We start from the raw sequence: 57,671 nt of genomic DNA, 5'->3' as shown, positions 1-57,671 counted from the left end.
GGGCCATTGCCAGCCATGGGGACGCGGCGGGCATGCGTGTGCTGGACAAGAGTTCGGTCAACACCGGCGAGCTTGAAGCGCTCGACTTCGATTATCTTCTCAGTATTGCCAATCTCGACATGTTGCCCGAGGCGCTGCTGAAGCGGGCCCGCAAGATGGCGATCAATTTTCATGATGGCCCCCTGCCGCGCTATGCAGGTCTGAACGCCACTTCCTGGGCCATTCTGGGCGGCGAGACCGGCCATGGCGTAACCTGGCATGAGATGACCGCCGAGGCGGATATGGGCGGCATCGTTGAGGCCGCGCCCGTCGCGATGGACCCGAACGACACCGCCTTCAGCCTGAATGCCAAATGTTTCGAGGCGGGCCTTGCCGCCTTCAAGGCGATGATCCCCGCGCTTCTGGCGGGCAGTGTTTCGCTGCGGGCGCAGGAAGGCGGGCGGACCTATTTCGGCCGCTACAAACGCCCCGAGGCGGCAGCGACGCTGCGCTTTGACGTTCCGGTGGACCGGACGCTGGCCCTTTCGCGTGCGATGTCGTTCGGTCCGTACACCAACACGCTGTCTTTCCTGAAGCTGTGGACGGGGCAGCGCGTGCTGCTGGTGGGCGATGTGGAGGCGGCCGGGGACGCGGCGTCTGCTGCGCCCAACGGCACCGTGATTGCGCAGGAGGATGATGGCATCGTCGTGGCCGCAGAGGGCGGCAAGCTGCTGCGTGTCAAAGGGCTGACCTGCACGCGGGGCGTGATGGTCATTCCGGCGCAGGCGGACGATCTGCGCATCGGCGCGCGCCTGCCGGACCTGTCGGCAGACGAGATTGCCGAACTGGGGCGCCACACGGTGGCAGCGGCGAAGGCGGAGACATTCTGGATGGCGCACAGCGCCCGCGCTGTGGCCAGCGAGGCGGCGCCCTATCCCCGCGCCATGAAGCCTGCCGGGGGCGAGCATAAATTCGTTCTGGACGCGCGCGGTGATGTGGCGCTTGGCGTGGCGGCGCTGGCCGCATGGTCTGCACATGTGGGCGGCGGCGCTTCGGCGGCGATTGCATTCCATAACAGCGCGCAATGGGCCGGCCTGGGCCGGTTTGCCGCGTGGTTTACGCCTTGGCGGCCGCTGGTGCTGGATGTCGCCGGGGCGACCAAGGGCGGAGATCTGGTGGCGCACGCGCGCGCGCTGGCAGATGCCGCGAAGGACAAGGCGCCGCTGGCATGTGACGCCTATATGCGCCGGGCGCGGTCTGAGCGCGCGCAAGGCCGCGCCGATGATTTCACGCTGGCTGTTGCCCTGGGCAATGAGGCGCCAAAACATCCGAGTGCGGACATTGTTCTGCGCGCCGGCGATGATGGGCTGACGCTGCATGTGTCTGCGGCTGCATATGATGCCGATGTGGCAGAGACGCTGGCCGGGCATATCGGGACGGCGCTGGCCACCCTGCGAGATCTGCCTGAGCAGACCCTGACGCAGATGGACGTGCGCCCGGCGGCGGAACGCGAAGTTCTGGCCGGATTTGAGGGGGGCAGTCGGTGGCTGTGCCCTTCGTTTCGATGCATCAGGGGGTGACCAATCAGACCGCCCGCACGCCGGACCGGATTGCGCTGCGTACCCGCGGTGCGTCGATGACGTATACGGAGCTTGATGCGGCTTCAAACCTTGTTGCAGAACAACTGATGTCGCACGGTGTGCGCCCAGGCGAGACCGTGGGCGTGTGCATGAACCGGTCGATCGACATGGTTGTTGCGCTTCTGGCCGTGCTGAAGACGGGCTGCGCTTATGTGCCACTGGATCCGGCCTATCCGGCAGACCGGCTGGACTTCATGCTGGAAGACAGCCAGTCGCGCTTCGTGATCATTGACGCGCCTGGCGCGCAGGAGGGCGTGCGCGCCCAGCAGCTGACATTTGGCGATCTGCGCGGCGGCGGGACCAGCGGCTGGCGCCCTGTGGATGTCGGCCCGCAGGACCTAGCTTATCTCATCTATACTTCCGGCTCCACCGGCCGCCCGAAAGGCGTAAAGGTTCAGCATGGCGCGCTGGCGAATTTCTTCGCGGCGATGGATGTGCGCCTTCCGTACAAGGATGGCGATACATGGCTGGCCGTGACCAGCCCCAACTTCGACATCTCCGTGCTGGAGCTGTTCTGGACGTTGTCTCGCGGTCTGACTGTGGCGCTGCATGGCGCCGAAGCGCGCAAGGCGAAGCCGTTCAGCCTGTTCTATTTTGCCGCGTCTTCCTCGGCCAATGATGATCAGTACAAGCTGTTGTTTGCAGGTGCGCGGTTTGCTGACGAAAATGGGTTTGAGGCCATCTGGACGCCGGAGCGCCACTTCCATGATTTTGGCGGCTCCTATCCCAACCCGGCGGTGACGAGCGCAGCGCTGGCCTCGATTACCAAGCGGGTGCATATCCGCGCGGGCAGCTGCGTGTTGCCGCTGCATCATCCGGTCCGCGTAGCTGAAGACTGGTCGGTTGTGGACAATATTTCGGGCGGGCGTGTTGGGCTGGCCATTGCCACTGGCTGGCAGCCGAACGATTTCGTTCTGGCTCCGGATAATTTCGCCAAGCGCAAGGAAACCCTGAACGAGCGGATTGATATCCTGAAACGTTTGTGGCGCGGGGAGGCGGTTCCTTTCGTCAATCCCAATGGCGTTGAAGTGCCCACCCGCACGCAGCCGCGACCGGTTCAGAAAGAGCTGCCGATCTGGCTGACAATTGCCAAGGCGCCGGAAGCGTTCGAGAGCGCCGGCCGCCAGGGATATAATGTGCTGACGCATCTTCTGGGCATGTCGGTCGCTGAGCTTGGCGGCAACGTCGCCAAGTATCGTGAGGCGTGGAAGAAGGCCGGGCATGCGGGCGAAGGCCGGGTGACGCTGATGCTACACTCTTTCGTGGGCGACACGGACGAGGGCGTTCGCGAGGTCGTCCGTGAGCCGATGAAGAATTATCTGCGCACAGCCGTTGATCTTGTGCGCGATGCCGCCTGGACATTTCCCACCCTGGTGCAGCGCGGGCAGGCGACGGGCCGTACCGCGCAGGAAGTGATGGATGCCGAGCCGCTCACCCCGGAGGAAATGGACGCGCTGCTTGACCATGCGTTCGAGCGTTATTTCCAGACGAGCGGTCTTTTCGGCTCAGTGGAAACCTGCGCCGAGATGGCGCGCCGCGTCCACGGCATTGGCGTGGACGAGATCGGCTGTCTGGTTGACTTCGGTGTGGATCAGGATCTGGCCATCGAGCATCTGCCCTACCTGCGCCGCGTGATGGACCGGGCCGGCGCGTTGCCGTCGCATGAGGGGCGCCATACAGTGGCCGAAGACCTGGAATTCTTTGGCGCGTCTCATCTTCAGTGTACCCCTTCCATGGCGATGATGCTGGGCGGGGAGCGTGACCGGCTGGCCGGCCTGCAGGTGATCTGCGTGGGCGGTGAAGCGCTGCCGATGGAGCTGGCCAAGTCCCTTCGGGCAAATGCTCCGCAAGCGAAACTGTTCAATATGTATGGCCCGACCGAGACGACGATCTGGTCGACCATGTGTGATATCGGCGAGGTGGGGGATTTCATTCCGCTGGGCGAAGCGCTGCTCAACACCACGCTGCGCATTGACTCCGCCTCCGGGCATCCTCAACCGGCGCTGGCCGCAGGCGAGCTGCTGATCGGCGGGGATGGCGTAACGTTGGGTTATTGGAACCGCCCGGAACTGACGGCGGAGCGGTTTGTGACACTGGCAGACCGGCCCGGCGAGCTGATGTACCGCACGGGCGATCTTGTGCGCCGCCATGTCGATGGCAAGCTGGAATTCCTTGGGCGGATCGACCATCAGGTGAAGCTGCGGGGCCACCGGATCGAGCTTGGCGAGATCGAGGCGGCACTGATGGCCCAGGAGGACATCAACCAGGCTGTGGTGGTTGCGCTGGGCGATACCAGCGAGAGCAAGCGCCTGGTGGCCTACTGCGTGGTGAAGCCCGGCGTCGAGCTGGACACGAAAGCGCTGCGTGCGGAACTTTCACACAGCCTGCCGGAAATCATGGTGCCGGCGCAGATTGTTGTTCTCAGCGGTCTGCCGCTGACACCGAATGGCAAGATCGACCGGAAGGCGCTACCGGCGCCAGAAGCCGTGGTGCAAGGTGCCGTCGAGACGCCGACTGACGAAGTGGAGCAGAAGCTGGCGGCCCTGTGGGGCGAGCTGCTGGGCCTTTCGGCCGTGGATGTGAACGCCAACTTCTTTGATCTGGGCGGGCATTCCCTGCTGGCATTCCAGATGCTGCGCCGTGTGCAGAGCGAATTTTCCGGCGCTGTGACGATCACGGATGTCTTCCGTTTCCCGACGGTTCGCACGCTTGCTGCCCGCATTCGGGGCGGCGGCAGCGATGACAAGGATAAGCCGAACACGGGCATCGGCCGGGCGCAGGCACGCCTTGCCGCGCGCCGCCGCGATCCTGCCGGGGCTTGATGGCATGGCGGATGAGAACAGCATCGCCATCGTTGGCATGGCCGGGCATTTTCCCGGCGCCCGGTCAGTTCGTGAATACTGGTCCATGCTGGAAGCGGGCCGGGACGCGACCCGCTGGCTGACGCCGGAGGAGCTGCTGGCGGCGGGGGAGTCCTTCGCTGCCATCCAGGATCCGCGTTACATCCGGGCGACGATGGCCCTGCCGGACATGGAAATGTTCGATGCAGGTTTCTTCGGCTTCAGTCCTCGGGAAGCAGCGATCCTGGATCCGCAGCACAGGCATTTCCTGGAATGCTGCTGGGAGGCGCTGGAAGACGCAGGCCATATGCCTGCGGATGAATTTGACGGCGCTGTCGGCGTGTTTGGTGGATGCGGGATGCAGGCCTATCTTGCGTTCAATCTGCTCTCCAATCCTGAACTGGTTGAGAGCGAGGGCATGTTCCTCCTGCGCCACACCGGCAATGACAAGGACTTCCTGACAACGCGGGTGTCCTATCTGCTGAACCTGCACGGCCCGAGCGTCGGCATCCAGACGGCGTGTTCCACATCTCTGGTGGCGATCCACATGGCGGTGCAGAGCCTTCTGGCGCGCGAATGCGATATGGCGCTGGCGGGCGGGGCGAGCATCGATCTGCCGCATGGCCGCGGTTATCGGTATGCGGAAGGTGAAATCCTGTCCTCAACGGGGCGTTGCCGCGCCTTTGACGACGAAGCGGATGGCACGCTGTTTGGTAGCGGCGCGGCCGTGGTGGCGCTGCGCCGTCTCGATGATGCGCTGCGCGATGGCGACAATATCCATGCGGTGATCCTTGGCTCTGCCATCAACAATGATGGCGCGCGCAAGGCCGGCTATCTGGCGCCGAGCATTGACGGGCAGGCGATGGCCGCGGCCGAAGCGCTGGCGATTGCCGGTGTGGAGCCGGGGAGCGTGGACTATATCGAAGCGCACGGCACGGGCACGCTGGTGGGCGACCCCATCGAGCTGTCGGCGCTTCAGCAGGCTTATGGCGATGCTGCGCCTGGCTCCATCGGGATCGGCTCTGTAAAGACGAATATCGGCCACCTGGATACAGCGGCGGGCATTGCCTCTCTGATCAAGGTTGTGCTGGCGATGCGCGGCGAAAAGCTGCCTGCAACGCTCAATTTCTCCAAGCCCAACAGCCGGTTTGATTTTGTGCGCAGCCCGTTCCAGGTGGTTGGTGAGCAGAAGGAATGGCGCCGCAACGCCAAGCCGCGCCGGGCGAGCATCAACTCTCTTGGGGTTGGCGGAACGAACGCGCATGTCGTGATAGAGGAGCCGCCCGTGCGCGCGCCCCTGATGGCGTCAGGGCCGCAGATCATCACGCTGTCTGCAAAAACACGGGTTTCGCTTGAGGGACTCGTCGCCAAATGGCGCGATTTTGCCGAAACGCCGGGACCGGATTTCTGTATCGCCAATTCCGCGTTCACCACCCAGACAGGCCGGAAGCATTTTGCGCACCGGGCCACCGTGGTCGCCGCCAATGCGCACGAACTGGCCGAGCAGCTTTCGCCGAATGGCCCCTGGCGGCGCACGGCGTCCGTTGCGAAGGATGCCAAGCCGCGCATCGTTTTCATGTTTCCCGGTGGCGGCGCGCAATATCCCAACGCGGCCCGATCGCTCTATGAGAACAATACGGTTTTCCGCGGCGCCGTTGAGGACTGTTTCAAGATCCTTGAGGCAGGCCTTGCCAAAGAGATCCGCAGGCTGATGTTTGACTCCTCTGAGTTCAAGCAAGACTCTGTGGCGCTGGAGAGGCCGACCTATTCTTTGCTGGCGGTGTTTATTGTCGAGTATGCACTCTCCAAACTCTGGCAAAGCTGGGGGGTGAAGCCAGACGCCGTGATCGGTCATAGCGCAGGCGAGTATGCTGCCGCTGTGCTGGCCGGTATCATGTCGCTCGAAGATGCGATTGGCATCGTTCTCGTGCGCGGCGAAGTTTTCGAGACGGCGCCTGCGGGCGGTATGATCAGTGTTCAGGATGATGAAGCGCGTGTGCGCGCCCTCATCGGCGAGGATCTGGATATCGCGGTGCTGAACTCGCCGCAGGTGACGGTCGTGTCCGGCGCGGACGCGCCGCTGGCGGCGTTTTCAAAACGTCTTGAGGCGGAGGGAATCAAGCATGCGCCCGTGCGTATCAAGGTGGCGGCGCATTCGCGGATGCTGGACAGCGGGCTGGCGCGCTTCCGCGCGCGGCTTGACAAGGCGAAGCTGTCACCGCCGAAGATCGAGTTCATCAACAATCTTGTCGGCGCGCCGGCCAACCCGCAGGAACTGGCGGCATCCGACTATTGGGTAAACCATCTGCGCGGCTGTGTGCGGTTTGCTGACGGGCTTTCAGCGGCGCTGTCTAAGCCTGAGACAATTCTGGTGGAGATCGGGCCGGGACAGGCGCTGTGCGCCTTGGCCGGTCTGGCGCAGGCCGAGCATTCCCCGCGCGGCGTGGTGGCGAGCCTGCCAACGGCTGTCGAGCAGCTTGATGCGGAATCCTTTGCGCTGTCGGCGTTCGGCCATCTCTGGTCGTTGGGCGTGCCTGTTGATTTTGCGCGTGTACGGAAGGGGGAAGGCCAGCGGAAGGTTTCGGTGCCAACTTATGCTTTCGAGCGTCAGCGGCACTGGATTGAGCCTGGAAAAGGCAAGGCGGCTGCCGAGACGGATGAGCCCCAGATATTCCGGGCTTCGGATGTAAAAGACTGGTTCGAGGCGCGGGTGTTCGATGCCGCGCCGGTGGAAGCCGCCGCGCATGGCGCCCGCACGCATATCGTGTTCAGTGACGGCAGCGATTTTGCCGCTGAGGCTATCAGCCGGCTGCGCGCGCGCGGTGATACATGTGTTCTCGTGCGCCATGATCCTGATGCGGCGGTGCCCCGGCAGACGGGGGGCGACTTTGTATTCAATGCGGGCGCGCAGGATTATTCGGGGCTGATTGAAGAGCTTTCCAAAGCTGTCGAGACGCCGGATTCTGTCATATTCCTCTGGCCGCTGATCTTTTCGGGGAGGGAGGGATCCCTCGGCGCGTTTGAGGCGAGCTTCGCCCTGGCAAAGGCGTTGCAGCTTTCCGGCTGGGCAGAAAAGGCGCTTTTCCTTGCCGCGACACAGAATGCTCTAGCGGCTGAAGAAGGCAATGCGTGTGACGCGATGCAGGCAGGCGTTTTCGGGCCATGGCGGATGTTGAGCGCCGAGCAGTCGGGTGTGCGGGCGCGTGTGGTGGATTTCGATGCTGCTGACGAGCCTGCGCTGAGCGCCAGTGCAATCATCAGTGAGCTGGATTCTACGGGGGATGCCGCCGTAACCGCCTGGCGCCATGGCCAGCGCCTTGCACCCACCCTGAAGCGGGGGGCTGCGGCGCAGCTGCGCCCGGCGCTGCGCGAAAAGGGCGTTTATCTGATCACGGGCGGTCTGGGCGGCATTGGTCTCGAACTGGCGCGGTATCTCGCCGGGGCGGTGAAAGCGCGGCTGGTGTTGACCGGGCGGACCCCGGCGCCGGCGCGTGAAAGCTGGAGCCGTCTGGCGGCGGGGTGGGGCGCGCCAGCCGATGTGGCGCGGGCGCGCGATCTGCTGGCGCTGGAAGACCTCGGCGGCGAAGTGCTGGTGGTGGCGGCGGACGTGGCCAGCCAGACGTCGATGGACGCCGTGCTGGCACAGGCGCGCGAGCGGTTCGGCGCGGTAAACGGCGTTTTCCACGCAGCCGGCATGATTGATGACGCGCCTATGGCGATGAAATCTCTGGATGAGGCGCGCCGGGTGCTTTCGGCCAAGGCAGAAGGCGCGCGTGTTCTGGACCGTCTGTTGCCGGACGGTACGCTGGATGTTTTCGCGGTATTCTCCTCCACCAGCGTGCTGATCACGCCGCCGGGACAGAGCGATTATGTGGCGGGTAATGCGATTGCCGAAGCTGTGGCGGCTTCGCGCAAGGACGGCATGGTCATCACCTGGGGTGTCTGGGCCGATATCGGCATGGCCAAACGCGCCGCCGATGCCGGCGCTGTTGGCAATGCCGGCTCCGTGCATCCGCTGCTGGGCGCCCGGCAGGAAACGAAGGACGGCACGCTGCAGTTTGCAGAGACCTATTCGGAGGCGACCCTCTGGACACTGAGCGAGCACAGGATTGGCGACATTGCTGTGCTGCCCGGCGCGGCTTACGTAGAGATTGCGAGTGCGGCGGCGTTGAGCGCGGGCCTTGGGGATGCCATCGAGATCAGCCAGATAAGCTATGTTGCACCGCTGGCGATCCGGCCTCGCCAATCCCGCCAGGTGCGCACAACGCTTACGCCGCTGGAGGAGGATGGCTTCCGCATTGAGGTGGAGAGCCGGGCGCATGCTGGGGAGACCTGGCTGCTGCATTTCGATGCGCAGGTGGCAAAGCGGACATCCGCGCAAAGCCCGGTAGCCACAGCTTCCTGCAACACGGGGCTCGATGCCGGACGCCTGACGCTGGCCGAGCGCGGCGTCGGCTTTGGACCGCGCTGGAGAAATGTGGCGCGCGCGGCCACAGGCGACGGCGCCGTCAGCGCCGCATTTGCTCTGCCCAAAGAATTTTCAGGCGATCTGAAAACGTACCGCATCCATCCGGCGCTGTTCGACACCAGCTTTGCAGCGGGGCTCTTCCTGTTGGAGAATGATGTAAAGCGCGGGGTGTTTGCGCCGGTATCGATTGAATCGGTCCGGGTTTTCCGGGCGCTGACCAGCGAATTCTCGGCGGAGAGCCGGCTGACATCGCAGAGCGAGGACGCCGCCACCTTTGATGTGGACCTTGTAGACACGAACGGTGCGGTGCTGCTTGAAATCCGGGGGGCGTCGTTCAAGCGCGTGACTTTTGGCGGGGAAATCCCCGCAGTTCCGGACATGTCTGCACCCGTACGGGATCGTCTGCTGGCGGAAGGGATCCGCGCGGCCGAGGCGCAGGCGATGTTTGCGCAGCTCTTTGCGCAGGGTGGGCGCTCATTCGTTGTATCGCCAGTTTCCGTGGCGCAGATACTGCGGGCCACCAACGGGCCCGCCATGGCAGCAAAGTCTGCGTCTTCCGAAAGCCGGGTGATGACGGGCGGCGATCCGGTGGAGCAACGCCTTGCGCAGATGTGTTCGGAAATTCTGGGCGTTGAAACGCTGGGTCTTGATGAGGAGTTCCTGTCTTATGGTGGGGGATCTCTGACGGGCGTGCGGCTGTTTGCGCGTATCCGGCGCGAGATGGGTGTGGAACTGGCGCTCAGCGCGCTGCTGCAGGCGCCGACGATCCGTACACTGGCCGTCCTGGTTCGGGAGAAAATGCCTGACCAGCCCGAACAAGCGGCCGCAAAGGAAGAGCCTGCGGCGGCGCCCGCCGCACATGTGCCGCAGCCAAAGAAGACATCTGAAGCGCCAAAATCACCAGCGGGCAAACCGCCGGCAAAGAGCCGCTGGACGCCTCTGGTGCGGATGGCGCCCGGAGCGCCGGGCGTAAAGCCGGTCTTCCTCATTCACGGGGCAGGCGGCAACATACTCTGGTTCAAACCGCTCGCGGATCGTCTGCGCGGCGACACGCCCATCTACGGGATTGAAGCGCAGGGCATCGACGGGACGTTACCCTTCCTTGAGACGGTTGAAGAGATGGCGGAACTTTATATCCGTCATATGCTGACGGTTGATCCGCAGGGGCCTTACCGGCTGGTCGGCTATTCCGGCGGCGGCGTGATTGCTGTGGAGATGGCGCACCAGCTGCGGCGCAGCGGCCGGGAGGTTGAGCTTCTCGCCATGCTGGACACGCTTGCGCCCCAGGAAGCCTCCATACCGCTCAGTCTGGCCGATAAGATTGGTATGCTGACGAAGCTGGACGGCGCGTATCTCGCGCGCCGGATGAGTCATCATGGCGGGCGTCTCAAGGAAAAGATTCAGGCCAGGCTGGCCGGTAATGGCGAACATCAGGGTAAATCCCAGATCGAGTTGCTGTCGGAACAATGCGAAACTGTGTATCTTGAGGCGCAGGGGCGCTATTTCCCTGAGCCCTATGATGGCAATGTTCTTCTGTTCAGAGCGGAGCGCACCAGCGCGATGTTTGCAAGGTCGGGCGAGAGGCTCGGCTGGCAGGGATTGATTACCGGGAAGCTGGATATCGTCACACTGGATGCCTACCATGACACCTTGTTGGCCGATGGCAGTATCGGGGTGATCGTCGAGGAGCTTCAGCGGCGTCTGGCGGTGCTGAATGCCCGGAAGATTGAACAATTTGAGGACGCTTGAAGTATGAATGGTTGGTCGTTGGGCGGTATTGGCGCCGCAGTATTGGTGGCAATTGTCGTCCTGCTTCTGGCCAGCTTCGTTGCGGTCTGGCTTGAGTCCAGGTCGCTGACCAGCCCGCGCGGCTATCATCAGCCCGATGCCAAAACATTCACCTTCGCGCAGACCCCCAAGACCGAAGCTGGGCTTGATTTTGAAGACATCAGCTTTCCTGTGCGCAATGGCCAGACGGTCCGCGGCTGGCTGATTTCATCTGATCAGCCTACGGATATGGCCATTGTGGCGCTGCACGGCGCAGGCGGAAATCGCCAAAGCTATTTCGACCGGCTGCAGATGCTGCATGGGCTGGGGGCGGATGTTCTGGTCTTTGATGCACGCGAAAACGGGTTGAGCGACGGCAGCGGCCGGGGCATTGGCCTGGCGGTGCGCGAAGCGGAGGATGCCGTGGCTGCCGTTGAGGAAATGCGCCGGCGCGGCCACAAGACGGTGGTTGCCTACGGGTGTTCCTTGGGTGGGTCTGCCGCCATTATTGCGGCGGCGCGGGACGGCTCCATCGACGGGCTCATTGTGGAGGCGTCGCTCTCAAGCTTTGAAGATTTCGTCGCTGACAAGGCAAACCGGCGGCTCGGCAAGCTTGGCCTGAAAGCCAACTGGGCAACCAGCCTCTGGGGGCACGCGGTTGTGGCTATGTCGCGCTGGCGGATGGGGCTGGAGGACTATGTGAGGCCGGAGGATGTTATCGATCAGATCGCGCCCCGCCCCCTCCTGCTGGTTCATGGCGGCCAGGATCCCTGGGTGATTGAAGGCCATGCTGACCGGCTGGTTGAGCGCAGCAATCAGACAGCGGATTACTGGCTGATCGAAGAAGCGGGTCATTGCGACGGGTACAACATTCGCGAAGCAGAGTATCGCGCGCGGATGGATGGATTTATTGAGGCGCTGAGAGCGGCGGACTGAGCCCGGGTTTTCTTCGCTACCGTCACTCGTTTCTGGAAAGCAGACCGGAGGAGGCTTCCGTGACCTTTGTGATGCCGGTCAGGGCCATAGAGACGGTCAGTTCGCCCTTCATTGCGGCCAGCAGATGGGCGAGCCCTTTTTCGCCGCCCCCCGCGAGGGCGTAGACCCAGGGCCGGCCCATCATGGTGAGGTCTGCGCCGCTGGCGAGGGCCTTGAGCATGTCCTGGCCGGAGCGGATGCCGCCATCCATCAGGATCAGCGTCTTGCCCGAAACCGCTTCGGCAATCGGGGGCAGGGCGCGTATGGAGGAGGCCACCCCGTCCAGCTGGCGGCCCCCATGGTTTGACACGACAATCCCTTCAGCGCCGCAATTGACGGCTTCCAGAGCGTCTTCCCTGTCCAGAATGCCCTTGATGATCAGCGGCCCGCCCCATTGGGACTTGATCCACTCGATATCCTTCCAGCTGACCGAGGGATCGAGCGAGGAATTGGCCCAGGCGGAGAAGTCTGCCGGGGTGGATGCGTTTTTGACGTAGGGGGCGACGTTGGCGAGGATGTGCGGGCCGCCCCGGAGACCGACATCCAGCGACCAGCCGGGATGCATCATGTAGGACAGGAGGCCCCGGCGCACGCGCGCCCATGCGCCGCCACCGCCGCTCATCGTGTTGCGCACGTCGCGGTAGCGCGTGCCGACGACTGGCAGATCGACCGTGAGGACCAGGGCCGAAGCCCCTGCGGACCTGGCGCGGGCGATCAGGTCGGCCACCGAGCCGCGATCGCGGATCATGTAAAGCTGGAACCAGAGCGGGCCTTTGGTGGCTGCGGCGACTTCCTCGACCGAGCAGATGGACAGGGTGGAGAGGCAATAGGGGATGCCGAACTCCCCGGCGACCTTCGCGGCGCAGGCTTCCCCCCGGCGGGCCATCATGCCCGACAGGCCGACGGGGGAGAGCGCCAGCGGCATTGTTAATGTGGCGCCGAGGAAACGCTTTTCCGTGGTCAATGCAGAGACATCCCTCAGGATACGCTGGCGCAGCTCCAGAGCTTCGAAGTCAGCCACATTGCGCCGGAGGGTCAGTTCCGCATAGGCGCCCCCGTCGAGATAGTCGAAGAGGAAGCGCGGGAGGCGCTTTTCTGCTCGGAGTCTGTAGTCGGCAGAACAGGCGGGGGCGAGGGACAATGTCGGCATTAGCCGCTTGTAGAGGACACCGGCAGCGCTTGGCAAAGCCATTTTGATCGGAAATTGCTCGCTTTTTGGAGCCCCGCCACAACCGAACATTTCAATTTTGATAAAATTTCAAAGCAGCCGTTTAGACCTTGTTAAGGTTAACGGGGTGCGCCATCAGGGCGAAATCAGCGGCGGAAAGATGCCCTGACAGGTGAAATCTACGGGATCGTGATATTCATTTGTAATCCATTTCCGCGTACACAAGGGCTAGCAAATCCGTTGATATCCAGTCGTTCAGGACCGCCGGGCGGGGTGGCGTTGAACTTGCAGGGGACCGCCAGAAGACCGGGCCTAACCGGCCTCTCAGTCAAAGTGAGAATGGTAAATAGCATGACAGATCTGAAACGCCTGAGCCTGTCCAGCGTCGCCGTATGTGCAGTCGCTGCTTCAGTGGCCAACGCGCAGGGCGCAGACTATTACAGCCGCGACAAGTACACTGCGGTGCTTGATCGTGCGCAGCCCGAGTTCGATCCGGAACCGGTCCGTCTTGGCACATTCTCGGTTCGCTCTGCCGCAGAACTGGGGGTTACGTATTCCGACAACATCTATGTGGTGGCGCAAAACACGGATTCGGGCGCTATCGGCCGCGCTGGCCTGACGGCGTCCGGTGACACGACCTGGAGTGTTCACAATGTCGGTTTCGATGTTTCGGCTCGCAGAAACGAATATTTCGATCAGGGCGACGAGTCGCATAATGATCTTCGCGCCCGCCTGCGTGGCCGCCTTGATGTGACCCGCAGCTTCTCGCTCGGCGGGGCAGTGTTTGTGGAAGACCGGGTTGAACCGCGCACGGATATCACCAACGTCTTCAGCCCGGACAAGCCGATCGGCGTTTCCGTCCAGGGCGCCAATATTGAGGCCAACTATCTGAACGACCGGGTGCGCTGGACCAACAGCCTGGGCATTCGCAATGAAGACTATGAAAACGGCCGCCAGATCGGCACAGGTCTTCCGATTGATCAGAGCTACCGCGACCGCTCAGTTTTCGATGGGCGCACACGTCTGTCCTATGCTGTTTCGCCCAACCTTGCCGTTTTCGGGCAGGCAACCTACGAGCAGCGCGACTATGATGTTCTGCAGGTTTTCGGCGGCCTGCCGCGTTCGCGCGACTCCAAAGGCTATACCGTGGCCGGCGGTGTCGACTTCGAACTCAACGCCCTGGTCCGCGGCGACGTGGCCGTAGGCTACCTTAAGGAGACCAAGGATGACAGCTTCTTTGAAGAAGTCAGTGGTCTGTCCTTTGATGGCCGTCTCCAGTGGTTCCCCACTCAGCTGACGACGCTGACCTTCAATGGTAACCGCCGCGTCACCGATACCGGCCTGTTTGATGCGCCGACGGCCGTTGAGAGCCGGGCCGGGGTCCGTGTCGACCACGAACTGCGCCGCAACATCGTTGTGTCCGCTTCTGCCAGCTATCTGCAGTACGAATTCGAAGAGATCGACCGTAAGGACGAGGGCGCCGATTTCGAACTTGCCGCGACCTACAAGATGAACCGCCGCGTGCATTTCGACACCTTTGTCAATCGCGCTGACCGCGATGTGTCGGGCGTCGATGTGTTTGGTGATCCGTCCTATGGCGTGACGACGATTGGTGTCGGCGTCCGCCTGTTCCCGTAATACCTTCTACTCTTGGAGGCCTGCATCCTGCGGGCCTCCCACAAAGTTCCAGAGCGTTGCCTTGACCAAGTCGTATACGATCGAAATCCCCACAGGCTCCGGGCCTTCCGGAAATGCTGGTGGCGTAGACACGAGCTCCTTCGACCTGAAGTCGTTGATGAGCATCATTTATCGGCGCTTCTGGCTGATCTTTGCCGGCTTCATCACCGTGTTGAGTTTTGTTGTCTTCGTGACCTTTACTCAAACGCCGACCTACAGGGCGCAATCTGTCCTTCAACTCGACACCAACCAGATCAACGTCATTGACCTAGGCGCGCTCTTCTCCGGCGCTGGCGGCGCCACAACATCCGTGATCGACACGGAAGTGCGCGTCATCGGGTCGAAGACGCTTCTGGCGCGCGTGGCCGAGAAGCAGAGGCTCATCGAAGATCCGGAGTTCAACTGGACCCTGCGTCCCAAGAAAGAGAGTTTCGTCTCGTCAGCACAAAAGGCTGTCGTCGGACTTCTTGGCGGGGATACTTCCGAAAAAGATCCTTTCGCTGGCATGTCCGCCGAGCAGAAAGAGGCTGAAATCTTCGAAAGCGTCGTCGGCACACTGATGACCAAAGTGCGTGTTGGCCGTGTTGGGGCGACCTATCTCCTGACCGTTGATGTTACCAGCACGTCTCCGGAAACGGCGGCCCGCCTGGCTAACGAAGTCGCGGAGCAATACCGTGTCCAGCAGCTTGAGAAGAAATATGATGCGACCCGCAAGGCCACCGAATGGCTGCAGGAGCGCGTCTCGGGCCTGCGCGACGAGGTTGAGGAGAAAGAGCAGCGTGTCGAGAGTTTCCGGGCCGAAACAGGTCTTCTGGAAGCTCAGGGTACGACGCTGACCGAACAGCAGATCGGCTATCTGACTTCGCAGCGCGGCCAGGCGCAGATCGAGGTGGATCGTGCCCGCGCCCGCTATGAAAGCATGCGCCGCCAGATCGATAGTGGCGGGGGTGTGGAGGGTGTGTCGGAAGTCATCAACTCACCGCTGATCAACGATCTCAAGACACAGCGCTCGACGATCCTGCGCCGGGTGGCCGAACTTGAAACCCGCGTGGGCGACCGCCACCCTGACCTTATCAGTGCGCGCAATGAAGTTGCTGACATCGACCGTCAGATGAATGCCGAGATGAACCGCATCGCGGCCAACCTCGAGAGCGAACTGCGCGTGGCCCAGGCCCAGCTCTCGTCCATCCAGGGCGAGATCGGCCGTTCGACCTCGCAGCTGCGTGGCAACAACGTGAACCTTGTGCGTCTGCGCGAGCTTGAGCGCGATGCCCAGACCAGCCGCGTCATGCTCGAGGAATTTCTCGCCCGCTCGAAACAGACACGCGAGCAGGATGCGCTCATCACGGCGGACTCCAGTGTTCTGTCTACCGCGTCGGTGCCGTATTCTCCGGCCTCTCCGCGCAAGGCCTTCAACCTGATCATTGGCGCGCTTCTTGGCCTGATCGTCGGCGGCTTCCTGGCAATCATCGCGGAGCTGTTCGACTCCAATATCAGTTCTTCGGAAGATGTGGAGAACAAGCTCGGCTCCAACCCGATCGGGTCTGTGCCGCTCATCCGCACAGCGGGTCTTCTCGGCCTCGGGCAGACCAGCCCGGCAGACTTCCTCGTGGAAAATCCGCTCTCGGCCTATGCGGAAAGCATCCGCTATCTGCGCGCCGCCATCGCCTTCTCCGATCTCGACAGCGAGACCAAGACGGTGGCGATCACTTCCTCGCTGCCCGATGAAGGCAAGACCAGCCTTGCGCTCAGCCTCGGCCGCATGTCGGCCATGTCCGGCTCGCGCACCCTTGTGATCGATGGCGACTTCCGCCGCCGTCAGCTCACCGAGATGGCAGGCCTGAAACCGGAAATCGGCCTTGTGGAGCATCTCTTCGGGGCCGGTCAGCTTTCCGATGCCATCGTCAAGGATCACAAGACGATGCTCGACATCCTGCCGCTGTCGCTGAACGGGCATACCCCGCATGATGTGTTCGGGACGCGCGCCTTTGATGAGCTGCTGTCGCGTCTGCGCGCCATGTATGATCTCATCCTGATCGATACCGGCCCGCTGCTGCTCATGGCTGAGGCTCGCGTGGTCGCCAGCAAGGTAGACAAGGCGATCCTCGTAGTCCGCTGGCGTCAGACGACCCGTTCGGCCGCCCGCCAGTCGCTCGCGCTGCTGCGCAATTTCAAGGCCGATGTCCTGGGTGTCACGCTCAACATGGTGGACCTCAACCGCCGCCGCCATCACCGCGATCCGGGCGCGACCTACAAGGCCTATCGCAAATACTATCAGATGGAGTCGAAGCCGGGCCTGTTTGGCTGGTCGAAGCCGAAGAAACCGAAAGCCAGCAAGCAGGGGCCGAAGTCGGCCATCGCCATCCAGGTGCCCCCGTCCAAGGCAAGCGGCCGCAAGCAGGATCCTGTCGACCGTATCTCGGCCGAATAGATCGCCGCAGGTTCAGGCACAGGTGACAAGGAGCAGGGGACGCACATGCTCTACCAACCTGCACTCCAGGGAATGGACATGACGCGCATTGCCTTCTTCGGCCATGATGTGGCGGACGCGGCCGTGCGCCGGCGCGCGCGCGGCTTTCAGGACGACGGATTCCAGGTCACGGGTTTCATGATGCGCCGGCGCGAGCCTCTGGCGCAGGAATGGGATAATGTAGACCTCGGCCAGACGCGGGATGGCGCCTTTCTTCAGCGTATCCGCCAGGTGTTTCGCGGCGCGCGGATAGCGGCTGCGTCGGGTGACAAGCTGCGCTCTGCCGATGTGATCTACGCCCGTAATCTCGACATGCTGGCCTGCGCCTTTCTGGCAAAACGCCATGCGAGGCTCGCTACACCTGTCATCTATGAATGCCTTGATGTTCATCGGCTGCTCTGCCGGCGGGATGTGATCGGGAAGGGGCTGCGCGCCCTTGAGGGCTGGCTGCTCAAGCGCTCGGCCGCGCTGGTCGTGTCCTCCCCCGCCTATCTCACCCAGCATTTCGAGCGTTATTATCCGGGCAAGTTCGAGGCTTATCTGATCGAGAACCGGCTTTCGGGCCACGCCAATTATGGCGCGCGGGTTTCTGCAACCAAAGCAAAGCCCCCCGGCCAGCTTCGCCTCGGCTGGGTCGGGAATCTGCGGTGCCGCCGCTCGCTCGATCTCTTGTGTCAGATCGCCGACCGTTTCGGCGATCAGGTGGAGGTGAAGCTTCACGGCGTACCTGCGCTGATCGAGATACCGGATTTTGAAACGAAGATTGCCGCAAGGCCGAACATGTCCTTTTACGGACGGTACAGGTCGCCAGAAGACCTGCCCGGCATCTATTCCGGGCTGGATGTGGTCTGGTCCGGCGATTTCATGGAGGCGGGCCTCAACTCCACCTGGCTGCTACCCAACCGGATCTATGAAGGCGGGTATTACTGTGTGCCGCCCATCGCGCCGGGGGAGACTGAAACGGGCCGCTGGGTTGCCCGGCATGCTTGCGGTTTTGTGCTGGATGAACAGCTTGAAGCGACGCTGCCAGAGCTGATCGGAGATCTTCTTCGCGACGCTTCCCGGATCACGGCCTGCAGTAATGCCCTTGCCGGTCTGCCCGAGGAGACGTTTGTTCAGCCACTCGGTTTCCTGCGGCAGATCATCGAAACGGCCGTGAAACCGAAGGTGGCTTCATGATCTGTCCAGCTTTGCCATGTATGGAGACTGCAGGCGGGCGCTCGAGGGACGCTCTCGCGGAGGTGCCCTGTGTCTGATTACGCTACCCCCCGGACCAGCGCGACGGTGCAGCCTGCCTATGTAAATGTCTACTCGGTGGACAAAGGGGCAGGGCGCTGGGAACAGGCCTTCGTCTGCCTCTGGATGTTCATCATCTATCTGCCGATCGAGGCGTTTTCGCCCTTGCGGTACCTTTGCATCCTCGGTTTCCTGGTCATCACGGTCTATGACTACAAGCGGATGGTGCCGCTGCTCGTCAGGTGCTGGCCGTTGTTCACCCTGGCCATACTCGGCCTGGCCTCTGTTGGCTGGGCGCCTTACCCGGCAGAAGCGTTTCGCCAGGGTGTGCTTTTTTTCCTGTCTGCTTTTGTTGCCGTCGTTATCGCGGTCCATCTGACACCGCAGCAGATATTGCGGATCATCATGTTTGCCGGCATGGCGACGACCATCGCCTCCATTCCCTACTGGGGCACGTTCGCCGGTGGGGGCCCTTATGCGAGCAAGAACTACTTTGCTGTCCACATGCTGTTCTGCATGTTGCTCAGTCTCATCACGGTACTGAACGAGAAAGAACCGCTGTTCCTGCGCCTTCTCGCGCTGCCATTCGTGCCGACATGCCTGCTCTTCATTTTCATGGCAGATTCGGCAACCTCACTGGTTTTTGCGGTGCTCGGGGGCGCGGGTCTGGTCGCCATCAAATTCTTCTGGGCACCGGCCACCAAGGTGCGTGGCCTCTCGATGCTCGTGATCCTCTTTGCGATTGTGGTGGTGCTGATTGGGGCGCTGGCGGTTTTCAACATGCCGCAGAACACGTTTGTGGAGCGGTTTCTGGACATCGTCGGCAAGGACGCCACGCTTACCGGCCGCACCGCCCTGTGGGAAGGCGCACGCCTGGCAGCAGAGGAAAAGCCCTGGTTTGGGCTCGGCCTGGAAGGGTTCTGGTATTACGATTCCGGCGCCGCCCAGACGCTCAACGAGAATGATTACAAGGCTTTTGGGACCAAGCTGACCTTCCACAATGCCTATTGGGAAGTGCGGGTTCACCTTGGCTATGTAGGGCTGGCGCTGTTCCTCTATTTCCTCGGCTGGACGTCGCTGAGATTGCTGTATCTCTGGTTCCAGGATGGCTCGCTGGTCAACTCGGCGCTGGTGCTGCTGGTGGCCGTGAACCTGACCATGACGTTCACGGAATCGCTGCTGTGGGGCATGTTCACCACCCCGGTCCTCCTGCAGGCGCTTGCGGGCATCGTGCCGTTCAAGCTTCACGCGCCGAAGCTGGAAGGCCGCGCGCGGATTGTTCCGGCTTCGTAACATTACAATGCAGACAGCCTTGTCACTTCTGGCAGCCTGATGGGGGTATCAGGGCCAGGCGCCCGAATGATGCCAGAATTTAACGCTAATTTCTCATAATGCAGCGATAAGGTTTGACTACTTTAAACCACTGTTAAGTCTTCGCTGTTCTAAGTGAAGTTATGTCGCGTTCGAGCCAAGTGATGCCGATGAAATCAGGCGCCTTTTCAGACCCCGTTACGGGAGCACTCGAGAGTGATCGTTCTCTCATGAACGAATTTAGTGGTGAAAAGCTGCCAGTATGGCTGCGACTGCTGACCATTATTGGTCTGAGCGCTGGTCTCTGGGGCGCGATTATCTGGGCCTTCGTCCTTCTGTTTGGCTGATCCGCGCGGGCGTTTGCCGCCCTGACACGCGGTTGGGTTCTTGCATATCTCTGGCATCTGGGGGTTCCGCTGTCATGCAGCGGGACAGTCTATGGAATTGAAAGGCCAGCAATGCCGGGAAAAATGCTTGTTTTGGGCGGGGCGAGCAGGGCCGTGGCAAGTGCTGCACTGTTCGTGGGCTGAGGGGGCATCATGGAAAAGGTCACGGTCATCATTCCGTGTTATAATGGCGAGGCCTTCATCGAGAAGGCCGTGCGCAGCGCGCTGGACCAAACGATCCCCACGCGGGTGATTGTGGTGGATGACTGTTCGAAGGATAACAGCTTTGCCTTGCTGCAGATGCTCGCGGCGAAGGAGCCGCGCCTGACAGCTATACGCCAGCCTCAGAATGGTGGGCCCTCGGCGGCGCGAAACGCCGCCCTGCGTCTCGTCGAGACGCCCTGGGTCGCCAATCTTGATGCCGATGACTACCTGTTGCCCGACCGGCTGCGCCGCCTGGTGGCGCATGGCGAGGAGAATGGACTCGATTTCGTTGCCGATGATGTGATCCGTGTGGAGCCCGATCAGATGCCTGCTGATGGCGTGCGCGTCTGGAAGGACGAGCTGTTTGGATCTGTCCCCATGGGGCTTGCCCGTTTTGTTCGGGAGAATATGGCAAAATATGCCGGCCCGCGCCGCGAGATCGGCTATCTGAAGCCGCTGATGCGGATGGCGTTCCTGCGCCAGAAAGACCTGTTCTTCCGCGAAGATATGCGTCTGGCGGAAGACTATGAATTCTATGCCCGCTCACTGACACTCGGCGCACGCTGGGAGGTGATTGATCCGTGTGGATACATTGCGGTCAGCATGCCGGACTCGCTTTCGAAGGCCTACCCCACTTCCGCCATCGAAAAGATGGTCCAGGCTGACCAGGCCTTTCTGAAAACACCTGGCCTCTCAGCAGAGGAGCGCGCCGCGATTGGCGAGCATCTTCACCAGACGGCCACCGACTATGCCTGGCGCACGATGATCGATGGGGTGAAAGCCAAGAGCCCCGCGCTGATGCTGCGCGCCCTAATGCAGCCGCCGGCAGTGTCCGGAAAGGTGCTGCTGCGCATGGTGAAACACTTCCTGCGGCTGCCCATCCTGCCGGAGATTCCGGAACTGCCCCGCAAACCGGCCCGTGAGTCAGCAGGGCTTGGCCTCACCTGACGTCGAATTTGTCAGCCTTTCTTTCGCCAAGCAGCATGCGCTGCTCCAGCCGCCGCCGCAGCGCGCCATAATAGGCTTCAAGGAAAGCCAGATCGGTTTCGCCGGCCTGTTTTGTCCAGCCGATCTTGGCGCGGATGCGCTCGGCCACCTGCTGTTTGATCTCCGGTGTGGACTGGCGCAGCACATCTTCCAGGACATGCAGCTCATGAATGCCATAGGCATCGGCTTGCGCCGCCGTGAAATTGAAGCGGGAACTGGCGTCGGCGGCCTTGGCGGCGGATGTGATGTCATGCATCAGCTTGGTCTTCGGTGAACGGATCACCCAGGTTCCAGCGATCAGATCGCCTACGCGCATCTTGTCCTTGTTGAAGATAGGAAACAGCAGGAACACGCCGGACCAGACCAGGCCCAGCAGCGCCATCCACCCACTCGCTCCATCACCGCCCATCATCGCAAACTGGAAGGGCAGGCCGACTTCGATTTCCCGGATGAAATTCCGCGCCAGAACGGAGTTTGCCGTCAGCCGGCCCCCGTCGCGTGCCGCCACCCGGAGGCCCAGGGCGCGCTTGCCGGGCGTGGCGGCACGCTGGCCGATCTCGAAGAAAATATAATAGAAGTTCCGGACAAAGAAAAAGAATACCAGCCAGAAGGCAAAGGCGATGTTTGCGCTGCCGGGTGTCAGCGCGCCGATCAGGAATGTCAGCCCGAAAAGCGTGGCGATCACGATCACCCACTGGATCGCCACATCAATCAGGAAAGCGCCCGCCCGCTCGCCTGCGGTGGCAAGCTTTAGCCGGATGGCCGCGCCCTCCGGCGTTATCAGGCGGCGGATCAGTTTTGACTGGCGCATCTCTTCGGCCATGCGCGCGCGCCGCTGTGTGGCGGCCTCGATGCTGATGCCTGGGCGCTGGGTTCTGGGGGCGGTTTGTGTCATCCGCGCCGCTCCCGGCGGGGCATATAGAAATACAGCATCCAGAGGACGCCGGTTCCTGCCGCAATCATGTAGCGAACAATGTCGGAATTGATCAGCTGCCGCCCGAAGCCTTCCAGAAGGGCCGCAATGATCAGCATCACCACGCAGCCCATGGCGATGGTGGCTGCCTTCTGCCCGGCCGCGCGGGCTGAGGCGAGCCGTGTCTGACCGCCAGGAAACGCGACCGCGCCGCCAATGACAAATCCGGCTGCGCCCGCCAGCACGATGGCAAAAAGTTCCGTCACCCCGTGGATCATCAGCCAGCCGGTAAACTCATAGCCGAGCCCCTTGTCCCAGAACACGGCATACATCGAGCCGATCATCACGCCGTTATAAACCAGCAGCCAGGCTGTCGGGATGCCGAAGGCAAAGCCAAGGGCAAAGGCAAAGAGGGCGATCTGAGCATTGTTATTGAAAAGGAAACTGGAAAAGGCCGTGAGCTGACCGTCACCATGACCGTCCGTATAGATCGTGCTGCGCAGGTATTCCACCGTGGCGTCCGGATTGCGCCCTTCCAGAAAGCTTGCCCCGTGAAACGTCCAGTACCAGTCCATATCCTGGAGGCAGAGGAAGAAGGCCAGGCCCCAGCCGCCGAAGAAGAACAACGCCGACAGCAGCGTCGGCCACACCGCGCCGCGCACAGCCGCTGGCCAGTCCCGGCGCAGAAAGGTCATCATCCGCTCGCCGATGGTGGTGCGCGCGCCATAGACGAAGAAGTACGCCCGCGTACACAGGCTCTCCAGATAGGCGATGACGTTCTGGTCCAGCGAGATCGAGCGCGCGACAGACAGCGAGGAAACCGCCTGCCGGTAAAGCCGGGGCAGCGCCAGCATGTCTTCATCGCTGAGGCGTTTCACACCGCCATTTTCAGCCCGTGTCAGGATAACGTCCAGCTTCTGCCAGTCGCCCTGGCGTTCTTCGCGGAAACGATAGGATTTCAGAAGATCGCCGCTCACAGCATATCCCTCTGCTTGATCTGCAGGTAACGCGAAACGAGTTCCGCGCCGAAATGTTCGGGCCGGCTTTCGATGATCTGCACACCCATGCGCTGAAGCCGGCGGAAGACAAGATCGCGCTCCGAAAGCAGCGTATCGGCAATCACGGCGCGCGCCACGTCTTCCGGATTTTCCGGCGCGGCATCAGCCATTGTGCTGAGGGCTTCATCTTCAAAGGTTGCGAACAGCACGAGATGCCGGTCCGTCAGCCGTTTCACATTCTCCAGCATCAGCTCGGCAGAGATCGTGTCGACGAAATCGGAGAAGATGATCACCAGGCTGCGCCGCTCCAGCCTTCCGGCAAGATTGGTGAGGGCGAGCGTGAAGTTTGCTTCCTCATCCGAATAGTCCATTTCCGCCACGGTCGCCTGCGCCTTGGGAAAGCTGCTGGTGCCGGTCAGAAAGCCGCTCGTCACGCCGGGTTTGGACGAGAAGCCATAGAACATCGTCCGGTCGCCCGAGCGCAGCGAGACATAGGCCAGCAGCAGTCCCGCTGTCACCGCCCGGTCGATCTTCGGCACGCCGCCCAGCGGCTCGCTCATCAGGCGGCCGGTATCGAAGGCAAAGACGATGTTGTGATTGCGCTCGGTCTTGAATTCCTTGGCCAGCAAATGGCGGTGGCGGGCCGAATGCTTCCAGTCGATCGCCCGGCGGTCCATCCCGGCGGTAAACTCGCGCAGGGCGTCGAACTCGCTGCCATCCCCGCGTTCAATCTGCGTCTTGATGCCGAACTCCGCGTCGCGGGAGAACAGCCGGATCGCCTCATCGCGCACCCAGCGCACATTCGGCGTCACCGGCACGTCAATGCCGATTTCCTGAACATGCCGCTTCTGCATCAGGCCCAGCGGGCCGCGCCAGCGGCTCCAAAGGCGCACGATCCGGGCTATGCCCCGCCGGCTGGGTGTCAGGCCGGCATCATAATGACGCGCGCGCGCCTCCCATCCGCGCAGACCCTGCGGCGCAGGCTGGGGAATGAATTCATTGGTTTCCAGTTGTATCTCGATGCGGGCGGGCAGCGGTCCCTTCGCAAAATGCAGGCGCAGGGGCAGAGGCGTTTCTTCGCCGACATAGAGCAGCGGCGGAATATCCGCCTCCACCTCAAACGCGCGCAGCTGCGCCGCCAGCAGGCCATCCATCAGCACAATGCCGCACACCCCCGCGATCCAACCTGCGGAGAGAATCCACAAGGCAGGCGCAAACAGCGCAATCGCGATGAGCAGAGGCATGCCCATCAGCATAAGGAAGACCGCGCGGGGGGTAGGCGAGATCACCGGGGCGCCGCCGTCTGTTCAATAATACCGGTCAGCGTCTCGTCGGTGGTGCGTCCCTCAATATCGGCAGCAGGCGACAGGATAACCCGGTGGCGCAGCGCGGGCAGGGCCAGCGTTTTCACGTCATCGGGAATAACGAAATCGCGCCCGTCGAGCGCCGCGCGGGCGCGCGCGCCCATCGCCAGGGCGGCAGCGGCGCGCGGGCTGGCGCCGGTTTCCAGGGCAGGTGTCTCCCGCGTCGTGCGCACGATATCCACGATATAAGCGATGATCTCGTCCTTGAGACGCACTTCGGATACGGCATTGACCGCCGCATCCAGCTCCGCCGCGCTCAGCACCGGCTGAACGTCAAACGCTGCGGGCGTCTTCATGCCCGTGCGCGTGCCATGCTGGGCCACGATACGGATTTCTTCCTCACGGGTCGGATATTCCAGATTGTGCTTGAACAGGAACCGGTCGAGCTGCGCCTCCGGCAGGGGATAGGTGCCCTGCTGCTCGATGGGGTTCTGCGTGGCGATCACTGTGAAGCGCGGGTTCAGCGGATAGCTTTCCCCGTCAATCGTCACCTTGCGTTCCTGCATTGCTTCCAGCAGCGCGGCCTGTGTCTTCGGCGGCGTCCGGTTGATCTCGTCGGCCAGCAGAATGTCCGTGAAGATCGGGCCTTTGGTCAGGCTGAACTGGTTGGTCTGGAAGTTGAAGAGGTTTGTGCCCAGAACATCGCCTGGCATCAGGTCCGGCGTGAACTGGATGCGCCCGAATTGCAGCGAGATGGCGCGGGAGAAACACTGCGCCAGCAGCGTCTTGGCCGTGCCGGGCGGTCCTTCCAGAAGTACGTGTCCGGAGGAAAACAGCGCCACCAGAAGCAGATCCACGCTCGCGTCCTGACCGATGATGGCCTTTCGCACTTCGGTGCGGATGCGGTCCGCCAGATTACGGATTTCAGCCACGCTCATGCATTGTTCTCCTAATGATTGCCTTGCGCCACTGGTGCAGATCGCGCGCGCTCTGCGCGAGATCCTCCCGGTTGGCCGCTTGCCCGGTGAGGGCTTTTTCAAGTTCCGAGAAGGTCTTGCCGCCGTCTTCAGCAGCCCCCATCCGGTCAAACATTTCCGTCAGCTGAGCTTCCGGAAGGGATCGCGGCAGGCCGAGGGCGCGCGCCAGGCGGCGGCGGATGAGGCTGGCATAGCCGGGTGCCATCTTCATTTCCCGCCGCGCCATGGTGACCAGGCCTGCTGTATTGTCGGCCAGCGCCTGCTTGCCCAGCGCAATGGCGCGCGCCTCACGCGCGGGCGGGCCGAAACGCACAACCGCTGCCCAGCCAAGCAACAGCGCGCTCGCCAGCGCCACCAGCGTGGCGCCGATATAGGGCACGCTGAACAGCATCTTCAGCAGGTTCTCAGAGCGCGCAAAGCCATGCAGTGTTGCGTCCATCAGGATCGGCTCGTTTTCGGAGGAGCGCAGATGGTTCACCAGCCGCGTAGCGAAGACAGCATTCTCCACGCGGGCAAGGCCGAATGTGCTGATCATGTCCGGATCGCTGAGAATATAAAGGCCCCGTCCCGGATCATACGCCACCAGCGCGCCCTGCGCCGTGCCCACCACGGTTTCCAGCGCGGCCGACCGGATCAGCTGCAACCGCACATCCGGCTTAATAGCGCCAGGTTCAAAGCTGCCCTCCACTTCAACAGAAGGGGCAATGCGCAGGATCTCCGCGTCCGGATAAATGATGCGTAGGCGGTCGTTCAGGTCGCGCGCGTCAATGAAGCGTGTGTCGGCCTGGCGGGCCGGGTTCAGAGGATCAGCCCGGCCATACCATTTGGGCAGCACGGCCAGCGCCGGCAACTGAAAGCTCGTCTCTTCGATCACGTCGAACTTGCCATAGGCCGGCAGGGTCACGATCATCAGCCCCCAGTCGCGTGTTTCCAGATTGCGTTCCAGGCGGGAGACGCTGACCGGATAGCCCTGCGCCTCCATCAGGCGCACGAAACCGTTATAGCCCAGCGCAGAGGTCGAATAGGGATGGTCGCCAGCCTGGTTCCGGTCGCGCAGTTCCGGCGCCCAGCCCGCCATCACCATGACGCCGCCGAAAGAAAACACGGCAATCGCCACAAGGATCGCCACCACGCGGGCCGAGAAGGGAGACTCGTTCTGCCCGCTCATGCCCAGCCCTCGCCGAAGGCAAAGTCCTCATAGCTGCGCCGCGCGCTCTGCCAGCCTTCGGCGTCCACGTCCCGCCCGCCGAAAAAGCTGTTTTCCACAATCTGGATGATCGGCCTCAGCGCCCGGCGCGCCCGGTCGGGCAGGCTGCCGAGCCCGGCAATTTCTCGCGCCGTGAGCGATGTCGGCACACCGCCCTCCAGCCGCTCCTGCACATCCTCGATGGACCGGAACAGCAGCAGGTGTACCGCTTCGGCAAACCGCCCCTCGCGGGCCAGCGCGTCGGCCTCTTCCAGCAGGGACCGGGCGCGGTCGGCATCCGGCCGGATGTCAGTCAGCACATCATCAACCGCTTTGATCTTTTTCTTCCGCGTGAAGCCGAGCCGCATCCGGATCGCTTCGCCAAACAGGAAATAGACAAGTCCCAGAATGACGGCGCCAGCGGCAATCCAGAAGATCAGTTTGAACAGCGGCCCAAGGGCCTCGAGAAATTCGCCGATGGCCCGTATCCAGCCTGGAGGCTCGCGCGGTTCTATCTCGATATCGGCCTGTTCGGGGCGGGCAAGCTGCAGGTCGCCGTCCCGCAGATAGGCCCTATGCGCTCTCTCCACGGCGCTGACATCGGTGCCGACGCTGCTGCCGTTATAGTCGGTCTCATATCCGTAATCCTCGTAATATTCCGGATCGGCGTCGTCGCTGTAATCAGTTGGCGGCGCAGCGCTGGGGGGGCGGTTCTGAGCAAGCGCCGGTGCCCCCACAAACAGGAAGACACTTGCGGCCAGAGCGAGCGCGCTGGACCTGACGAGTGACACCACTCAACCACCCTCCTGCCGGCATCCCAAGGATGTCCTTTCGGCAACTATTTCAGAGCTTTCCGGCCGCTTCAATGTCTGTTTCCGTCCCGGCTGATGTTAGCGGCGTAAAGCGCCGGGCGGGCCAATTCTGGGCGCTGCGGCGGCGGTTTGAGGTCATTCCGCCTTATCCGGCTCCGGCGGCTGCCCGCTATCCCCGGATCAGGGGGCAGGCACAGCCGCCGCGCCGGTGGCGTGCGCGCAGGCGCGCGCTGTCAGCGCCATGATGGTGAGGGTCGGGTTCTGGATGCCCTGCGAGGGCAGAGCGGCGCCATCGGTGACATACAGCCCCGGCATCGCCCAGCATTCATTGTGTGGTGTCAGAACGGAAGTCTGCGCATCGCGGCCCAGCCGCGCGCCGCCGCACTCATGCACAGACGTGCCCGGCGGCGCTGCCCGGTCCGGCCGCACCAGAACCTTGGCGCCGATCGTGTCGAACAGTTCGGTGAGCGCGGTGGACATCGACGCGGCCAGCGCGCGTTCCCGCTCGCCCCACTGCATCTCGATGCGCAGCAAGGGCGCGCCCCATTTGTCGGTTTTCACCTTCGACAGCGACACGCGGTTCTCCGGTGCCGGCGCGCTTTCGCCGAAGGCCACGGCGGTGGTCCAGGAGCCTGTGACATTCACGGTGGCATATAGCTGGACGCCATATCCCCGGTCGCGCGGATTACCGCCAGTCCTCAGATCGAACCGGGGAAGATAAACGCAGCGTCCCGCCTCCACCTCGGGACTCATCGGCAGCGCAGGGCTCACGCCTTCAGCCTTCACCATCACATGGTCGGTCAGATACCCGCCCAGCGCCGGCAGCTGATCAGACAGCGCGCCCTTCGGCGTGCCGGAGTTCAGCAGGATGCGTGTCGATTCCAGCGAGGAGGCGCAGAGGAACACAAGCGGCGCTTCGGCAGTTTCCCGCTGGCCCGTCAGCGGGTCCAGCCATTCCACCCCGCTTGCGCGGCCATCCGGCCCCGCCAGCACGCGCTGGGCCAGCGCATGGGCGCGCAGCGTCAGATGGCCCGTTTCCTCGGCGATCCCGGCGAAATTCACGGGCGGGGCATACCGGCTCAACATGGTCGGCGCCTCCGGCCAGGCAGAGCGGATACTCTCAAACAGCACGGTTTCAGAGGCGCTGGGGGCAATCGCCTGCGTAATCACGCTGTCGGGAATGTAGCCGATGCCTTCCTGCGCGCCGGTCAGGTGCAGGCGGCGCTCCACCTGCTGGTACCAGGGCTCCAACTCGCCAATCCCGAATGGCCAGGGGCTCGGGCTGTCAGTTTTTGGGCCCAGATCGGTTTCGCCGAAGCGATAATATTGGCGGCCGTGCCCTGGCACGACCATGCGCCCGCCCACGCCGTGAGACCTGATCCAGTTGAACGGCTTGTCCGGCGGCGTCTCGTAAGGGTGGTCCTTGTCGTCCACAAATCCATCCGGCTTCTGCACCCAGGCGAAGCATTCGGTCTGAACCGGCTGGCGCACGCGGCCGACGCCCCGCAACACCTTCATGGCGGCATTGATCGCGCGTGGCGGCAGAACCCTGGCCAGCCTCGGATCAGAAACGCTGCCGATGGTGGCGGCCACGCTCTTGCTGAGCGGTTTTTTCCAGAACGGGTATTTGCTGCCTGCGTCCAGCAACAGCACAGATAAGCCGCGCTCGCAAAGCAACGCAGCCGCAAGCCCTCCGGCGGCGCCTGCGCCCACCACAATCGCGTCATGCTTAGCTGTCATGAGTGTCCCACTCTGATTACTCCGTCCCGGCGGAGATTACAGCTTTGCACGATTCATGCATGTTAGGGGCAAGAGAGAAAGCAGGCCGCCTGTCTTCCCGTGAAAAATTGATGGATGGATATGAACATTAACCACCCGCCACCCTCCGATATCCCTTCGCCAGCCCCTGTCGGTGCTGTTGAGCGGCTGCTGTCTCGCCGCTCCGGCCCTCTGGGTTTTGGAACCGGCCTTCTGCACCAGGTTGACGATCCCGCTTCTGCCGTTCGCCTCCTACGTCAGGCGCATGAGCAGGGCATCACCTATTTCGACACCGCACGTCTCTACGGCGAAGGCCGCTGCGAAGGCTTGTTGGGCGAGGCCTTCGCGCCGATCCGCGGCGAGGTTATCCTGGCCACCAAGGTTGGCATCCTTCCGCCCGCGCGTGACCTTGCCATCCGCCTGAAAGGCAAGCTGGCCGCCACCTTGCGGCGTTTGCCCCCGCTGCGCGGCATTGTTCCGCCACCCGCCATTCGATGGCCCGAATTCGGCGTGTTTGATCCTGCCCGGATGCAGGTCAGCCTTGAGACCAGCCTGCGGGAACTGCGCACCGATCATGTCGATCTGCTGCTGCTGCATGAATGCACGCTGGAAGATGTACGCCGCGCTGAGGTTCTGGACTTTGCCGAACAGATCGTGCGGCAGGGAAAGGCCCGTGCCTGGGGTGTAGCCCCCGCCCCAGACGCCATGCTCGCCATTGCCGCCAGTGGCACACCCTATGGCGAGGTCGCTCAGTTCGATGCGGCGCTCCGCCCGGCCTTTGCCCGTCCGCCCGCCCTGACGATCACCCATTCTTGCCTTGGCACCCGTTTTCAGGAAACCCTGTCCCGGCTGAGCCACGACGCGCAGCTGAAAGACCGCTGGTCCGGCGCGCTCGGCAGGGTGGCGACCCCAGCCAATGTTGCGCAGGGTTTCCTTGCCCATGCGATCTGGCAGAATCCAACCGGCCTTGTCCTGTTCTCCACAACCCGCCCTGAGCGTCTGCGCCCCAATCTGGACGCGGCCACCCTTATCACCATGCCGGATCAGGCCGCGGCCATCGCCGCGCTGATCGCAGCAGAATGAATGGACAAGCGCCCGCCAGCGCATATCTAGAGCGCTCAAACGGACAAAGGGGCCGACCATGGACAAGGCTGAGGTCTACCGCCAGCTCAAGGAAGAAATCGACAGCGTCGTGGCCGGGGAAACATCCGATACCGCCCGCTATGCGTCGGCCGCCTGCCTGCTCACTCAGGCCTTTAAGCCGCGCTTCTTCTGGACCGGCTTCTATCTGGTAGACCCTCTGAAGCCGCAGGAACTCGTCGTCGGCCCCTATCAGGGCACGCTCGGCTGCTTGCGTATTCCCTTCGGCAAGGGTGTCTGCGGCCATGTGGCGTCCACCGGGGAACCGATCATCGTGCCGGATGTTCATGAGTTCCCCGGCCACATCGCCTGCGACTCTGCCTCGAACTCGGAGATCGTCGTTCCAGTCTTCCGCGCCGATGGCAGCCTCGCTGCCGTGCTGGATGTCGACTCGACCGAGTATGACGCCTTCGACGAAATCGATCAGGCTGGCCTAGTTGCCATTTGCCGGAGCCTGCTCACCGCCTGAGACAGGCTGGAGGCCAGGCTCGGCAGCTTGCGCGGGCTCTGGCACAGGCGTCTCCACCGGCGGGTTCAGCGGCTGCAGCACAGGCGCCGGTAACTCCTCCGCAGGCTGAGGGGCAGGCCGCGTCTCTGCTGGCGGCGGCGCCGCCACCGCGGGCCGCGTCACCGGCGTTTCGCGGATAACCGGGGCTCTCTCGAAGGATCCAGGCTCTGCCTCTTCCAATGCCTCGATATTGGCCGGCGGCACCGCTGCGTCCACCGGTTCGGGCACTGTCGGCGTCAGCGGCGGCCCGGCCATCTGCTCGATCCGCTTCAGCAAATTCTCTTCCAGAATATCCAGCCGCCGCGCGCGCAGCCCCTCAATCACGCGGATGGAATAGTTGAGGTCCAGCCACACATCCCGGTCCACGGTATAGGCCGGCCATTCGGGCACGCCGGAGCCGTTGGGATCACCGGTGCGCGCGAAGTTCGTCCAATAGGTCATCATCGCTTCGGTCAGTGCCCGGTCCCCCTCGGTCACTTTCAGGCCAGGCAGATGGCTGTCGAATACGAACGAAATCTCCGCAGCATGGAAGGCGCCGATAGTCTGGCGCGGCGAAGGGGGCACACGGGTGAAATGGTAGAGATAGGTCGGCTGCCCCGTCTGGGCATTGCGCCGCCCCACATAGCGCATGTGAACACCAAACAGGTCATCGCCCAGCATGTCGGTCGCGCCCTTGTCCCAGCTTTCCAGCGTGTTCATGCCATAAAGGGCCTGCAGCGCCTTGGCCGGGTTCAGTCCGAACACGGAGGCCAGCGCGTCCTCCCGCTCCTCCAGAGTGCCTGTGATTCGAGAGCGCAGAACGGTCGGCGACTCGATTTCGCTGTAGAACAACGTGCCCTCATCCGCGTTGAATCCCGCCATCATCGGCACCTGTGGCGTCTGCCCGTCACGGAACGCGGCGCCGATGGGGCGTGGCAGAACCTTGCCGTCAACAACGGGCAGGAAATACGGTGTCAGATCCTGGCGCACTTCGCTGCGGGCAATGATCGCGACAGCCGGAATATTGCGCAGGTCGCCTGCACGCGCCGTATGCGGAACAAGTGTGGACAGGAATTCGATGCCAGCTTCTTCAGCGCTCTTCACGCCGGGGATGGCCGAGCGCTTCAGGTGCAGCGCGTTATAGGTGCTCGCGCCGCTTTGCAGGATCGCCTTGTGGAACAGCCCCTCCGACAGCGGGCTCGCCATCAGTTCGGTTATGGATTGGGCGCCGGCGCTTTCCCCGAACACGGTCACATTATTCGGGTCGCCCCCGAACACCGCGATATTCTCGCGTACCCAGCTCAGTGCCGACACCTGATCCAGCAGGCCGTAATTGCCGGACGTACCCGCCTCTTCCGTCAACGCGGGGTGGGCCAGATAGCCGAACGCGCCGAGCCGGTAATTGATGGTGACCAGCACCACGCCTTTCTCCACCAGCCCGTTGGCCTGATAGATCCCCTGCGATCCTGATCCGAACTGGTGCGAGCCGCCATGGATCCACACCATCACCGGCTGCAGCTCGCGGCCCCCAAGATTGGCGGTGCGGATATTCAGCGACAGGCAATCTTCTGACTCCGCTGGTGGCCTCTGCAGCGCCATCACCCCGCGTGCCATCATCCGCTCGAAACCGGAAAGACCCACCCCTTCCAGGATCCGGTCGACAAACCCAGCCGAACGTTCGCGGCTCTGCAGGCATTCTGGCCCATACTCCCGGGTGTCGCGGGAAATGGCGCCCCATTGCGGCGGCGCGGCGGGCGGCGTCCAGCGCTTGGCGGTGGCGTAGGGAATTCCGTTGAAGACGATCACATCCGGGTTCGCCCGGTCCACCCCGCCGATCACGACGCCCTGATGGATGCGTACCGGTTCGGACATTTCCATCGGCTTGGGCGGTTTGCGCAGGGCATACCAGCCATAGGCTGCGCCTGCGATCAGGATGAAAAGCAGAACTATACTGAAACGGCGCATCGCCGGTCCCCCGCAATCGTCGAATCCATCGGCATCATAGCCGCATGAGGGTTACGTGGCTAACCCTAAGCGCTGCGCAGACCCAGCGCGCTCAGCGTCCGGATCGTTGCGCCTGTAAGGTCTGCAACAGGCTCAATGCCACAAGCCATGCGGATAAACCCGCCCGGCACCTTGTCGCCCCAGCGCGCCCGGCATTCAGCGGCCGAATGCACCCCGCCAAAGCTCGTCGCCGGCGTCAGCAGCGGATGTGTTTCAATGAAGCGTTCGGCCAACTCCCGGCTGGGCAGGCAGAAGCTGACAATCGGTCCGTACCCGCTCATCTGCTTGCGCGCCACGCCATGTGCCGGGTCCGTCGCCAGCCCCGGATAGCGCAGGCCCGTCACGCCCTCCATGCCGGAAAGCGCATTCGCCACGGCCAGTGCATTGGCATTTGCCCGCGCCACGCGCAGCTCCAGCGTGGCAAGGCCCCGGTGCAGCAGATAGGCATCAAACGGGCTGCAGATCGCCCCGCCCAGGCGCCGCCAAGTCTTCACCGGCTGCAACAGGGCCGGATCGCGGCAGGAAACATGCCCGGCCAGAATGTCCGAATGCCCGGCCATCGCCTTGGTATCGGCCATGATGGTAAAGTCTGCGCCCAGATCCAGAGGCCGCTGGCACAGCGGCGTCGCCGTGGTGTTGTCCACCGCCAGCAGCGCCCCCGCATTCTTCGCATTGCGCGCCAGCTTGGCGAGGTCACACACCTCCAGCCCCGGATTGGAGGGCGTCTCCGCCAGCACCAGCTTCACGCCGGTCAGGTCCGCCCCGGCCATTTCTGCGGTGGGGCAGGTGGCAATGTCGATCCCCAGCGGCGCAAAGAAAGCCTCCAGCAGCGCGCGGGCGTTGTAATAGCCATCCGCATGAACCAGCACCCGGTCGCCCGGCTTCAAATGCGCGTAGAACAGCGCCGCAATCGCCGCCATGCCGGAGGGAAACAGCACCGCCTCCGCCCCTTCCAGCAGGCCGATCTCGGCCTCCACCTCCTCCACCGTCGGGTTGCCATAGCGGCCATAGACATGGCTCGCCTGTGGGTCGCCCGGCAGGTGGAAGGTGGTGGAGGCCACGATGGGCAGGGCGACAGGATCGCCCTTCTGCAGGCTTTCGCCCCGCCGGTGCAGCAGGCGCGATATGGGAGAGAGGTTGTCAGCCAAGTATGTCAGCTCCAGGTCCGATAAGCCGCGCCAGCCCGGCGCGGGTGTCTGCATCCAGCCGGTGCCACTCCTCGCGCAGGCTCGCAAGACACTTCACCTGATATTTGAACACGCCCTGCTCATACCGGCCCCCTTCAATCGTCAACGTGAAGGTTTCGGCGCCCGTCTCGATGGCTTTGGCATTCGCCAGCAGGAAGGGCAGGTAGGTGTCGCCCGTCTGCGCCAGCAGCGCCTGCACCGCCGGGCTCGCCAACACCGCGTCTGACCCGGCCCAGTCTCCGCCGATCCCGCTGGCATCATCGGCATGGTCCAGCCAGCGATAGAGGTAAGGCACCGCCTCCCGCATCCACGCCATCGGCGTGGGGTCGTAACTCATCACTTTCAGCTGCCCATAGAAGGCCAGGTCGGCCAGCGAAATCCGGTCCCCAAACAGGAACCGCCCCGGCCCCAGCGCCATCTCCTGCAGCGCTTGGCAACTCCGCTTCCAGCTCGCCTCGATGATCGGCGCCGTCTCCGGCGTGCAGCCTACCAGCGCCATCCGCGAAATCTGCCGGGCACGGATCACCGCCGCATTCTTCTCCACGCCCGCCCGGCCGGCATTGGGCATCGAGTCATACATCAGCCAGTTGGCACACCATTCCTGATCGGCGGCGTAAAACCAACGATAATGGAACATCGCCTTCATGAACCACTCGTCCGCCATGTCCTCCAGCAGCAGGCACACAAAGCGGAGTGCCGGATCGCTGGGCACAAGGCTGCGTCCTTCGCCCTCAATAGAAAGCAGGAACGGTGTGGAATCATTCGTCCAGCTGCCATCGGGCTTGCGGATAACGGGGATCACCTGCGCCTTCACATTCGGCATGATCACCCCGCGCTCCTCGCCCGTCATCCCGGTCCAGCTATGAGACAACCCCTTTGCCCGCATCGCCGCCCGCACCTTCAGCGAGTAGGGAGACCCCAACGCACCATAGAGTTCATATCCGCTCATTTTTTTCCTCCCAGACAGTCCTTACCGGATCGCCTTACGATCTTGCTCCGGCAAGATATTGTCACTCAATGTGCCGGAATATTCATCACACTCGGGAGAGTCTGTCACGGGGGCTGCGGACGTACAAATTCTCTGTCCGCCGGGAAGGTATCAGCCCAGCGCCGCCTTCACCGCGCGCACGGCCTCCCCCGTATGCGCGTCCAGAAAGCCATGCCCCCAGCCGGGCTGATCCACCACCACGCCATTCTTCAGATACTCCGGCGCCCGCAAAGTCTGCGCCCGCAGATCATCCTCCGGATTGAACACGGTGATGCGGTGCTCCAGGCTCGCCAGAACCTGCGGAAACTGGCGCGCATACTCAAACGCCGCCCGGTGCCCCCACTCATACTTCTCCCCGGCGCGCAAATTCTCGGCAAAGGACTCCGCCATCATCTCCAGCGTCATGCCCGGCCCGCGATGGGCCACCACGCTTTTCCACATCCGGGAAAAGCGCGTACCGTCCATATCGAGGTCTACATGGCCATATGTTCTGTGCATCTCGTCCAGTTCCGCCGCCGTGAAGATCGGCGCGCCGATCAGCACGATTGCGCCCACTGCCTCTGGCCGCTGCCGCGCCGCCTCTACCGCCACTTCAGCGCCGGTGTGGTAGCCCATCAGATCAATTTCCTGCAGGCCCAGTTCGTCCACCACATCCCAAAGGCTACGGGCATAATCCTCAATGCTCACATGCGGCTCGGCGGGCGGCGCATCGGATTCGCCAAAGCCGGGATAGTCATGCGCAATCACCATCCGGTCTGCGGCCATCGCCTGCATGAAACGGGCATAGATCCGGCCAGATTTGGGGCTCATATGCAGACAGGCCAGCGGGCGCGCCGTCTGCATTTCAGGCGTTGCCGTGCGCACATGGATCTGGCCAAAGGCGCCATCGACAAACTGCCGGATCACTTTGGGGCCGAGGGCAGAAAGGGTCATGAGGCGTACTCCGGCGAGAGGGTTTCAAAAGATATATCATTTGAAATTCCAACCCAGCAAGCCGCTTGACCCGCAGGCCGTCAAACCTTCTTCCCGCCCGCCCATGTCGGCCGCGTCACGATCAGTTCCTGACAGAGCAGCCCCGCCTCGCGGTGGCGCGCCATGTCCTTGTAGTTTTGGTGGTTCAGCGTCGCGATAAACGCCTGCCGGTTCGGGAAATGGTTCACCAGCACCGCGTCCCAGTCCCCGTTGCCAATGAAAAACCGCTCCGTATCTCCCAGCAGCAGCGTCGTCCCGCCGACTTCTGCGGCGGCCTCGGTGAACGCTTCTGAGTAGCGCATGTAAGCGTCCCGCCCGCTGATCTTCTCCCCATATTCGGGGTCTTCGGGGCGATACTCGGCCTTCACCTTGAACTTCAGGATGTTCACCTGCGCCACCGGCCCATCATACGGGTCATCGCGAAAGGCGCGGAACTGATCGGCAGTCGGCTGAAAGGCAGGCATAGGCGTTACTCCTTCGGGCGCAGTTCAGGGTGTTTGTGAAAATGCCGCTCGGCGTAAAACAGGGCCGCCGCGTGCAGGGCATGCTGCACGTCCAGATGCCCATAATCCAGAAACTCCTTATACGGCATTTCCAGAACTTCAATATCCTCGTTCGGGTCCAGTTCCTGGCGCGTGTCCCGCGTGCATCCCAGTGCCATATAATAGTGCAGCTTGTTGTTCTGCGTCGCCGGGTTTGGGTGGCAGGTGCCTATCCAGATCATCTCGCGCGGAACATAACCTGTCTCTTCGCGCAGCTCCCGCGCGCCCACCGCCGCCCAGTCCGTCTCGCCTGCGTCCGCCACCCCGCCCGGCAGCCCTGTGAGGATCACCCGGGACGCATGGCGATACTCGCGTACCAGCACGATATTCCCAGAATCCGTCACCGGGATCACCGTCACCCACTCTGTCAGCTCAATGACGTTATAGGCCTCAATGATATGCCCATCCTCACGCTCGCACATGTCGGCGCGCAGACCCATGAAGCGGTCCTTCATGATCTGGCGCGATGACAGAACTTTCCATGGCTTGACGGTCATGGTTGCGGCGTCCCGAGATGCCGCTCCAGGAAATCCAGCCGTGTCCGCATCAGGTGAAGCTGCAGCGTCTCGCCCTGAATGCCATGCCGCTGGCCGGGATAGGTCATCAGCTCGAACTTCTGCCCGCGCTGCTGCAACTCCGCCATCAGGCGCGTGGTGTTGTCGAAGGTCACATTGTCATCCGCCATGCCGTGGATCAGCAGCAGCGGCCCCGTCAGCCCATCCACATGCGCAAACACGCTGGACGCCTCATAGCCCTCCGGGTTGAGCTGCGGCGTGCCCATGTAACGCTCTGTATAGAACGTATCGTAGAGCGCCCAGTCGGTCACCGGCGCCCCGGCAATCGCAGCGGCAAACGTGCCCTCCTGCGCCTGGCCATAGGTCATCAGCGTCATGTAGCCGCCATAGCTCCAGCCCTGAATGGCAATGCGGTCCCCGTCCACAAAGGGCTGCGCCTTCAGCCACGCGACCCCCGCCAACTGGTCGCGTACTTCCGGCCCGCCGGTCTGGTGATAGATCACATCCTCAAACCGCTTGCCCCGGTTCCAGGTGCCGCGATTGTCTAGCCGGAACACGATATAGCCTTCATGGGTCAGGAGCTGATCGCTCAGCGGCCGCCAGTCATTGGCAACGCGCTGCACATGCGGCCCGCCATACACCTCCACAATCACCGGATATTTCTGCGCCGGATCAAACCCCGGCGGCTTCTGGATCGAATAGTAAAGCGTCTGCCCGTCTTCCGCCGTCAGCGTGCCAAACTCAGGAACGGTGTGGGCTTCCAGATAAGGCGCATACGGATGGCCCGCATTCAGCGCATTCTCATTGATCCACGCCACGCGCGTGCCGTCTGCCTTGTAGAGCGCCGTCTGCGGCGGCTGCGCCGGTGAAGAGAATGTGCCGATATAGCTCTTGGCGCCCGCATCCATATTGACGCTCCAGCTGCCGCCTTCCGGTGTAATCCGGCGCACCTGCGGGCAAACCTTCGACACACGCGCTGACTCCGGTGTCGTGTTGAGGCAGTTGGTCTCCGGCACCCGCTCGGCGCCCAATGTCGCAATCTCGGCATCGCTCCGGCCCAGCGGCACGGCATAGAGATGCCGCTCCAGCGGTGTGTCTAGATAGCCGGTGAAATATACCGTCGCCGTCTCCACATCAAAACCGGCAATCTTGTCTACCACCCAGTCGCCAAAGGTGATCTGCCGCTTCTCGCCCGAAGATGCATCGCGCCAATAGATATGCCGGAAGCCGTCCAGCTCATGCGTCACCAGCAATCCGCCATCCGGCAGGGCCAGAAAATCATCGGACAGGTTCACCCACCGCTCCTGTTCCTCCGTAAACGGAGACCATATCCGCCAGGGCAGGCCATCGGTGCGGTTAAAGCGGATTTCCGTCTGCTCCCGGTTCACGGTCTGAAACCAGAGGCTGCCATGAGCCCAGTTCACGCGGGCCAGATAGTCATCGGGGCCCATAGGCGCGATCCGCCGCGTTGAGCCGTCATTCCGGTCAAACACATGCAGCGCCACTTTCGCGTTCGGCCGCCCGGCGCGCGGATAGCGCTGCTCAATCACGGTCACCTTGTCGGCGGCAATGTCAAAGCGCGGAATGATGTCCACGCCGCTTTCGTCCACTTCGGTAAACGCCACATAGCGCTCGTCCGGGCTCCACCAGTAACCGGTATACCGGCTCATCTCCTCCTGCGCGACAAACTCGGCGATGCCATAGCTGATGGCCTTGTCCGGTTGCGCTTCCGGAGAGATGCGCGTCTCGGTTCCGCTCGCCAGGTCGATGGCATAGAGCGCCCCGTCACGGATGAAGCTCACATGCGTCCCGCGCGGCGAAACCTTGGCGTCATATTCAAAAGCGTCGGTCTGCGTCAGGCGGCGTGTTTCCGGCCCGCTGGCCTTCAGCGTCACCAGATGAATATCTCCGCCCGCCGGCACGATGATCGTGTCCGCCGTGCCCCAGGCATAATCGGCGATCCCGCGCACGCTGGCGATCCGCTTGCGCTCGCGCAGGGCCTTTTCCTCTTCGGAGAGTTCGGCGTCTGCCGGGTCAACGGCTGTGGAATCTACCAGCAGGCTCTGCGCCCCGGTCGCCACATCAAACTGCCAGAGGTCATACCGCGCGCTTTCCTCGGCCCGTGGCTTCAGGAAGGTGACGCGCTTGCCATCGGGCGAAAAGCGCACCGCGCGCGGCGTGCTGCCGGAAAGGGAAGGGGAGGCATAAAGGCGTTCCGGCGTCAGCCGGGGGGCATCGGTCATTCGAGGGGTATCCTGCTGCGGGGTGCGGGCATGGGCAGCTTGTCCGGCAGCGCAGCCGGTAAGCGTGAGTGCGGCCATCGCCGCTATGAAAAGAGAACGGATCGTCATGGCGGAGGAGACTAGCGGCGATTCCGCCGCTGTCATCCTCTCTGCGCTGGCAGGATCAGCCCGCCCCGGCGAACAGCAGCGTGACGGCCCACAGCGAAGAGACCGCGCTCACCACAAGGTCGCCCCCCATCATGACCACAGCCCCCAGCGCGCTGCGGCCGGCTCGCCCCGCGCCCCGGTGGACCGGCCCCAGCCCCCGATACAGCGTGAGGAAATACAGCCCGAGCATCAGGCCGAAACCGATCACCATCGTCTGATCCAGGGCCTCGGCGCTCAGCCCGGCATACACCAGCGTCATCACCACACCGGCCAGAAGCACCGGCAACAGCCCCGCAAAATACAGCCGTATCCGCACCGCCAGGGGCGTGCCCTTGCCCCAGATGTTCAGCATCAGGGCAAACACCGCATGCACCCCGAAATAGCTGAAAGGATAAGTTACCAGCAGCGCGGCGAGATAGTCCCTGGCGGCTTCTTCCGGGGTGCGGCCGGGAAACTCGGTCCCCATCGCCTCCATGGTCGCCTGGGTATAGGCAAACAGGCCAGACGTATCGTTGACCCACAGGAATTTGAGGAACACGACCGCCGCAATCAGCGTGAACACCAGCCGGATCGACGGGGTATACCGGCCCAGCCAGTCCACATCCCGCGCCGCTTCGAACAGCCTGGCAGGCGATAACAGCGCCGCCGCCATCGTCTTCAACGCCCGCACATTCAGCCCGAACAGATCATCCAGCAGCGCGTCCCAGCCTGACGCCCGCGTCATGTCATCATCGCCATAGCTGGCAGGCTTCTGGTCAGCGGTGGAAGGAGACTTATCGCTCATGATCGGGCCTGCGCAGGGGAAAACCCGCTCTACTGAAAGCTGATGCCGCGCGCGCCTTCCCCACACAAGCGCAAAACGAGATATTGAGCGCTCTATCCGCGGATTGCCTGAAGCGCTGGCTCATCTTATAATTACATTCATGGGAATTAGATCTGTCATGGTGGATGATGAGACTTATAATCGTCTCGAAGCGCTCTCCAAGCGCGAGGGTCGCCCCATTGATGAACTTGTGAAGGCGTGGACCGAAACAGCTGTTCAGGCGGCGGGGCTGATCCGCAACCTGAAAGAACGTGACACGCGGATCGCTGAACTGAAAGCCCGTGAACAGGCTGCTCGCGCCAGGGTTTCGGGTTTTCGCGCAGGGGATAATGTCCCACGCGACCAGCTCTATCGCGATTAGTCTCCTTGGCGGTATTCCTGGATACGAACATTCTGATCTATTCGATCAGTACCTCTGAGGAACCGTTGGAGTTCACGAAAAAATCGCTGGCGGCTGATCTTCTTCAGCGGCGCAACGATCTGGTCCTCTCCACGCAGGTGCTGCAGGAATTCTATGTGCAGGCTACGCGGGCCAGCCGGCCGGGCGCGCTGCCCCATGAACTCGCCTGCGAGTTTATTGAAAGCTGGAAGCGGTTCCAGATTGTGCCCGTCACGGCTGACCTTGTGGACCGGGCGCTGCTCATCCGTCGTGAGACCGGCTTTCAGTATTGGGATTGCGCTATCATCGCCGCCGCTCAGATCGCGGACTGCGATACCCTGCTGACAGAAGATATGCAGGAAGGCCGGATATTGGGGGGCGTTACCCTCTTCAATCCCTTTTCAATACTGCGGACGGCTTGACCGGCGGTTGAGCGCAGGCCACATCGCGCCCAGACAACCGTTTCCAGCTTCGCAAAGGAACCATAGCCCATGGCCGGTCCCCAGATCGTTTACCACATGCAAGGCCTCACCAAGGCCTATCCCGGTGGCAAGAAGGTGTTTGAAAACATCCACCTGAACTTCCTGCCGGATGCCAAGATCGGTGTGGTCGGCGTCAACGGCTCGGGTAAATCTACCCTGCTGCGCATCATGGCCGGCGTCGACAAGGACTATACCGGCGAGGCCTGGGCCGCAGACGGCATCAAGGTCGGCTACCTCCCGCAGGAGCCCAAGCTCGACCCGGCCCTCACCGCCTTTGAAAACGTCGCGGCCGCCTGCCCGGAAAAGCAGATGCTCGACAAGTTCAACGAGATCTCGAACAAGCTCGGCGAAGACTATTCCGACGAACTCATGGAAGAGATGACCAAGCTGCAGGAGCAGATCGACGCGGCCGATGCGTGGGATATCGACTCCAAGATCGAAATGGCGATGAACGCCCTGCGCTGCCCGGACAATGACGCGGACGTCACCAAGCTTTCAGGCGGGGAAGTCCGCCGCGTCGCCATCTGCCAGCTGCTCCTGTCGAAGCCCGACATGATCCTGATGGACGAACCGACCAACCACCTCGACGCTGAAACCGTCGCCTGGCTGCAGAACTACCTCATCAACTTCCCCGGCTGCGTCATCCTCGTCACCCACGACCGTTACTTCCTGGACGACATCACCAGCTGGATTCTCGAGCTCGACCGTGGCCGCGGCGTGCCCTTCCAGGGCAACTATTCCGGCTGGGTCGAACAGAAGGCCAAGCGGATGGAGCAGGAAGCGCGCGACGATGTCGGCCGCAAGCGCACCCTCGCCAAGGAACTCGAATGGGTCCGCTCCGGCCAGAAGGCCCGCCAGGCCAAGTCCAAGGCCCGTATCACGGCCTATGAGAAGATGGCGTCGGAGGCAGAGCGCGAGAAGGTGATGACCGCGCAGATCCGCATTCCCCCCGGCCCGCGTCTCGGCGGCGTCGTGCTGGAGGCCGAGGGCCTCAGCAAGGCGTTTGGCGACAATGTGCTGATCGAGAACCTGAACTTCAAACTCCCCCCCGGCGGTATCGTCGGCGTCATCGGCCCCAACGGCGCAGGTAAGTCCACGCTGTTCAAGATGATCCTCGGCCAGGAAAAGCCCGATGCAGGCGCCATGCGTGTCGGCGAAACGGTCAAGATCGGCTATGTCGACCAGAGCCGCGACAAGCTCGACCCGAACAAGAACGTCTGGGAAGAAATTTCTGGTGGCACGGACATTATCGATCTCGGTGGCGTCAACGTGATGTCCCGCGCCTATGTCGGCGCCTTCAACTTCAAGGGCACCGACCAGCAGAAGAAGGTCGGCATCCTCTCAGGCGGTGAGCGCAACCGCGTCCACCTCGCCAAGATGCTGCGCGGCAGCCACAACCTGCTCCTCCTCGACGAACCGACCAACGACCTTGACGTGGAAACCCTGCAGGCGCTCGAAGAGGGTCTCGACAACTTCCCCGGCTGCGCCGTCATCATCTCGCACGATCGCTGGTTCCTGGACCGCATGGCCACCCACATCCTCGCCTTCGAGGGCGACAGCCATGTCGAATGGTTCGAGGGCGACTTCTCGTCCTACCTCGAAGACAAGAAACGCCGCCTCGGCGAAGACGCGGTCAATCCCAAGCGCCTGAAGTTCAAGAAGTTCTCGCGCTAGGAAACAGGCGTGTCCGGAGGGCCCGCCAGGGCCGTCCGGCAGGCATCATCCCGCTTTCACAGGTTCGGACGAAACATCCAGCGCCGGGTCCACCGCGGGCACGGCGCTGATCTTCTCTGCCGCGATGCGGGGATAGAAAGCGTCGTAGAACGCGCTGCTTGCGGTCGCTGAAAACTTGTCTTCCGCTTCCCGTCGCGCATTCCTGCGCATCGCCAGCAACAGGTGCGGCTTGCCGATCACCTCGCTCACGCGCGCCACCAGCTGCTCCACCAGCGCTTCGATTCCGTCACGGAAGTGCGCCTCATACGAGGCGTCCCCGCGCGTCTCGTAAGTTGGCGCGATCCAGTATCCTGTTTCATCCGTCGGCAGATCGAGTAGCAGTCCGGTGTACCCGTCCACCACCATCTCCGGCACAGCCTGCACATTCGTCGCAATCATCGGTGTGTGCTGCGCCATCGCCTCGATGATCGAATAGCCGAATGTGTCGGAGAATGTCGGCATCAGCTGGAAGTGTGACTTTGCCAGAAGTGCCAACACTTCGGAATTCGGCAGCCCGCGAGAGTGGGTCACATTCAGCAGGTCCAGCAGGCGCAGATACGGCTTGAAAAACTCCGCATTGGACGGATCGGTCCACACCGTTGCGCCCATTTGCATGGAAGACACGATATTGATATGCACAGGCAGGCCGCGCTTCTGCGCTTCCTCGGCAAAGCGCAGCACGGTCAGGCCGCCCTTCCGGGCAAAATGGCTGCCCACGAAGGTCAGCTCCAGCACATCCGGCGCGCCGGCGGAAAGCGCTTCGGCCAGAAGGTCTTCCGTGTCGGGAACAATCACGTTGGGGTAACGCACCATCAGCTTGCGCTTCAGGGTTTCCAGTTCCGGCGCGTCCCGGTTCTGGTGCAGGAAGTTGCGCGCGGCAAAATGCGAAAGGCCGATGATGCGCCGGCAACGGTTGCTGGAGATGTCGCGCATCATGGTGCGGCCCGCCAGCGAGCGTTCCTTCAGGCCGAATTCGCGGGGAAGGTGGCTTTCGAAAGAGATCACATAGCGTGGGTGGTTCAGGGGCACGCGGTTGAACGCATGCAGCAGGTTTTCGCCCTGGAAAGGTGGATAAAGTGCCAGTCCATCAAGGTTTGCGCGCGCCTTGCTGAGCGGCAGGAACAGACGTGGATCAACAGCATGGCGGCTTTTCCGGGGCAGCACGAAAGCTGTCGGATAGCGGTCCTTATAGGCGCCAATGTGCAGCGTCTTGGTCATTCTCATCTCCCGAAACGGGGCTCAGTCAGGTTGACCTTGAAAAGACTTATGCAAAAACAGGGCCATAGGGATTTTTCGGCGGGATACAGAGCATTTTCCGAATGAGTGCCGTCAGGAATTTTTCCTGCGATTACCGGGCAATGCAGGGTTAACGCGGGGCGTTTGCCGGTCTCAGGGCGTTTCATCAGTTTGCCGATAGTCCGTGCTATTGCGGCCAGGAACAAGATCGCTACTCTACGGCTCGAAACGGTTCATATGGGGAGGGACGCTTGCGGAATTTCATCGAAGGTGCTGTTATTTTTAAGGTTTCGGCGCTTCTTCTCGCCGCTTGCACGACGCCGGCCGCCGCGCCACCAGCAGCGCCCGCGCCAGTTTCTGCGCCCTTATCCTACGCCGCCGACGCCAGCCTTTCGCGTTCCCTTCCAGAACTCTCCGCCGCCCTCGCCAGCGGCGAGACGACCTCCGTTGATCTGACGACGGCCTATCTCGCCCGCATCGAGGCCATCGACCGCGCCGGCCCGCGCCTCCAGTCCATCCTCGCGGTCAATCCCGACGCGCTCGCCCAGGCCGCCGCATCTGATGCCCGCCGCGCGGCAGGGCAGGCGCTCGGCCCCCTCGATGGCCTCCCCATCCTCCTCAAGGACAATATCGAGTCCCTTGATCCCATGCCCACCACCGCCGGCTCCCTCGCGCTCGCCGCCAACATCACCGGCCGCGACAGCCCCCTCGTTGCTGGCCTGCGGGCGGAAGGCGCCGTCATCCTCGGCAAGACCAATCTCAGCCAGTGGGCAAACTTCCGTTCCAACGATTCCATCAGCGGCTGGTCCTCCGTGGGCGGACAGGTTCGCAATCCCCACATGCTTGACCGTTCCCCCTGCGGGTCCAGCTCGGGCACAGGCGCGGCCATCGCCGCCTCGCTCGCCGCCGGCGGGGTCGGCACCGAAACCAACGGCTCGATCATCTGCCCGTCGAACGTCAACGGCCTCGTCGGCTTCAAGCCCACCGTCGGCATCCTCCCGCAGGAAGGCATCGTGCCAATCTCGCCCAGCCAGGATACTGCCGGCCCGATGACCAAAACGGTCACCGGCGCCGCCCTCCTGATGAATGCTATGGCCCCGGATGATGTCGACTATACCGAGCACCTTTCCGGGGCCGCCCTCAAGGGCAAGCGCCTCGGCGTCCTGCGCGCCTCGGTCGGCTCCAATCCGGATATCATCGCCCGCTTCGAGGCTGCGCTCCATGCCATGCGCCAGTCTGGCGCCACAATTGTCGAGATCGAGGAAAGCGACGTCCCCGGCGAGTTCTGGGCCGCCTCGCTGCTGCTCCTGCAATATGAGTTTAAGGACAGTCTCAACGCCTATCTCGCCGCCGCCGCGCCGGGCGTGGTGACGCGCACCCTCAGCGATGTCATCGCCTTCAATGCCGCCAATGCCGATACCGAACTCGCGCTATTCAATCAGGACTTGTTCACAGCCTCCGATGAACTCGGTCCGCTCACGGATCAGGCCTATCTCGACGCCCGCGCGCTCGTCCAGTCTGCCGCCCGTGAAAACGGCATAGACCGTCTTCTGAAGGAATATGACGTGGACGCCCTCGTCTCGCCCTCCGGCCCGATTTCCCCGCGCGTCGATCCTGTCAATGGCGACGTCTGGCCCGAATGGGCTGGCGCAGGTTTCCTCGCCGCCGTCGCGGGCTATCCCCACCTCACCGTGCCGATGGGCGAGGTTCACGGCATCCCGCTGGGCGTCTCCTTCATGGGCGCCAAAGATACCGACGCGGCCCTCCTCGCCTATGGCTACGCCTACGAACAGGCCACCCAGCTCCGCCCGGACCCGAAATATTCGGAAACCGCCGAAGACCGCCCCGAAATCGCCGGCGCGATGCTGAAGTAGCCCCTAAACCGGCCGCCCCCGCGCCTTCATCCGTTCCACATAATCCCGTAACATCGAAACCCTCCGTGGACGGAAGCTATCGCCTGTCCGCTCGGCGGCGGCGATCCTGTCAATCCGGAAGCTCCGCCAGTCCTGCCGCAGCTGGCACCAGGCCAGCAACACCAGCACCTTCTCGGCATAGAGGATCGTCAGGGGAAGGACGATCCGCTCGGTCTCAGCGCCCGCCTCATCGCGATAGGAAAGCTTCAGTGTTTCCTCTTCCCAGCACGCCGTGCGGATCAGCGCCAGATCGCGTGAGGTCACCTCCCGCCGGTCATACCGGAACACGTAATGCACGGCATGGGCCGCTTCCCGCTGCTGGCGTTCGGGCAGGGTGGCAATCACTTTGGCAAGGGCGAGCTGGGCGGCTTCGGCAATCTCCCCGTCGCCGGAATTCTGCGCCTCGGCGAGGCCAATCAGCAGCGCTTCGATCTCGATCCGCGTAAAGCTCTGCGGGGGCAGGGCCGGGTCTTCCTCCAGCACATAGCCATAGCCCGCTGCCCCCTCGATCCGCGCCCCCGCTGCGCGCAGGGCAGCAATGTCCCGGTAGATCGCCCGCTCGGAAACCTCAGTCTCCTGCGCCAGCCGCCCCGCCGTCACAGGCTGGGGCAGGGTGCGCATCAGGTGCAGCAGGCGGAAAAGGCGGTCGGTGCGGGCCATGCGCGATCTCTACAGAAAGCCTCCTGACGGAAACTGTCAGGAGGGGTGCACCATAGTGTCCTCATGCCGCCTCCGGCAACCACCCCTGAAAGGACGCCCCATGCTCACCCTCTACCACGCCCCCCATTCCCGCTCGACCCGCATCCTCGACCTCATCTACGCCATGGGCATTGCAGACCGGGTGACCGTCCGCATCGTTTCGGTTCCCCGTCAGGATGGCACCGGCGGGCGCGACCCGCTCAACCCTCACCCCGAAGGCAAGGTGCCACTGCTCGTCCATGATGACGTGATGATCTGGGAAAGCGCTGCCATCATGCTTTATCTGGCAGACCTCTTCCCCGCCGCCGAATACACCGTGCCCGAAGGCGATGCCGAGCGCGGCCGCTTCCTCGCCTGGATGTTCTGGTATGCTGGCGTGATGGAGCCTGTCATCGTCCACGGCGTCGCCGGCCTCGACCACCCCGTCCTCCACACCACCTATCGCGGCATGACGGAAGTGGCAGACCGGCTCCGCCGCGCGCTGGAAGAAGGCCCCTGGCTGATGGGCGAGCGGCTCACCGCAGCAGACCTGCTCGTCTCCTCGCCCTTCCTCTGGTTCAAGGATTCCACGCCGGACGATCCCCTGATTCGCGACTGGGTAGACCGCATCGCCAGCCTCCCTTGGCAAGCTACCGTCATCGAACTTGAAAACTGGCACATGGCCGCCGCCTGACCGGAACTGTCCGGATTTGTCCAAGTCTTGGTCCTGAAAGTCTTTGGAGCCCCGTTGGAGTTTTTTGGAGCTTTCCAGAAAAAACTCCAACGCCTCTTACCCCTCCCCCGCCGGGAGAGGAGAGGCCCGCGCCCGGAGGGCGTGGGAGGTGAGGGCCTTCCGCCCTATCCAACAAAAATCTGCTCAAACCTGCAGCAAACACGCAGAAAAAACTTTATTTCCCCACCCCCTCCGGGAACGGAGCTATACTCCGTCCCATGTCGCCCCAGATCGCCCGCCTCTATGCCCATGTGGTGCCAGTCTTCTGGCCCTACCTCTGGCTGCAGCTGCGCTGGATCTTCAAACGTCAGGATGTTGAACTCCGTACCCTGCTGATCTCGGTCACCCGATGGGGCCACGTCCACATCGTCCAGGTCGGCGACCACTGGCGCGCCTACAGGAAACCCGCCGCCGTAAAGCCGAGCTGGGACGATCCCGTCTGGGAAAGCCATATCTCCCCGAACCTCGCAGGTGTCTTCCTCGAGGAACCCCAAACCTCCCCGCCGCGCGGGGATCTCCTCCCCCGTTCACGGGGGAGGTGCCCCGCAGGGGCGGAGGGGGGAGCCCCACACCCCGACACCTCCTAACTAAAAATCCGCGTCCTCCCGGAAATCGCGAAGCGATTATCCGGGACCTTCTCTCCGCCCTTTCCCCAAAACCCCTCAGCACATCCCCGCGCCATCGGCTCTCGCTCTCTGGCCGGGAGATCAGCTTCACCCAAAAAACCGGCCGCGCTCCCGCGCGTTCCGGCCCTCCGCGCTGGCCCTCCCGAAATCTGGCCCGCTTCGCTGTAATTATGGCACAAAAACCCTTGCCTTCGGGCGCCTGATCCGCACAGTTCGCCCTGGGAAACTGGGAGAGTTCGAATGAGCGAGAACAATATGGCGGCTGCGCAGAAAGGTTTTCTCGGATTTGTCGAGAGAACGGGCAACAAACTGCCTGACCCGGCTTTCCTCTTTTTCTATCTGATCGGCGGCCTTGTTCTCCTTTCGGTTGTTTGCGCCGCCCTTGGCGTGTCTGCGCCCCACCCGACCCAGATCAACCCTGATGGCTCCGACGTGGTCGTGCGGGCCGACAGCCTCCTGTCGGCCGCGAACATCCAGCGGCTCTGGGTGGATATGCCGAAAACCTTCACCCACTTTCACCCCCTGGGCTACGTGCTGATCGTGATGCTCGGCGCTGGCGTGGCCGAGCGCTCCGGCCTCTTCGCCAGCGGCATGCGGGCCGCCGTCCGCGGCGCGCCAACCTTCCTGCTGACGCCGGTGGTCGCCCTCATCGCCATGCTGTCGAACCATGCGTCGGATGCGGGCTATGTCGTGCTCATCCCGCTCGCCGGCATTCTCTATGCGGCCGCAGGGCGTCATCCGATTGCCGGTATTGCCGCTGCCTTTGCCGGCGTCTCGGGCGGTTTTTCCGCCAATATCACCCCTGGCCAGCTCGACGCGCTTCTCTTCGGCATCACCCAGCAGGCTGTGGATAACTCCGGCCTCGTCGACAGCCTTCACGTCAACATTGCCGGCAACTGGTTCTTCATCTCGGTCCTGATGGTGATCTATCTGCCGCTGATCTGGTTCGTCACCGACAAGATCGTCGAGCCGCGCCTCGGCAAATGGGTGCCCACGGCCCAGCAGGCGCAGGATTTCGGGGATGAAGACAAGCCGCTGGAGCCTGGCCAGAAGAAGGGCATTCTCTATGCCGGTCTTGCCAGCCTTGCGGTCATTCTCCTCTGGGTCTTCATGACCTTCGGCCCCGGAACGCCGCTCATCAATGAAGAGGCCTGCCCCCCCGGCACCATCGAAGCGGGCGACTGTTCCGTCCACGCCACGCTCGCGCCGCTTTACCAGTCGCTGGTGGCGGCCTTCTTCCTGCTTTTCCTGTTCGCGGGCTGGGCCTATGGCGCCGCGGCTGGAACGGTGAAGAACCACCGCGATCTCGTCGCCATGATGGCTGAAGCGATGAAGGACATGGGCTATTATCTGGTCCTCGCCTTTGCTGCGGCCCATTTCGTGGCCATGTTCGGCTGGTCAAACCTCGGCTTCATCACAGCGGTTCATGGTGCCAACGCCATCGAATCGAGCGGCCTGCCGCTGCCGGTCGTGCTCGGGCTGATGGTGATTTTCACAGGTTTCCTGAACCTCTTCGTCGGCTCGGCCTCGGCCAAATGGGCGCTGATGGCGCCGGTTCTGGTGCCGATGCTGATGCTTCTGGGCGTTTCCCCGGAGGGCGCTACGGCCGCCTACCGCGTCGGTGACGGGGCCACCAACATCATCACGCCGCTGATGGTCTATTTCCCGCTGATCCTGATCTTCGCCCAGCGCTGGCAGAAGGATTTCGGCCTCGGCAGCCTTACGGCGCTGATGCTGCCTTATTCGGTTTGGCTCCTGGTCTCGGGCGTCATTCTCACCGTCGGCTGGTTCTATCTCGGCATCGATCTTGGCCCCGGCGCCCCGATCAGTTTCACCATGCCCCCAAGCCCGGCGCCCTGATCAAGGTTTGTTCCGCGCAAACAAGAACGCCCTGACCATCGGTCAGGGCGTTTTGACAATTGGGAGGGGTTGAAGGGATCAGCTGCGCTTGCGTGTCTTGATGTCGGCGGTCATCGAATTGATCTTGTTGATCAGCACATCAGCCGAACCATTGCTCTGATCGAGCAGGGCGATGAACTGGGCGCGCTGTTCGATGGCGAGCCAGATCAGGTTGCCGTCCAGGTTGAGGGCAACATCGACAACCTGATAATTGCCTTCCTTGCCCTGAACACGCCAGCGCACGTCCATGTCCTTGCCGTCCTGCCGCTTGATCACCGTGTTGACGATCGAATCGGTCGGCGAGCGATCGACGGAGTTGCGCACGGTCACGGCTTCGCCGCGATAGGCGTCGAGTTCGTTCTCGTAGACAGCCATGGCGTAGTTCCGGAACGCCGTGCGATAGCGGGTCAGGTCAGCCTGGCTGAAACGGCGGCTGTATTTGCCGATCACGAAGTTCGAGATCGCGTCGAAATCGGCGAACTGGTCCATGTAGTCGCTAAACTTCTCCGTCCGCTCCTTGGCGGAAAGGGCGGGGTTGTTGAGCGTGGACAGAACTTCGTTGGCATTCTTCTTGACGTAGGCTTCCGTCTTGGCATCCGCGAAGGCGGGCAGGGCGCTTACAGACAAGGTTGCGGCCATAAGAGCCGGAAGGATGAAACGCTTCACTGTGTTACTCCTCTTCAGGGGCAGCCCCGACACTTTCATCTTCGAACAGCTCGGCGTCATAGTCGTCGAATGCGTCGAAATCAGGGAGGTCGTCATAGGCGGTGTCTTCGTTCACCTTCCCATTAAGGATCTCTGCCTGACGCGAAGATGAATAAATCCGTCTAAGGGCAATATAGGGTTCGGGTTGGGCATTCAGCGTGTTGATCTGATCGTCCAGATTCACACGGGCATTCAGTGCGCCGACAACACCGAGGCCGGCGCGGATGGCCAGGTCTGTGTCATCGTCATTATCCAGTTGGACCCAGGTGAGCGGGTCTATCGCGCGGTCTACGCCAAAACCGGTCAGGTCACGCGGCGTCGTTGGGCCAAGCACCGGCAACACCAGGTATGGGCCGCTTTCCACGCCCCAGACGGCCAGCGTCTGGCCGAAATCCTCATTGTGGCGGTCCAGCCCCATATGGGTGGCGGCGTCCCAGAGGCCCAGGAGGCCGATGGTAGTGTTGATTCCAAAGCGGGCAAAGGTGGTTCCGGCGCGGTCGGGCTCGCCCTGAAGCACGTCATTGGCGAAGATGACCGGGCCGCGCAGATTGCGCAGGAAATCAGTCACCCGGTCGCGGGCGAATTCGGGGGTTACTGTCTTGTAAGCGGTTGCGGCTGGTTCCAGCGCGTATTTGTCGAGCCCGTTATTGAAGGCGAACATCTTGCGATTGAAGCCCTCATAGGGGTCTGCCATGTCATTGGAGCCAGCAGCGGGTGTCGAAGCGCAGGCAGTAAGCGCGACCGCGAGCAGGGCGGCACCTGGGAAGGCGGGTTTCATGCAGTCAATAATCCTGAAGAGACGACGTACGGCGGAGGATGGCAGGCAAATGTGGCTTCTGGGAGGAGTAAGTCATCAACTGTTGACCTGGCTATGCTGCGAAGTTTGAAATAAGTCAACGGGTGATGACAAGAATGGTGGATGGGGTTGCAGAGAGATGGCATGTGGTTTTCGCGCTTCAACCTGACACCCTCAAAAATGGTCGGAAACGTGTCTTTCGTGCCATATTTGTTATTAACTCTAACGGACCGGTTTAGATCAGGTTCCGAAGATGGATTGCAAATCATATAAAAGTTCGTTTATATGATTTGCATGAGCGACGCATTCGATGGACTTCTTGAGCGGCTGCGGGCCGCAGGCGAGCCTACGCGGCTGCGCCTGCTCGCTTTGCTGCGATATCAGGATCTGTCGGTAGGGGAACTGGTGCAGGTGCTGGAGCAGAGCCAGCCCCGCCTGTCCCATCATCTCAAGGCCTTGTCTGAAGCTGGCCTTGCGGAGCGTTTGCCCGAAGGGGCGTTCGTATTCTACCGCGCTGCCCGCAGCGGCCCCGGCAAGGAATTGCTGGACGCCCTGTTCAATGCGCTCGGCGCCGACGTACCGGAGATCGAAGCCGACCTTGAGCGTTTGCGCACAGTCATGGCCGGGCGTGCAGCCTCGGCCGAAGCCTATTTCTCCAGCATCGCAGAGACCTGGGATACGGTGCGCGGCCTGCATTATCCGAATGAAGCCATCGAAACGGCGCTGCTGGACATGGCCGGAGCCGGGCCTTTCCGCCGGATGATCGATTTCGGAACCGGCACGGGCCGCATGCTGGCGCTGTTTGCGCCGCTGGCGGCGGAGGCCGAAGGCATCGATTTCAGCCACCGTATGCTGACGGTCGCGCGGGCTAATCTGGAAAGCGCCAATGCGCGCAATGCGCGTGTTCGCTTCGGCAATGTCACGGCTGTGCCGTTTGCCGATTCCAGCGCGGATCTGGTGATCATCCATCAGGTGCTGCACTTCCTGGACACCCCGGCCGATGCGATTGCCGAGGCGGGCAGGGTGCTTGCGCCCGGCGGCCGGTTGCTGGTGATCGATTTTGCCCCGCATGATCTTGAATTTCTGCGCACCGAACATGGGCATCACCGCCTGGGCGTGCGTCATGATGCACTGGCCAATTGGGCCAGCGAAGCCGGCCTCAGCCTTGAGGCTCCGCAAAGCTTTGCGCCGCCGGAAAACGGCGCGCCGGGCCTTACTGTCAATATCTGGCGGGCCACCAAGCCTGCCTCAGTCCGGGAGAAAGCCGCGTGACCCGTCCGGCCATCCAAATGCCAACTGCCGAAAACACCGTGCGCGTATCGTTCGAGTTTTTTCCGCCGAAGACTGAGGCGATGAATGCGCGCCTCTGGGAAACCATCAAGCGGCTGGAGCCGATGGCGCCAGCATTCGTCTCGGTGACCTATGGCGCCGGCGGCTCTACGCGCGAACGCACGCATGACACGGTGCGCCGCATCGTTGCGGAGACGACGTTGCGCCCCGCCGCCCACCTTACCTGCGTTTCGGCGACGAAAGAGGAAGTGCTCGCTGTGGCCGAGGAATACTGGCAGGCGGGCGTGAGGCATATCGTTGCCCTGCGCGGCGACCCGCCAGCGGGGATGGGCGCGAAGTTTGAAGCGCATCCGGGCGGCTTTGTGGATTCGGTTGATCTCATCCGTGGGCTGAGAGAGCATCGCCCGGAGCTTGGCAAGTGTTTTGAGATTTCGGTATCCTGCTATCCGGAACTTCATCCCGAGAGCCGGGGCTGGGGCGCGGAAATTGCCTTCCTGAAAGCCAAGCAGGACGCGGGCGCAGACCGCGCGATCACCCAGTTCTTCTTCGAGCCAGAAGTTTATCTCGCTTTCCTGGAGAAGGCGCGGGCGGGCGGGGTCACCATGCCGATCGTGCCCGGCATCATGCTGCAGCCGAACTTTAATGGCCTGAAGCGGATTGCCGGTCTCTGCGGCGCGTCGATCCCCGACTGGCTGCACACGCTGTATGACGGGCTCGACGAGGATGAAGAAACCCGCGATCTCGTCACCGCCAATGTGGCGGCCGATCTCTGCCGCAAGCTACAGGCGCAGGGCGTTCAGGATTTTCACTTCTACACGCTGAACCGCGCGGGCCTCGCCCTGTCGACCTGCCGTCTGCTCGGCCTCAATCCCCAATCTGCAAAGGCAGCCTAGCCATGAACAGCAAAGACCGTTTCAAGGCGCTCGAGAAACTCGCGAATGAGCGCATCCTCGTGCTTGATGGCGCGATGGGCACGCAGATCCAGAACTTCAAGCTGACGGAAGAAGATTTCCGCGGCAGCCGGTTTGCTGACTGGGCCATCCCGCTGAAGGGCAACAATGATCTCCTGAACCTCACGCGCCCGGATGTCATCGGCGAAATCCATCGCCGTTATATTGATGCGGGGGCGGACTTTGTGGAGACCAACACCTTCTCGGCAACGACCATTGCCATGGCGGATTACAAGATGGAGGCGCTTGCGCCGGAGATCGCGCGCGAAGGCGCGCGGATTGCCCGCGACGTGGCTGACAAGGCCGAGGCGGAACTTGGCCGCCCGGTGGGCGTGATGGGCGCCATAGGGCCGACGAACAAGACGCTGTCGCTGAGCCCGAATGTCAACGATCCCGGCTACCGGGACGTGACGTTTGATGAGGTTCGCGCGGCTTATTACGAGCAGGCCGAGGCGATGGCGCCGTTCATCGATGTTTTCCTGATCGAGACGGTGTTTGATACGCTCAACGCCAAGGCGGCGATCAAGGCGCTGCTGGATCTGCGCCAGGACAAGGGCATTGACCTGCCGATCATCATCTCCGGCACGATCACGGATGCGTCCGGACGAACCCTCAGTGGGCAGACGGCTGAGGCTTTCTGGAACTCCGTTCGCCACGCGCAGCCCTGGGCGATTGGCCTTAACTGCGCGCTGGGGGCGGACCTGATGCGCCAGCATATCGCATCCATCTCCCGTGTCGCCGATACGCGCGTCATTGCCTATCCCAATGCCGGCCTGCCGAACGCATTTGGGGAATATGACGAAACGCCGGACCAGACGGCGGCGCATCTGAAAGAGTGGGCAAACAGCGGGCTGGTGAATGTGCTGGGCGGATGCTGCGGCACCTCGCCGGGGCATATCGCGGCGATCGCGAAGGCGGTAAAATCATCGGCGCCGCGACAGGTGCCGGAATTGCCGCGCGCCATGCGCCTGTCAGGGCTTGAGCCTTTCACGGTGGCGTCGTGACGAAACCGAGAGTTGAGACTGGAGACCTCTTTATCTTCTACGGCCTGCTGAAACAGGGCGCGGCGGGCGCGCCGAATGAGCTGGGACTGGATGTGGCCGGGGCGTTTCTCGGGCCCTGCCGGTTTCGCGGGACGATGCTCGATCTGGGCGGTTTTCCGGGCGTGGTGGCGGGCGATACGCTGTGCCACGGCGTGCGTTGGCGCGTGAACGATGCGGGCATCATTCCGGCGATGGATGAATTCGAGGATGTGACGGATGATCCGGCCACATCGCTTTACCTGCGCCAGCAGGTGCCCGTGCTTGACGACACAGGCGCAGAAACAGGCGAGCAGGCCTGGATATACATCTACAATCAGAAGACGGACGGTTTTGCTACGCTCAGCGATGGCAACTGGCCGCTGGATCGCGGAAGGTCGCGGAAATGACACAGGCAAGAGCCACTTTCATCAACGTTGGGGAACGCACCAACGTGACCGGATCAGCTGTGTTCCGGAAGATGATCACCGAGGGGCGGTATGCCGATGCCGTCGAGGTCGCCCGCCAGCAGGTGGAGAGCGGCGCGCAGGTAATCGATGTGAACATGGATGAAGGCATGCTGGACGGCGTGCAGGCCATGACGACCTATCTGAACCTGATCGCGGCCGAGCCCGATATTGCCCGTGTGCCCGTGATGATCGACTCCTCAAAATGGGAAGTGATCGAGGCGGGCCTGAAATGCGTTCAGGGCAAACCGATCGTCAACTCCATCTCGATGAAGGAGGGCGAAGAGAAATTCCGCGAGCAGGCGCGCGCCTGTCTTTCCTATGGCGCGGCCGTTGTGGTGATGGCGTTTGATGAGCAGGGGCAGGCAGATACTGCAGCCCGCAAGATCGAGATCTGCCAGCGTGCCTTCCGTATCCTGACTGAAGAGGTGGGATTTCCGCCGGAAGACATCATCTTCGATCCCAACATCTTTGCGGTGGCGACCGGGATTGAGGAGCACAACACCTACGCGCTCGATTTCATTGAGGCGGCCCGCCTTATCCGCGAGACATGCCCGGGCTGTCATATTTCCGGCGGCCTTTCGAACGTGTCCTTCTCCTTCCGGGGGAATGAGCCGGTGCGCCGGGCGATGCATTCGGTGTTCCTCTATTATGCCATCCCCGCGGGCATGGACATGGGCATCGTCAATGCCGGCCAGTTGGACATCTACGACGATATCGAACCGGAGCTGCGCGAAGCCGTGGAGGACGTGATCCTCAACCGGCGCGCCGATGCAACCGACCGTCTGGTGGAACTTGCCGAGCGCTTCAAGGGCCAGAAGGGCAAGGTTCAGGTCAAGGATCTTGCCTGGCGTGAGCTGCCGGTTGCCAAGCGCCTGGAACATGCGCTGGTGCATGGCATTACCGAGTTCATTGATGTGGACACGGAAGAAGCCCGCCTCAGCGTGGAGCGGCCGCTGCATGTGATCGAAGGCCCGCTGATGGCCGGCATGAATGTGGTCGGTGACCTCTTCGGATCGGGCAAGATGTTCCTGCCGCAGGTGGTCAAATCGGCGCGCGTGATGAAGCAGGCGGTGGCCTGGCTTGAGCCCTTCATGGAGGCTGAAAAGCGTGAGCTTGGCCTTGAGCGCAAGTCGAACGGGAAGGTCGTCCTCGCCACGGTGAAGGGCGATGTGCATGACATCGGCAAGAACATTGTCGGCGTGGTGCTGGCCTGTAACGGCTATGAGATTGTCGACCTGGGCGTGATGGTGCCTGCCGAGAAGATTCTCGACACGGCCGTGCGGGAAAAAGCCGACATCATCGGTCTCTCCGGTCTGATTACGCCGAGCCTTGACGAGATGGTGTATGTTGCCGCCGAGATGCAGCGCCGGGGCATGGCCCAACCGCTGCTGATCGGTGGGGCCACCACCAGCGCGGCGCATACGGCGGTGAAGATCGAGCCGGCGATCCGGTCCGCGCCGGTTGTGCATGTCATAGATGCCAGCCGCGCGGTTGGGGTGGTCAGCACGCTGCTGAGCGATGATGATCGCCCGGTTTTCCTCAGCGAAGTGCGCGCCCGGTATGAGCGGATGCGGGAAACCCGCAAGGATGGCCCGCCCAAGCCGCGCCTGCCGATTGCAGAGGCGCGCGCTGCGAAGCTGCAGTTTGACTGGGCAAGCTACACGCCGCCGAAACCCTCCTATGAGGGTGTACGGACATTCGAGGATATCGATCTGGGCACGCTGGCGCGTTATATTGACTGGACGCCGTATTTCTCTGCCTGGGATCTGGCCGGACGTTACCCGGCGATCCTGGAAGACAAGATCGTCGGCGAAGCAGCCTCCAGCCTGTGGCGCGATACGCAAGCCATGATGCAGCGGCTGGTCGGTAAGGGCTGGCTGAAACCGAAGGCCGTTGTCGGCTTCTGGAAGGCCAATTCTGCAGGCGATGACGTGAAGCTTGCCAGCGGCGAAACCTTCCTGACGCTCCGCCAGCAGATGATGAAGGATAATGGCCAGCCAAATTTCGCGCTGGCAGATTATGTCGCGCCGCAGGGGGATGACTGGATCGGTGGATTCTGCGTGACGGCGGGACCGGAGGCCGAAGAGATTGCCCGGACATTCGCCGCGAAAGGGGACGACTATTCCTCAATCATGGTGAAGGCGCTGGCCGACCGGTTTGCCGAAGCCATGGCCGAATACATGCACGAGAAGGTCCGCAAGGAGCTTTGGGGGTATGCGCCGGATGAGGCATTGTCGAGCGAGGAGCTGATAGCCGAGAAGTATCAGGGCATCCGCCCGGCGCCCGGCTATCCCTGCCAGCCTGACCATACCGAGAAGGCGACCCTCTTCGGCCTGCTCGAAGCAGACAAGCGCATCGGCGTGGAACTGACCTCCAGCTACGCGATGATGCCCGCTTCGAGCGTATCGGGGCTTTATCTGTCCCATCCCAAGAGCGTGTATTTTGCCGTTGGGCGGATCGACCGGGATCAGGTGGCCGATTATGCCGCGCGCAAGGGATGGGACATGCGGATGGCCGAGCGCTGGCTCGCGCCGATCCTCTCCTATGATCCGTTTGTGGCGGTGGAGGCGGTAGCCTGACCGTTGAGATAGGGCACGGGGTCTACGAACTGGAAACCCGGCGTGGAGTCGGCAAAATGCCGGAGCCAGTAATTATGGCCTGAACCATAGATCACGAGG

General features: G+C 62.5%; 44 protein-coding genes (2 of these 44 running past the window's edge). 23 read left to right on the top strand and 21 right to left on the bottom strand.

Annotated elements, in window-relative coordinates; translation table 11 throughout:
- The 4 genes in view from ACQKI2_RS01830 to ACQKI2_RS01815 are tightly spaced (at most 3 nt apart) and all read left to right on the top strand, a layout consistent with a single transcriptional unit that may run on beyond the window.
- Positions 1-1,559, top strand: the 3' portion of a protein-coding gene (locus ACQKI2_RS01830; RefSeq protein WP_427378023.1) for a formyltransferase family protein. The gene continues 109 nt to the left of window position 1, outside the view; the window shows 1,559 of its 1,668 coding nt (coding positions 110-1,668); the start codon falls outside the window, past its left edge; its stop codon occupies positions 1,557-1,559.
- Complete coding sequence (locus ACQKI2_RS01825) at positions 1,523-4,441, top strand: MupA/Atu3671 family FMN-dependent luciferase-like monooxygenase (protein WP_427378022.1); 2,919 nt, start codon at positions 1,523-1,525, stop codon at positions 4,439-4,441. Before ACQKI2_RS01830 ends, ACQKI2_RS01825 begins: the two co-directional genes overlap by 37 nt.
- Entirely contained in the window at positions 4,407-10,676 is a 6,270-nt protein-coding gene (locus ACQKI2_RS01820; RefSeq protein WP_427378021.1) for a type I polyketide synthase, read from the top strand. The genes ACQKI2_RS01825 and ACQKI2_RS01820 overlap by 35 nt, the downstream gene beginning before the upstream one ends.
- A gap of 3 nt (positions 10,677-10,679) precedes the next feature.
- Positions 10,680-11,630 carry an alpha/beta hydrolase gene (locus ACQKI2_RS01815; RefSeq protein WP_427378020.1) on the top strand — a complete coding sequence of 317 codons (951 nt, stop codon included), beginning with the start codon at positions 10,680-10,682 and terminating at the stop codon, positions 11,628-11,630.
- Between the two features lie 22 nt (positions 11,631-11,652).
- Here the strand turns inward: ACQKI2_RS01815 and ACQKI2_RS01810 are convergent, their stop codons facing one another.
- Positions 11,653-12,819, bottom strand: coding sequence for an L-lactate dehydrogenase (locus tag ACQKI2_RS01810; RefSeq protein ID WP_427378040.1), 1,167 nt, complete (start codon positions 12,817-12,819; stop codon positions 11,653-11,655).
- Between the two features lie 369 nt (positions 12,820-13,188).
- Between ACQKI2_RS01810 and ACQKI2_RS01805 the strand changes: the two genes are divergently transcribed.
- The 5 genes from ACQKI2_RS01805 (at position 13,189) to ACQKI2_RS01785 (ending at position 21,069) form a co-directional block, all read left to right on the top strand.
- The gene (locus tag ACQKI2_RS01805) at positions 13,189-14,475 is read left to right on the top strand and encodes an outer membrane beta-barrel protein (RefSeq protein WP_427378019.1); all 1,287 of its coding nucleotides are present in this window, start codon (positions 13,189-13,191) and stop codon (positions 14,473-14,475) included.
- Positions 14,450-16,945, top strand: a complete 2,496-nt coding sequence (locus ACQKI2_RS01800) for a GumC family protein (RefSeq protein WP_427378018.1) — start codon at positions 14,450-14,452, stop codon at positions 16,943-16,945. The genes ACQKI2_RS01805 and ACQKI2_RS01800 overlap by 26 nt, the downstream gene beginning before the upstream one ends.
- Positions 16,946-16,990: 45 nt before the next feature.
- Positions 16,991-18,163, top strand: coding sequence for a glycosyltransferase (locus tag ACQKI2_RS01795; RefSeq protein WP_427378017.1), 1,173 nt, complete (start codon positions 16,991-16,993; stop codon positions 18,161-18,163).
- A 69-nt stretch (positions 18,164-18,232) separates the two neighbouring features.
- Positions 18,233-19,513 carry an O-antigen ligase family protein gene (locus ACQKI2_RS01790; RefSeq protein ID WP_427378016.1) on the top strand — a complete coding sequence of 427 codons (1,281 nt, stop codon included), beginning with the start codon at positions 18,233-18,235 and terminating at the stop codon, positions 19,511-19,513.
- Between the two features lie 557 nt (positions 19,514-20,070).
- Complete coding sequence (locus ACQKI2_RS01785; RefSeq protein WP_427378015.1) at positions 20,071-21,069, top strand: glycosyltransferase family 2 protein; 999 nt, start codon at positions 20,071-20,073, stop codon at positions 21,067-21,069.
- Here ACQKI2_RS01785 and ACQKI2_RS01780 read toward each other — a convergent pair.
- From ACQKI2_RS01780 to ACQKI2_RS01750, 7 genes are all read right to left on the bottom strand, one after another.
- Positions 21,062-22,003, bottom strand: a complete 942-nt coding sequence (locus ACQKI2_RS01780) for an RDD family protein (protein ID WP_427378014.1) — start codon at positions 22,001-22,003, stop codon at positions 21,062-21,064. The two genes, ACQKI2_RS01785 and ACQKI2_RS01780, sit on opposite strands and share 8 nt — an antisense overlap.
- Positions 22,000-22,998, bottom strand: coding sequence for a stage II sporulation protein M (locus ACQKI2_RS01775; RefSeq protein ID WP_427378013.1), 999 nt, complete (start codon positions 22,996-22,998; stop codon positions 22,000-22,002). Before ACQKI2_RS01775 ends, ACQKI2_RS01780 begins: the two co-directional genes overlap by 4 nt.
- A complete protein-coding gene (locus ACQKI2_RS01770; RefSeq protein WP_427378012.1) occupies positions 22,995-24,308 on the bottom strand; it encodes a DUF58 domain-containing protein in 1,314 nt (437 codons plus the stop codon). Before ACQKI2_RS01770 ends, ACQKI2_RS01775 begins: the two co-directional genes overlap by 4 nt.
- Positions 24,305-25,261, bottom strand: a complete 957-nt coding sequence (locus ACQKI2_RS01765; RefSeq protein WP_291053047.1) for an AAA family ATPase — start codon at positions 25,259-25,261, stop codon at positions 24,305-24,307. The genes ACQKI2_RS01770 and ACQKI2_RS01765 overlap by 4 nt, the downstream gene beginning before the upstream one ends.
- Positions 25,248-26,468 (bottom strand): DUF4350 domain-containing protein, encoded by a 1,221-nt coding sequence (locus ACQKI2_RS01760; RefSeq protein ID WP_427378011.1) that lies wholly within the window; start codon positions 26,466-26,468, stop codon positions 25,248-25,250. Before ACQKI2_RS01760 ends, ACQKI2_RS01765 begins: the two co-directional genes overlap by 14 nt.
- Positions 26,465-27,277, bottom strand: a complete 813-nt coding sequence (locus ACQKI2_RS01755) for a DUF4129 domain-containing protein (RefSeq protein ID WP_427378010.1) — start codon at positions 27,275-27,277, stop codon at positions 26,465-26,467. Before ACQKI2_RS01755 ends, ACQKI2_RS01760 begins: the two co-directional genes overlap by 4 nt.
- Positions 27,278-27,478: 201 nt before the next feature.
- A complete protein-coding gene (locus ACQKI2_RS01750; protein ID WP_427378009.1) occupies positions 27,479-29,038 on the bottom strand; it encodes a GMC oxidoreductase in 1,560 nt (519 codons plus the stop codon).
- Positions 29,039-29,152: 114 nt separating this feature from the next.
- On the opposite strand from ACQKI2_RS01750, the gene ACQKI2_RS01745 reads away from it, so the two are divergent.
- Both ACQKI2_RS01745 and ACQKI2_RS01740 read left to right on the top strand, forming a co-directional pair.
- Positions 29,153-30,139: an aldo/keto reductase gene (locus ACQKI2_RS01745; RefSeq protein ID WP_427378008.1), complete on the top strand. Its 987-nt coding sequence runs from the start codon at positions 29,153-29,155 to the stop codon at positions 30,137-30,139.
- A gap of 58 nt (positions 30,140-30,197) precedes the next feature.
- The gene (locus ACQKI2_RS01740; RefSeq protein ID WP_427378007.1) at positions 30,198-30,665 is read left to right on the top strand and encodes a GAF domain-containing protein; all 468 of its coding nucleotides are present in this window, start codon (positions 30,198-30,200) and stop codon (positions 30,663-30,665) included.
- Here the strand turns inward: ACQKI2_RS01740 and ACQKI2_RS01735 are convergent.
- The 8 genes from ACQKI2_RS01735 to ACQKI2_RS01700 all read right to left on the bottom strand — a co-directional run bounded on the left by ACQKI2_RS01735 (position 30,630) and on the right by ACQKI2_RS01700 (position 40,065).
- Complete coding sequence (locus ACQKI2_RS01735) at positions 30,630-32,648, bottom strand: carboxylesterase/lipase family protein (protein ID WP_427378006.1); 2,019 nt, start codon at positions 32,646-32,648, stop codon at positions 30,630-30,632. The two genes, ACQKI2_RS01740 and ACQKI2_RS01735, sit on opposite strands and share 36 nt — an antisense overlap.
- 65 nt (positions 32,649-32,713) lie before the next feature.
- Positions 32,714-33,835 (bottom strand): cystathionine gamma-lyase, encoded by a 1,122-nt coding sequence (locus ACQKI2_RS01730; protein ID WP_427378005.1) that lies wholly within the window; start codon positions 33,833-33,835, stop codon positions 32,714-32,716.
- The gene (locus ACQKI2_RS01725; RefSeq protein WP_427378004.1) at positions 33,828-34,823 is read right to left on the bottom strand and encodes a glutathione S-transferase family protein; all 996 of its coding nucleotides are present in this window, start codon (positions 34,821-34,823) and stop codon (positions 33,828-33,830) included. The genes ACQKI2_RS01730 and ACQKI2_RS01725 overlap by 8 nt, the downstream gene beginning before the upstream one ends.
- A gap of 150 nt (positions 34,824-34,973) precedes the next feature.
- Positions 34,974-35,795, bottom strand: a complete 822-nt coding sequence (locus ACQKI2_RS01720) for an alpha/beta fold hydrolase (RefSeq protein ID WP_427378003.1) — start codon at positions 35,793-35,795, stop codon at positions 34,974-34,976.
- Between the two features lie 80 nt (positions 35,796-35,875).
- On the bottom strand, positions 35,876-36,298 hold the full coding sequence (locus ACQKI2_RS01715) for a DUF1330 domain-containing protein (protein WP_427378002.1): 423 nt from the start codon (positions 36,296-36,298) through the stop codon (positions 35,876-35,878).
- Positions 36,299-36,303: 5 nt separating this feature from the next.
- On the bottom strand, positions 36,304-36,873 hold the full coding sequence (locus ACQKI2_RS01710; protein WP_427378001.1) for an NUDIX hydrolase: 570 nt from the start codon (positions 36,871-36,873) through the stop codon (positions 36,304-36,306).
- Complete coding sequence (locus tag ACQKI2_RS01705; RefSeq protein ID WP_427378000.1) at positions 36,870-39,134, bottom strand: DPP IV N-terminal domain-containing protein; 2,265 nt, start codon at positions 39,132-39,134, stop codon at positions 36,870-36,872. The genes ACQKI2_RS01710 and ACQKI2_RS01705 overlap by 4 nt, the downstream gene beginning before the upstream one ends.
- A 163-nt stretch (positions 39,135-39,297) precedes the next feature.
- The gene (locus tag ACQKI2_RS01700; protein WP_427377999.1) at positions 39,298-40,065 is read right to left on the bottom strand and encodes a hypothetical protein; all 768 of its coding nucleotides are present in this window, start codon (positions 40,063-40,065) and stop codon (positions 39,298-39,300) included.
- A 139-nt stretch (positions 40,066-40,204) separates the two neighbouring features.
- Here ACQKI2_RS01700 and ACQKI2_RS01695 point away from each other — a divergent pair, with 139 nt between their 5' ends.
- The 3 genes from ACQKI2_RS01695 to ettA all read left to right on the top strand — a co-directional run bounded on the left by ACQKI2_RS01695 (position 40,205) and on the right by ettA (position 42,639).
- The gene (locus ACQKI2_RS01695) at positions 40,205-40,465 is read left to right on the top strand and encodes a hypothetical protein (RefSeq protein WP_427377998.1); all 261 of its coding nucleotides are present in this window, start codon (positions 40,205-40,207) and stop codon (positions 40,463-40,465) included.
- Between the two features lie 5 nt (positions 40,466-40,470).
- Positions 40,471-40,905, top strand: a complete 435-nt coding sequence (locus ACQKI2_RS01690) for a PIN domain-containing protein (RefSeq protein ID WP_427377997.1) — start codon at positions 40,471-40,473, stop codon at positions 40,903-40,905.
- 69 nt (positions 40,906-40,974) lie between these two features.
- Entirely contained in the window at positions 40,975-42,639 is a 1,665-nt protein-coding gene (gene ettA / locus ACQKI2_RS01685; RefSeq protein WP_427377996.1) for an energy-dependent translational throttle protein EttA, read from the top strand.
- 45 nt (positions 42,640-42,684) lie between these two features.
- On the opposite strand, the gene ACQKI2_RS01680 is transcribed toward ettA, so the two are convergent.
- Positions 42,685-43,896 carry a glycosyltransferase family 4 protein gene (locus ACQKI2_RS01680; RefSeq protein ID WP_427377995.1) on the bottom strand — a complete coding sequence of 404 codons (1,212 nt, stop codon included), beginning with the start codon at positions 43,894-43,896 and terminating at the stop codon, positions 42,685-42,687.
- A 269-nt stretch (positions 43,897-44,165) separates the two neighbouring features.
- Here ACQKI2_RS01680 and ACQKI2_RS01675 point away from each other — a divergent pair, with 269 nt between their 5' ends.
- Entirely contained in the window at positions 44,166-45,788 is a 1,623-nt protein-coding gene (locus ACQKI2_RS01675) for an amidase (protein WP_427377994.1), read from the top strand.
- 3 nt (positions 45,789-45,791) lie between these two features.
- On the opposite strand, the gene ACQKI2_RS01670 is transcribed toward ACQKI2_RS01675, so the two are convergent.
- The gene (locus ACQKI2_RS01670) at positions 45,792-46,487 is read right to left on the bottom strand and encodes a helix-turn-helix transcriptional regulator (RefSeq protein ID WP_427377993.1); all 696 of its coding nucleotides are present in this window, start codon (positions 46,485-46,487) and stop codon (positions 45,792-45,794) included.
- Positions 46,488-46,587: 100 nt separating this feature from the next.
- On the opposite strand from ACQKI2_RS01670, the gene ACQKI2_RS01665 reads away from it, so the two are divergent.
- The 3 genes from ACQKI2_RS01665 to ACQKI2_RS01655 all read left to right on the top strand — a co-directional run bounded on the left by ACQKI2_RS01665 (position 46,588) and on the right by ACQKI2_RS01655 (position 49,724).
- Positions 46,588-47,199 (top strand): glutathione S-transferase family protein, encoded by a 612-nt coding sequence (locus ACQKI2_RS01665; protein ID WP_427377992.1) that lies wholly within the window; start codon positions 46,588-46,590, stop codon positions 47,197-47,199.
- Positions 47,200-47,456: 257 nt separating this feature from the next.
- Positions 47,457-47,825 (top strand): hypothetical protein, encoded by a 369-nt coding sequence (locus tag ACQKI2_RS01660; protein WP_427377991.1) that lies wholly within the window; start codon positions 47,457-47,459, stop codon positions 47,823-47,825.
- A gap of 279 nt (positions 47,826-48,104) precedes the next feature.
- Positions 48,105-49,724, top strand: a complete 1,620-nt coding sequence (locus ACQKI2_RS01655; RefSeq protein WP_427377990.1) for an AbgT family transporter — start codon at positions 48,105-48,107, stop codon at positions 49,722-49,724.
- A gap of 78 nt (positions 49,725-49,802) precedes the next feature.
- Here ACQKI2_RS01655 and ACQKI2_RS01650 read toward each other — a convergent pair whose 3' ends face one another.
- Both ACQKI2_RS01650 and ACQKI2_RS01645 read right to left on the bottom strand, forming a co-directional pair.
- Positions 49,803-50,429, bottom strand: a complete 627-nt coding sequence (locus ACQKI2_RS01650) for an MlaC/ttg2D family ABC transporter substrate-binding protein (RefSeq protein WP_427377989.1) — start codon at positions 50,427-50,429, stop codon at positions 49,803-49,805.
- Between the two features lie 4 nt (positions 50,430-50,433).
- Entirely contained in the window at positions 50,434-51,246 is an 813-nt protein-coding gene (locus ACQKI2_RS01645) for an MlaA family lipoprotein (RefSeq protein WP_427377988.1), read from the bottom strand.
- Between the two features lie 312 nt (positions 51,247-51,558).
- On the opposite strand from ACQKI2_RS01645, the gene ACQKI2_RS01640 reads away from it, so the two are divergent.
- Genes ACQKI2_RS01640 through metH form a run of 5 tightly spaced genes read left to right on the top strand, consistent with a single transcriptional unit; the run spans position 51,559 to position 57,572 of the window.
- Complete coding sequence (locus ACQKI2_RS01640; protein WP_427377987.1) at positions 51,559-52,536, top strand: metalloregulator ArsR/SmtB family transcription factor; 978 nt, start codon at positions 51,559-51,561, stop codon at positions 52,534-52,536.
- A complete protein-coding gene (metF, locus tag ACQKI2_RS01635) occupies positions 52,533-53,447 on the top strand; it encodes a methylenetetrahydrofolate reductase [NAD(P)H] (RefSeq protein WP_427377986.1) in 915 nt (304 codons plus the stop codon). The genes ACQKI2_RS01640 and metF overlap by 4 nt, the downstream gene beginning before the upstream one ends.
- Before the next feature lie 2 nt (positions 53,448-53,449).
- Positions 53,450-54,508, top strand: a complete 1,059-nt coding sequence (locus ACQKI2_RS01630; protein ID WP_427377985.1) for a homocysteine S-methyltransferase family protein — start codon at positions 53,450-53,452, stop codon at positions 54,506-54,508.
- Entirely contained in the window at positions 54,505-54,933 is a 429-nt protein-coding gene (locus ACQKI2_RS01625; RefSeq protein WP_427377984.1) for a gamma-glutamylcyclotransferase family protein, read from the top strand. The genes ACQKI2_RS01630 and ACQKI2_RS01625 overlap by 4 nt, the downstream gene beginning before the upstream one ends.
- The gene (gene metH, locus ACQKI2_RS01620; protein WP_427377983.1) at positions 54,930-57,572 is read left to right on the top strand and encodes a methionine synthase; all 2,643 of its coding nucleotides are present in this window, start codon (positions 54,930-54,932) and stop codon (positions 57,570-57,572) included. The genes ACQKI2_RS01625 and metH overlap by 4 nt, the downstream gene beginning before the upstream one ends.
- Here metH and ACQKI2_RS01615 read toward each other — a convergent pair.
- Positions 57,536-57,671 carry the 3' end of a DUF5694 domain-containing protein gene (locus tag ACQKI2_RS01615; protein WP_427377982.1) on the bottom strand. The gene runs 755 nt beyond the window's last position, so the window shows 136 of its 891 coding nt (coding positions 756-891); its start codon lies off the right edge, out of view — the gene reads right to left on this strand; it ends in the stop codon at positions 57,536-57,538. The genes metH and ACQKI2_RS01615 overlap by 37 nt on opposite strands.

The organism is Hyphomonas sp. NPDC076881 (genome assembly GCF_050269995.1).
Lineage (GTDB): Bacteria > Pseudomonadota > Alphaproteobacteria > Caulobacterales > Hyphomonadaceae > Hyphomonas.
This window is presented reverse-complemented; position numbering and strand designations above follow the sequence as displayed.

Bases quoted from the DNA above. Each gene is read 5' to 3' on its own strand.
- ACQKI2_RS01670 (WP_427377993.1), bottom strand. From the start codon at position 46,487: ATGGCCCGCACCGACCGCCTTTTCCGCCTGCTGCACCTGATGCGCACC.
- ACQKI2_RS01745 (WP_427378008.1), top strand. From the start codon at position 29,153: ATGGATATGAACATTAACCACCCGCCACCCTCCGATATCCCTTCGCCA.
- ACQKI2_RS01640 (WP_427377987.1), top strand. From the start codon at position 51,559: ATGAGCGACGCATTCGATGGACTTCTTGAGCGGCTGCGGGCCGCAGGC.
- ACQKI2_RS01810 (WP_427378040.1), bottom strand. From the start codon at position 12,819: ATGCCGACATTGTCCCTCGCCCCCGCCTGTTCTGCCGACTACAGACTC.
- ACQKI2_RS01785 (WP_427378015.1), top strand. From the start codon at position 20,071: ATGGAAAAGGTCACGGTCATCATTCCGTGTTATAATGGCGAGGCCTTC.
- ettA (WP_427377996.1), top strand. From the start codon at position 40,975: ATGGCCGGTCCCCAGATCGTTTACCACATGCAAGGCCTCACCAAGGCC.
- ACQKI2_RS01780 (WP_427378014.1), bottom strand. From the start codon at position 22,003: ATGACACAAACCGCCCCCAGAACCCAGCGCCCAGGCATCAGCATCGAG.
- ACQKI2_RS01715 (WP_427378002.1), bottom strand. From the start codon at position 36,298: ATGCCTGCCTTTCAGCCGACTGCCGATCAGTTCCGCGCCTTTCGCGAT.
- ACQKI2_RS01725 (WP_427378004.1), bottom strand. From the start codon at position 34,823: ATGAGCGGATATGAACTCTATGGTGCGTTGGGGTCTCCCTACTCGCTG.
- ACQKI2_RS01765 (WP_291053047.1), bottom strand. From the start codon at position 25,261: ATGAGCGTGGCTGAAATCCGTAATCTGGCGGACCGCATCCGCACCGAA.
- ACQKI2_RS01750 (WP_427378009.1), bottom strand. From the start codon at position 29,038: ATGACAGCTAAGCATGACGCGATTGTGGTGGGCGCAGGCGCCGCCGGA.
- ACQKI2_RS01805 (WP_427378019.1), top strand. From the start codon at position 13,189: ATGACAGATCTGAAACGCCTGAGCCTGTCCAGCGTCGCCGTATGTGCA.
- ACQKI2_RS01705 (WP_427378000.1), bottom strand. From the start codon at position 39,134: ATGACCGATGCCCCCCGGCTGACGCCGGAACGCCTTTATGCCTCCCCT.
- ACQKI2_RS01630 (WP_427377985.1), top strand. From the start codon at position 53,450: ATGAACAGCAAAGACCGTTTCAAGGCGCTCGAGAAACTCGCGAATGAG.
- metH (WP_427377983.1), top strand. From the start codon at position 54,930: ATGACACAGGCAAGAGCCACTTTCATCAACGTTGGGGAACGCACCAAC.
- ACQKI2_RS01735 (WP_427378006.1), bottom strand. From the start codon at position 32,648: ATGCGCCGTTTCAGTATAGTTCTGCTTTTCATCCTGATCGCAGGCGCA.
- ACQKI2_RS01655 (WP_427377990.1), top strand. From the start codon at position 48,105: ATGAGCGAGAACAATATGGCGGCTGCGCAGAAAGGTTTTCTCGGATTT.
- ACQKI2_RS01760 (WP_427378011.1), bottom strand. From the start codon at position 26,468: ATGAGCGGGCAGAACGAGTCTCCCTTCTCGGCCCGCGTGGTGGCGATC.
- ACQKI2_RS01665 (WP_427377992.1), top strand. From the start codon at position 46,588: ATGCTCACCCTCTACCACGCCCCCCATTCCCGCTCGACCCGCATCCTC.
- ACQKI2_RS01710 (WP_427378001.1), bottom strand. From the start codon at position 36,873: ATGACCGTCAAGCCATGGAAAGTTCTGTCATCGCGCCAGATCATGAAG.
- ACQKI2_RS01740 (WP_427378007.1), top strand. From the start codon at position 30,198: ATGGACAAGGCTGAGGTCTACCGCCAGCTCAAGGAAGAAATCGACAGC.
- ACQKI2_RS01695 (WP_427377998.1), top strand. From the start codon at position 40,205: ATGGGAATTAGATCTGTCATGGTGGATGATGAGACTTATAATCGTCTC.
- ACQKI2_RS01815 (WP_427378020.1), top strand. From the start codon at position 10,680: ATGAATGGTTGGTCGTTGGGCGGTATTGGCGCCGCAGTATTGGTGGCA.
- ACQKI2_RS01645 (WP_427377988.1), bottom strand. From the start codon at position 51,246: ATGAAACCCGCCTTCCCAGGTGCCGCCCTGCTCGCGGTCGCGCTTACT.
- ACQKI2_RS01720 (WP_427378003.1), bottom strand. From the start codon at position 35,795: ATGACCCTTTCTGCCCTCGGCCCCAAAGTGATCCGGCAGTTTGTCGAT.
- ACQKI2_RS01660 (WP_427377991.1), top strand. From the start codon at position 47,457: ATGTCGCCCCAGATCGCCCGCCTCTATGCCCATGTGGTGCCAGTCTTC.
- ACQKI2_RS01795 (WP_427378017.1), top strand. From the start codon at position 16,991: ATGCTCTACCAACCTGCACTCCAGGGAATGGACATGACGCGCATTGCC.
- ACQKI2_RS01700 (WP_427377999.1), bottom strand. From the start codon at position 40,065: ATGAGCGATAAGTCTCCTTCCACCGCTGACCAGAAGCCTGCCAGCTAT.
- ACQKI2_RS01680 (WP_427377995.1), bottom strand. From the start codon at position 43,896: ATGACCAAGACGCTGCACATTGGCGCCTATAAGGACCGCTATCCGACA.